Origin of the sequence: Caulobacter segnis, assembly GCF_023935105.1 — a bacterium.
GTDB lineage: Bacteria > Pseudomonadota > Alphaproteobacteria > Caulobacterales > Caulobacteraceae > Caulobacter > Caulobacter segnis_B.
Genome location: NZ_CP096040.1, coordinates 386,594 through 440,244 on the forward strand (window position 1 = coordinate 386,594; position 53,651 = coordinate 440,244).

The following is a 53,651-nucleotide window of genomic DNA, read 5'->3' on the forward strand; positions in this document are numbered from 1 at the left end:
CCTGATTCTGATGCCGATCATCACGGCCATCACCCTGCTGGTGCTGGGCCTGCTGATCTGGATCGTGGTCCGCTACAACAAGAAGGCGAACCCGGTTCCGGCCAAGTTCAGCCACAACACCACGATCGAGATCATCTGGACGGTCGTTCCGGTCCTGATCCTGATGGTCATCGCCATCTTCTCGTTCCGGCTGCTGTTCCACTACAACAACATGCCCAAGCCCTACATGACCGTGAAGGCCACGGGCTATCAGTGGTACTGGGGTTACGAATATCCCGACCAGAAGATCAGCGAGATCGTGTCGCTGCCGCTCTCCAAGGAGCAGGCCGACGCCAAGAAGGTCCCGTACCTGCTGGCCGCCGACAAGGCGATGGTCGTTCCGGTCAATCAGGTCGTCCGCGTCCAGGTCACCGGCGCCGACGTGATCCACGCCTTCGCCCTGCCGGCGTTCGGCCTGAAGATCGACGCCATCCCGGGCCGCCTGAACGAAACCTGGTTCAAGGCCGAGAAGACCGGCATCTACTACGGCCAGTGCTCGGAACTGTGCGGCGTCGATCACTCGAACATGCCGATCGAGATCCACGTCGTGAGCCAGGCCCAGTTCGACTCGTGGGTTAAGGAAAAGGTCGCTCCGCCGGCCCCGGCCGCCGCGCCGGCCGCCGCCGCGCCCGCCGCGACCCCCGCCTCGGCTCCGGCCGCCGCCCCCGCTTCCGCTCCGGCCGCGGCTCCCGCCGCGCCGGCGGCCTAAGACTACGTAGGATAGAAGTCCGATGGCTCACGCCGCAGACACCCACGGCCACGGCGGTCACGACGACGCCGACCACAAGCCGCCCTTCTTCGCCCGCTGGTTCTTCTCGACGAACCACAAGGACATTGGCACGCTGTACATCCTGTTCGCCATCATGGCGGGCATCGTCGGCGGCGCCCTGTCGGGCCTGATCCGCTGGGAGCTGATGCACCCGGGCATCCAGATCTTCACCGACAACGGCCTGCTGGCCCAGCTCGGTGTCTTCAAGGGCAAGCACGGCTACAACGCGGTGGTCACCGCCCACGCCCTGATCATGATCTTCTTCATGGTCATGCCGGCGATGATCGGCGGCTTCGGCAACTGGTTCGTCCCGATCATGATCGGCGCGCCGGACATGGCCTTCCCGCGGATGAACAACATCTCGTTCTGGCTGCTGATCGCCGCCTGGATCCTGTTGGTCACGTCGATGTTCGTCGACGGCGGCCCGGGCCACGGCTTCGGCGGCGGCTGGACGATCTATCCGCCCCTGTCGACCATCGGCCACAAGGGTCCGGCCATGGACCTGGCGATCCTGTCGCTCCACCTGGCCGGCGCTTCGTCGATCCTGGGCGCGATCAACTTCATCACCACGATCTTCAACATGCGCGCGCCGGGCATGACCCTGCACCGCATGCCGCTGTTCGCCTGGTCGGTGCTGATCACCGCCTTCCTGCTGCTGCTGTCGCTGCCCGTGCTGGCCGGCGCCATCACCATGCTGCTCACCGACCGCAACTTCGGCACCCACTTCTTCGACCCGGCCGCCGGCGGCGACCCCGTCATGTTCCAGCACCTGTTCTGGTTCTTCGGTCACCCGGAAGTGTACATCCTGATCCTGCCCGGGTTCGGCATCATCAGCCACATCGTCTCGACCTTCTCCAAGAAGCCGGTCTTCGGCTACCTGGCGATGGCCTACGCGATGGTCGCCATCGGCTTCGTCGGCTTCGTCGTGTGGGCGCACCACATGTACACCGTCGGCATGAGCATCAACCTGCGCGCCTACTTCGTGGCCGCCACGATGATCATCGCCGTCCCGACGGGCGTGAAGATCTTCAGCTGGATCGCCACGATGTGGGGCGGTTCGATCAGCTTCAAGACGCCCATGCTGTGGGCGATGGGCTTCATCTTCCTGTTCACGGTCGGCGGCGTCACCGGCGTCGTCCTCTCGAACGCCGGCATCGACTACAGCCTGCACGACACCTACTACGTGGTGGCCCACTTCCACTACGTGCTGTCGCTGGGCGCCGTCTTCGCCATCTTCGCGGGCTTCTACTACTGGTTCGAGAAGATGTGGGGCGTGAAGTACAACGAGTTCCTCGGCTGCATGCACTTCTGGATCATGTTCGTCGGCGTGAACCTGATCTTCTTCCCGCAGCACTTCCTGGGCCTGCAAGGCATGCCGCGTCGCTACGTCGACTATCCGGCCGCCTTCGAGAAGTGGAACTACGTCTCGTCGGTCGGCTACATGATCACGGTCGTCGCCGTCGGCGTCTTCATGCTGGTCCTGATCGAAGCCGCGATCCGTCGCCGCAAGGCCGAGGCCAACCCGTGGGGCGAAGGCGCCACCACGCTGGAATGGACCCTGTCCTCGCCGCCGCCGTTCCACCAGTTCAGCGAACCGCCGGTGATCAAGGAAGACAGCCACCACTAGGCGGCCGTCGTCCGAACACTGGACCGAAAAGAGGGGCGTGGCCGGGATCCTTAAGGGTCATGGCCACGCCCTTCGCCCATTGAAGACCGATATATTCAACTGACCATGTCGAAGACCGCCGCCATGACTCCGGACCACGTTTCGCCGGACACGACAGAGACCGCGCGCTGGCAGGACTACTTCCAGCTGATGAAGCCGCGCGTCATGTCGCTGGTGGTGTTCACCGGCCTGACGGGCCTCCTGGCCGCCCGCGCGCCGATCCACCCCGTGCTGGGCGCGATCGCGGTGCTGTGCATCGCCATCGGGGCCGGCGCCTCGGGCGCGCTGAACATGTGGTACGACGCCGACATCGACCGCCAGATGCGCCGCACGCGCGGACGCCCGGTCCCCGCCGGCAAGGTCAAGGGCGAGGAGGCCGCCTCGCTGGGCGTCGTGCTCTCGCTCTTGTCGGTGATGTTCCTGGGCTTCGCGATCAACTGGTTCGCGGCCGCCCTGCTGGCCTTCACCATCGTCTTTTACGCCGTCGTCTACACGATGTGGCTCAAGCGCTGGACGGCGCAGAACATCGTGATCGGCGGCCTGGCCGGCGCCCTGCCGCCCGCCATCGGCTGGGCCGCGGCCACGGGCCACGCGCCTCTGAACGCCTGGCTGATGGTGGCCATCATCTTCTTCTGGACCCCGCCGCACTTCTGGGCCCTGTCGCTGTACGTCACCACCGACTACGCCAAGGCCGGCGTGCCGATGCTGCCGGTGGTCAAGGGCGCCAAGGAGACGCGCAAGCAGATCCTGCTCTATAGCCTGCTGCTGATCCCGGTCTGCCTGTCGCCGGTGCTGACCGGCCTGGGCGGCCCGATCTACCTGGCCGTGGCGGCCCTGGGCGGGGCGGTGTTCCTGATCCTGGCCTGGCGGGTGTTCACCAGCAAGGCCGGCGACGCGGCCGACCCCCGCGTGGCCGACCGGGCGCTCTACGACGTCACCGAGGACGAGAAGGCCGCGGGCTCGAAGGCCGCGCGCAACCTGTTCGCCTTTTCGATTCTCTATCTCTTCGCCCTGTTCGCCGCCCTGCTGGGCGAGGCGGTCGCCGGCGTGCATGCCCTGGAGCTGCTGAAGTGAACCAAGTTGTCGACGACAAGGCGGCGAAAGACGCCGCCAAGAAGGCGCGCGACGGGCGCAACGTCGCCCTGGCCCTCGGCCTGGTCGCCTTCGTGGTCCTGGTGTTCGTAGTCACCCTCGTGAGGCTCGGCGGCAATGTCGCGCACCCGCACTAAGAAACCGGATTCGGAACTGACCCCGCAGGAGCTGGCCGCCCGCCGCAACGGCAAGGTGGCTCTGATCTGCGTGGCGGCGTTCTTCGGCATGGTCGGCGCGGCCTATGCCGCCGTGCCGCTGTACAAGCTGTTCTGCCAGGCCACCGGCTTCGACGGCACCGTCCGCAAGGCCGAGGCCAAGCCGACCAAGATTCTGGACCGCAAGGTCACCATCCGCTTCGACGCCAACATCCGCGAGTTGCCCTGGCAATTCCAGACGATGCAGGCCAGCCAGGACGTTCGCATCGGCGACACGGGCCTGGCCTTCTTCAAGGTCACCAACCCCACCGACAAGCCGCAGACCGGCCGGGCGCTGTACAACGTGGTGCCGGAATCGGCGGGGCCGTATTTCCAGAAACTGGAGTGCTTCTGCTTCTCCAGCCAGACGATCCAGCCCCACCAGACGGTGGAATTCCCGGTCGTCTACTTCGTGGATCCCCAGTTCGCGGACGATCCCGAGACCAAGGACAGGAGCGAGATCACGCTCAGCTACACGTTCTTCCCGGCGGTGGGAGACGACAAGAACGGCAAAGTCGCGGCCGCGACGACGCCTCGCATCGTGGAACCCCTTGGCGGCAAGCCGTCGAGGGGGCTATAGCGTTTCACAACGATTTCGGCGCGGGGGGAACCACGACCGGGATCAGAGGGATATAAGGGTTAGCAGCAACATGGCCGGCGCCGTCAAACACGACTACCACATCCTTCCGCCCAGCCCCTGGCCGTTCGTCGGCTCGATGGCCGCAACGGTCATGGCCATCGGCCTGATCGGCTGGATCAAGGGCGGCGTCTTCGGCATCGAGAAGGGCAACTGGGCCATCTTCGCCGCCGGCATCGCCGGCGTGCTCTACACGATGTTCGGCTGGTGGTCGGACGTGGCCAAGGAAGCCAAAGCCGGCGACCACACCCCGGTCGTCTCGATCGGCCTGCGCTACGGCATGATCCTGTTCATCGCCTCGGAAGTGATGTTCTTCGTGGCGTGGTTCTGGATGTTCTTCGAGATGGCGCTGTTCCATCACCACCGCACCCTGTCGGCGATCGAGGAAGTCCGCACCGCCTGGGCCACCTGGCCGCCGGCCGGCGTCGAGACCGTCTCGCCCTGGCACCTGCCGCTGGTCAACACCCTGACCTTGCTGCTGTCGGGCACGACCGTGACCTGGGCCCACCATGCCCTGCAGGTCGGCGACCGCAAGGGCGCCAAGTGGGGCCTGATCCTGACCATCCTGCTGGGCGCGCTGTTCACGACCATCCAGGTCTATGAATACGCCCACATCAACCACGAGCAGCTGTTCTACTCGGAAGCCGCCGCCAATTCGGGCCTGTACGGGTCGACCTTCTTCCTGGCCACCGGCTTCCACGGCTTCCACGTGTTCGTCGGCACGGTCTTCCTGATCGTCTGCCTGATCCGCCTGATGAACGGCGCCTTCACGCCCAAGCAGCACTTCGGCTTCGAAGCGGCCGCCTGGTACTGGCACTTCGTCGACGTGGTCTGGCTGTTCCTGTTCGCGTTCATCTACGTGATCTTCGGGGCCTCGGCCCACTAAGATCGAGAGATCAGAGGGGCCCGGAACGCCGACCAGCGTTCCGGGCCTTTTTCGTTTTCGGGAGGTCCTCGTGACCAAGACCAACCCCTACGCGGCCGGCGCGCGCGGCCTGTGCCCGAACTGCGGCGAGGGCCATCTGTTCGACGGCTTTCTGAAGGTCGCGCCGCGCTGCGAGGCCTGCGGCTTCGAGCTGGGCAAGTTCGAGACCGGCGACGGGGCGGCCACCTTCGTGATCCTGATCGCCGGAGCGATCTGCGCGTTCGGGGCGCTGTTCTCGATGTTCGCCTGGAACTGGCCGGTCTGGGCCCTGCTGATCGTCTGGCTGCCGGCGGTGCTGGTCATCACCCTGGGTCTGATGCGACCCGCCAAGGGCCTGATGGTCGCCGCCCAGATCGCCCAGAAGGCTTCGGAAGCCGGCCGCGACCATGTCTGAACCCAAGAGCACGAAGCCCGGCTTTCCGGTTGGCCTGACGATCGCCACGGGGATCGCCTTCGCCATCCTGTGCGGCCTGGGGACCTGGCAGATCCAGCGCCTGCACTGGAAGGAAGGCGTGCTCGCGAGGATCGAGGCCCTGAAGACCGCGCCGGCCTTGCCGCTGATCCAGGTGCTGACGGCCGACGCGCGGCCCGAGGACCTGGCCTGGACCCGGGTCAGCGTCGACTGCGGCGATGTCGGCGGACCGCCGATGCCGCTGGCCTATGGCGTCCGCGACGGTGACGTGGTCTGGCGCGCCCAGTCGCCCTGCGCCGTCCTGGCGGGACCCTACACGATGATCCTGGTGGACCGCGGCGTCGTTCCGGCGCTGACGGGGCAGGTCGCGCCGCCGCCGCGATCCTTCGACGCGCCGCGCCGGGTCATCGGCGTGCTGACGCCGATCAAGCAGCTGGGCGGCGACCGCGCCGAGGTGCTGAAGCGCTTTCCCGGCCGCAAGGCCGCGCCGTTGGTGCTGATGGCCGAAAGGGAGACGCCCGCGCCGGCCGGAATCACCCCCGCGCCGCTGCCGGCAGAAATTTCCAATCGGCACCTGGAATACGCTCTTACGTGGTTCGGTCTTGCCGTAACCCTGCTGTTTATCTATGCCGCCATGCTCTGGCGGAGACTGAGACCCTGATGCGCTACGTTTCGACCCGCGGCCAGTCCGCGTCCATCGGCTTCCTGGATGCGGTGCTGGCCGGCCTGGCCCCCGACGGCGGCCTGTACGTGCCCGCCGAGTGGCCCAGCTTCACGGCCAAGGAAATCGCCGCCTTCGCCGGCAAGCCCTACGCCCAGGTGGCCGCCGCCGTGGTCGGCAAGTTCGTCGGCGACGACATCCCGACCGCCGACCTGGCCGAGATGTGCGAGGAGGCCTATGCGACCTTCGCCCACACCGCCGTCACGCCCATCAAGCAACTGACGCCGAACCGTTACCTGCTGGAGCTGTTCCACGGCCCGACGCTGGCGTTCAAGGACGTGGCGATGCAGCTCTTGGGCCGCCTCTACGACTACGTGCTGGAGCGCCAGTCGCGGAAGATGACCATCATCTGCGCGACCTCGGGTGACACCGGCGGCGCGGCCGTCGAAGCGTTCCGAGGCCGCAAGAACGCCCGCATCGTCGCCCTCTTCCCGGAAGGCCGCATCAGCGAGGTGCAGCGCCGGTTCATGACCACGGCGGCCGACGCCAATGTCGCCTGCGTCTCGATCCTGGGCTCGTTCGACGACTGCCAGCACATCGTCAAGCAGGCCTTCCAGGACGACCAGTTCCGCCACGCGGTCGACCTGTCGGGTGTCAACTCGATCAACTGGGCGCGGATCGCGGCCCAGAGCGTCTACTACTTCACCTCGGCCGTGGCCCTGGGCGCGCCCGAGCGCGAGGTCGCCTTCGTGGTGCCGACCGGCAATTTCGGCGACGCCTACGCCGCCTTCGTCGCCAGGAAGCTGGGCTTGCCGATCCACTCGGTGACCGCCGCCACCAACTCCAACGACATCCTGGCCCGCGCCATCGAGACGGGCCGCTATGCGCGTGGCGCGGTGGCCGCGACTCAGAGCCCGGCCATGGACATCCAGGTCGCGTCGAACTTCGAGCGCCTCTATTTCGAAGCCGTCCGCCGCGACGGCACCGAGACGGCCCGCGCCTTCCGCGCCTTCGCCGATACCGGCCTGCTGGACATTCCGCCGGGCGCCCACGCCTGGATGCGCGAGCTGTTCCGTGGCGCGTCGGTCAGCGAGGCCGACACGGCCAAGACCATGCTCTCGACCCTGAACGAGACCGGCGAGGTCATCGACCCGCACACCGCCGTCGGTCTCGCCGCCGCCGTGAGCGTGGACGTCCCGGCCTCGGTCCCGGTGGTCGTGCTCTCGACCGCCCACCCGGCCAAGTTCCCCGAGGCGGTCCAGGCCGCCACGGGCCTGCTGCCCGCGACCCCGCGCGCCACGCCCGACCTCTCCAAGAAGCCGGAAAAGTTCGAGCGCCTGCCGGCCGATGGTTCGTCGGTGAAGGCCTTCGTCCGCACCTTCGCGGCCAATAGCTGAGCGAAAGCTGGCGTTTAGGGTCATGAGGCACTAGATACCGCGCCTCATGACCGCTTCCTTGCGCACTCTCCCCAATGGCGTCCGCGTCGTCTGCGACCCGATGCCGGGCCTCGAAACCCTGGCCCTGACCGTGGTGGCCGGACGCGGGGCGGCCTACGAGGACCCGGCGCGCTCGGGCTGGTCGCACCTGCTGGAGCACATGGTGTTCAAGGGCGCGGGCGGCCGCTCGGCCCGCGACATCGTCGAGGTCATCGAGAATCAGGGCGGCTCGATCAACGCCGCCACCGGCTACGAGCGCACCAGCTTCCAGGTCCGCGCTCTCAAGGGCGGTCTCGACCTGGGCATGGACGTCATCGCCGACCTGGTTCGCCGTCCCACCCTGGATCCGGCCGACCTGACCCGCGAGAAGCAGGTCGTCGCCCAGGAGATCGCCGAGGCCGCCGACGCGCCCGACGACTACGTCTTCGACCTGATCCAGCGCGCCAGCTGGGGCGACCACCCGGTGGGCCGGCCGATCCTGGGCAGCGACGAGACCGTCGAGGCCGCCACGGTCGAGGCCCTGTCCGACTGGCGCGCCCAGCTCTACGCCGCCGACCGCCTGGTGGTCAGCGCCACGGGCGCGGTCGACGAGGCTGAGCTGATGGCGGCGGCCGAACGCGCCTTCGGCGACCTGCCGGCCGCGCCTGGCGCGCCCGTGCCGACGCCCGCGACCTTCGTCGGCGGGCCCCAGGCCGAGGCCCGCAAGCTGGAGCAGGCGCATCTGGTGTTCATGCTGCCCGCCTGCGGCTCGCGGCACGACGACTACTTCGCCCTGCGCATCTTCGCCGAGACCCTGGGCGGTGGCATGTCCTCGCGCCTGTTCCAGGAAGCGCGCGAGAAGCGCGGTCTCGCCTACAATATCGACGCCTATGCCGACACCTACGCCGACCATGGCGGCCTGGGCGTCTATGCCGGCTGCGCGGCCGGCGACGCGATCGAGACCGCCAAGGTCTGCGCCGAGGAAGTCGCCAAGCTGGCCCAGCGCATCGACGAGGCCGAACTGGCCCGCGCCAAGGCCCAGCTGAAGGCCCACATGTTCATGGCGCGCGAACAACCCCTGTCCCGGGCCGAGCAGGGCGCGGGGCAGGTGCTGCTGTTCGACCGTCTCTATCCGCCGTCGGAGCTGGCGACCGAGGTCGACGCGGTCACGTCCGCCGATGTCGCGCGCCTGGGCCAGCGGCTGCTGAGCGGCCAGGCCGCCACCGCCGTGCTCGGGGCCAAGTCGGCGCTGAAGGCCGGCGAGGTCTTCGCCAAGACGTTGTCCTCCAAGGCCTGAGTTGGAAGGTGCGGCCGTGACTGTCCTGCTGCCGTTCCTGAAACCCCGGCCCCGTCTTCGCCTCGAGGGGCGCGAGGTCTATCTCCGTCCGCCGCGCCCCGGCGACCATCGCCCCTGGGCGACCCTACGCGCCAAGTCTCGGCCGTTCCTGGAACCTTGGGAGCCGACTTGGCCGGAGCATGACCTGACCCGCGCGGCCTTCCGCGCCCGCCTGTCGGCCTATGCCCGTGAACTGGAGCTGGGCGAGGCCTATCCGTTCTTCATCTTCCGCCGCGCCGACGACGCCCTGATCGGCGCCGTGCGGCTTTTTCATGTGCGGCGTGGCGTCGCTCAGACCGGCTCGATCGGTTACTGGATCGGTCAGCCATTCACGCGCCAGGGCTACATGCGCGACGCGGTCGAGGTCGTGATCCGCTTTGCTTTCAAGGGTCTGGATCTACACAGACTTGAAGCCGCCTGCATGCCGGAAAACCAGGCTTCAGCCGCGCTTTTGCTGAAATGCGGGTTTTTGGAGGAAGGATACGCGCCCGCTTATTTGAAAATTAACGGCGGTTGGCGAGATCATCGTCTGTTCGGCATGGTCGCGCCCGAGTAAGCGCTGGAGACCGCCGCCGACGGTTTTGGGACGGGCATGTCTTTTCGTACCGGTGAGCGACGGATCTGGGACACCACCGCCACGCTTGAAGCGTTGGGCGGGGCCGACGTCGCGCTATGGATCTGGGAGCCCGAAGCCGATCGCCTGCGCCTGAACGGCGCCGCCAGGGCCTTGGGCCTTGGGCCGCTGGCCCCCGAGTGCTCGTCCGCCGCCTTCCGGGCCCTGGCTCTGCCACAGGATCGCGCCCAGGCCGAGGAAGTCCTCAAGACCCGTGAGCCGGGTTCCGAAGTCATCGCCCGCTTCCGCGTGCGCGGCGGCGACATCTGTCTCTGGCGCGGCGTCTGGCTGGAGGAGGGCGTCCGCGCCGCCGGCGTCGTCGCCCCTGAAACGAAATTCACCGCCTCCGAGCGCTGCGAGCTGACGGGTCTCCTCGATCGCCGGGGCTTCATCGCCCGCGCCCGCGAGCGTCTGCGCCGGAACGGCGTGCACGAACTGGTGGTGGCCGACCTGGATCGCCTGCGCCGCCTGAACGAGGCCCTGGGGCACGAGCGCGCCGACCTGGTGCTGGCCGCGCTGGGCTCGCGCCTGGCCGCCGCCTTCCCGGCCGAGGCGGTGATGGGCCGCATCGGCGAGGACGAGTTCGCCGTGCTGTGCGAACCCAAGGGCTATGAGCCGGCCGAGGTGCTGCGCCAGGCCCTGGAGCAGCCGCTGCGCGTGGCCGGCTTCGACATCCATCCGACCCTGTCGATCGGAGCAGTCTCGGCCGAGGGCGGGCTGGATGCGCCTGACGCGGCCGAGCTGCTGCGCCGCGCCGAGCTGGCCGTCGAGGCCGCCGCCGCCGCCGGTCGTGGCGGGGCCGCCGCCTATGGCCGCTCGATGGAGACCGACGGCCTGTCGCGCCTGGCGCTGGAGGCCGACCTGCGCGGCGCCATCGGCCGAGGCGAGATCACCCCGTACTTCCAGCCCGTCGTGCGCCTGTCGACCGGCGCCCTGTCGGGCTTCGAGGCCCTGGCCCGCTGGATCCACCCGCGCCGGGGCATGCTGCCGCCGGACGAGTTCCTGCCGCTGATCGAAGAGATGGGGCTGATGAGCGAGCTGGGGGCGCACATGATGCACACCTCGGCCAAGCAACTGGCCACCTGGCGCGACGCCCACCCGGCGATGGGCGCCCTGACCGTCAGCGTCAACCTGTCGACCGGCGAGATCGATCGTCCGGGCCTGGTCGCCGACGTGGCCGAGACCCTGCGCGTCAACCGCCTGCCGCGCGGCGCCCTGAAGCTGGAAGTCACCGAGAGCGACATCATGCGTGACCCCGAGCGGGCCGCGGTGATCCTGCGCACCCTGCGCGAGGCCGGCGCCGGCCTGGCGCTGGACGACTTCGGCACCGGCTTCTCGTCGCTGTCGTACCTGACGCGCCTGCCGTTCGACACGCTGAAGATCGACCGCTACTTCGTCCGCACCATGGGCAGCAACGCTGGCTCGGCCAAGATCGTCCGCTCGGTCGTCAAGCTGGGCCAGGATCTGGACCTGGAGGTCGTCGCCGAAGGCGTCGAGAACGCCGAGATGGCCCGCCTGCTGCAGACCCTGGGCTGCGACTACGGCCAGGGCTTCGGCTACGCCCCGGCCCTGTCGCCGCAGGAGGCCGAGGTCTATCTGAACGAGGCCTATGTCGACGGCGCCGCGCCGGTGAAGGCGCGGGGTTAGCCAAGAGGGTCTAAGCCCGTCCCGCCGTCGCCGACAGGTGATCGGCCGTGATCCCCAGCTTGGCCAGGGCCCGGGTCCATTTGTGCTCGTGGTCCTCGTCGAACAGCAGGCCCTCGTCGGCGTCGCAGATCAGCCAGATGTTGTCGCGCAGCTCCTGCTCCAGCTGCCCCGGGCCCCAGCCGGCATAGCCCAGCGCCAGGACCGCCTTGCGCGGGCGCTTGAGGGCGCTGGCCATGGCGTCCAGCACGTCGCGGGTGGCGGTCAGGCCCACGCCATCGGCCACCGGTAGCGTCGAGTCCGGCGAGTTGAAGTCGTCGGTGTGCAGGACGAAACCCCGCTCGCGTTCGATCGGCCCGCCCAGCAGGACCAGGTCGCCCGGCGCCTGGATGTCGGACTTGACGCCCAACCGCTCCAACAGCTCGAACACCGTCAGGCCCTCGACCGGACGGTTCACCGCCACGCCCATGGCCTGCTCCTCGTCATGGGCGCAGAGATACAGCACCGTCCGCTCGAAGCGCGGATCGTCGATGCCCGGCATCGCCACCAGCAAGCGTCCGGTCAGGAACTCGCCGTCGTCTTCGCCATTGGGGTCGTCGTCTTCGAGGAAGCTGGCCATGGGCGGAGCATTGGCTTTCGGTGTGACGGTTTCAAGTCGAACAACGCGTCAAACCGTGCTTGGCGACCGCCTCGCCGAGGGATATTCGATCAGTCGCAATTCAATCGCACACACGAGGAAACACGGCCCATGGCGATCAAGGTTGGCGACACGCTGCCGGTGGCGACTTTCATGACCAGCACGGCCGAAGGGCCGGCGCCGATCACCAGCGACGATATCTTCAAGGGCAAGACCGTCGCCCTGTTCGCGGTTCCGGGCGCCTTCACCCCGACCTGCTCGGCCAAGCACCTGCCGGGCTTCAAGGAGAAGGCGGCCGAGCTGAAGGCCAAGGGCGTCGACACGATCGCCTGCGTCTCGGTCAACGACGTCTTCGTGATGAAGGCCTGGGGCAAGGACCAGGGCATCGACGGCGAGGTCTTGCTGCTGGCCGACGGCAACGGCGACTTCACCCGCGCGATCGGCCTGGACTTCGACGGGTCGAAGTTCGGCATGGGCCCGCGCTCGCAGCGCTATTCGCTGATCGCCAAGGACGGCGTCGTGACCCAGCTGAACGTCGAGGAAGCCGGCCAGTTCAAGGTCTCGTCGGCCGAGTACCTGCTGGAGCAGCTGTAAGCCCGTTCTCTCCTCCCCCGCGATGCGGGGGAGGAGAGTCCTTGGCTATTTCCCCACGATCGACCCGCGCAGCGCCAGGATCCGCTGGTTCAGCGCTTGCAACGCCTCGCCGTCCATGCCGGAGCGGTCCAGCAGCAGGTCGCCCAGGCAGGCCGAGCGCTCCAGCAGGGCGGCGCCGGCCTCGGTCATCGTCACCTCGACCTTGCGCTCGTCTTCCAGGCCGCGCCGGCGTTCGACAAGGCCGGCGGCCTCGAGGCGCTTCACCAGCGGCGTCACGGTGCTGGACTCCAGGTCCAGCCGCGCGGCGACGCCGCCGATGGTGAGGCCGTCGTTCTCGCCCAGAACGCTCAGCACCAGATACTGAGGGTAGGTCAGGCCCAGCTCATCGAGCAGGGGCTTGTAGGCTCGCGTGATCGCCATGCTGGTGGCGTACAGGGTGAAGCAGATCTGCTGATCCAAGGGGCGCATCTGCGGCGTCTCCATTTTTACTACCCCTTCCTTACCACGAAAAAAGATATCGCGATAAATAAAAGCGCTGGACACGGCCCCGGTTCGGGTTTAGTCATTTCATTATCGCGATAACGATTATCGCGGACAAGGAATGAGGATGATCATGAGCCAGTCGAACCAAGCTTCCCGCCGCGGCGTGATGACCGCCGGCTTCGGTCTCGCCGCCGTCGCGGCCGCCTCGGTCGATGCGACCGCCCAAGCCGCCGCCCAAAAACCCGCCGCTTCCAAGGGCGCCGGCAAGGACCGCGCCGGCAGCGGCTTCGTGACCACGCAGGACGGCGTCCAGATCTTCTACAAGGACTGGGGTCCCAAGGACGCCCAGCCGATCGTGTTCCACCACGGCTGGCCGTTGAGCGCCGACGATTGGGACGCCCAGATGCTGTTCTTCCTGGGACAGGGCTATCGCGTCATCGCCCACGACCGCCGGGGCCACGGCCGCTCGACCCAGAGCGACACCGGCAACGAGATGGACACCTACGCCGCTGACGTCATCGCCCTGGCCGACCACCTGGACCTGAAGAACGCCTTCCACGTCGGCCACTCGACCGGCGGCGGCGAGGCGATCCACTACGCGGCGCGCGCCAAGCCCGGCCGCGTGGGCAAGGTCGTGCTGATCGGCGCGGTGCCGCCGATCATGGTCAAGTCGGCCAAGAACCCGGGCGGGCTGCCGATCGAGGTCTTCGAGGGCTTCCGCACCGCCCTGGCCGCCAATCGCGCCCAGTTCTACAAGGAGATCCCGGCCGGGCCGTTCTATGGCTTCAATCGCGCCGGCGCCAAGGTCAGCCAGGGCCTGATCGACAACTGGTGGCGCCAGGGCATGGAAGGCGGCGCCAAGGCCCACTACGACTGCGTGAAGGCCTTCTCGGAAACCGACTTCACCGACGATCTCAAGACCGTCGACGTGCCCGTCTTCCTGATGCACGGCGAGGATGACCAGATCGTGCCGATCGCCGACAGCGCCCTGCTAGGTATCAAGCTGCTGAAGAAGGGCAAGCTGAAGACCTATCCGGGCCTGCCCCACGGCATGGCCTCGACCCATCCGGAGATCGTCAACGCCGACCTGCTGGCGTTCTTCAAGGCGTAGGAACGTCCTAACCCAAATGTGTCATCCCGGGCGGCGTAGCCGACCCGGGACCCAGGGGCCACGCGCAGTGCGGCGACCCCTGGGTCCCGGCTCTCCGCTTCACTACGGCCGGGATGACACGCGTTGTCTGTCTTAAGCTCCCAGCGTTTCCGGCGTCATCGCCTCGAAGTCCGCTGCGCCGATCATCACGCCGGCCGCCGCGCCCGGGACCTGGGCCAGCACGCTTTCCGCGAACACCCGCGCCAGGGCCCGCTTGCTCTCGGCCCAGGCCGCGTCGGCCTCGCCGGCGGCAGCGAGGGCGCCCTTGGCCAGCATCCAGCCGCCGACCACGTCGCCCAGCAGTTTCTGATAGGCCGTGGCCCCCGACAAGGCGTCCGGCATCGCCTTGGTCCGGCGCTCGATTAGCCAGGCGGTGGCCTGGGTCGCGGCGTCGAGGGCGGCTTCCAGGCGAAGGCCTACGGCCTTGAGATCGCCCGCCACCAGCGCCTCGACCGTGTCGCGGATGTCGTCCATCAGGTCGCCCAGCGCCTGGCCTTCGCCCAGCATCAGTTTGCGGCCCACCAGATCGATGGCCTGAATGCCGTTGGTGCCTTCGTAGATCGGGGCGATGCGGGCGTCGCGATAGTGCTGGGCCGCGCCGGTCTCCTCGATGAAGCCCATGCCGCCGTGGATCTGCAGCCCTTGCGAGGCCACCCAGACGCCGACGTCGGTCGACCAGGCCTTGGCGATCGGGGTCAGCAGCTCCTCACGCAGCTTGGCGGCGGTGCGGGTCGCCTCGTCGGGGGCGGCGCGCGACAGGTCGGCGGCGACGGCGGTCGACAGGCAGATGCCGCGCGCGGCCTCGATATGGGCCTTCATCAGCACCAGCGTACGGCGGACGTCCGGGTGGTCGAAGATCCGGGTCGGGCTGGCGCCCGTCCAGGCCGAGCGGCCCTGGACGCGCTCCTGGCTGAACGCCAGCGCCTGCTGATAGGCGCGCTCGGCGATGGCGGTCCCCTGCGTCCCGACCTGCAGGCGCGCGGCGTTCATCATCGTGAACATATTGGGCAGGCCTTGGCCCAGGCCCCCGACCAGTTCGGCCTTGGCCCCCTCGAACAGCATCACGCAGGTGGGTGAGCCGTGGATGCCCAGCTTGTGCTCCAGCCCGCCGACGCGCAGGGCGTTGTGCTCGCCCAGCGCGCCGTCGGCGTCGACCAGCACCTTGGGGGCCAGGAACAGCGAGATCCCCTTCACGCCGGGCGGGGCGTCGGGCGTGCGGGCCAGAACCAGATGGACGATATTGTCGGCCGCGTCGTGGTCGCCCCAGGTGATGAAGATCTTCTGGCCGGTGATCTTCCAGCCGCCGTCGCCATCGGGGGTGGCCACCGTCGTCAGCGCCGCCAGGTCCGAGCCGGCCTGGGGTTCGGTCAGGTTCATGGTGCCGGTCCATTCGCCCGAGACCAGCTTGGGCAGGTAGGTCGCCTTCTGGTTGTCGCTGCCGTGGTGCTCCAGAGCCTCGATCGCGCCCAGGCTCAGCATCGGGCACAGGCCGAAGGCCATGTTGGCGGCCTGGACCATCTCCAGCACCGCCACCTCCAGCGTCTTGGGCAGACCTTGGCCGCCGTGCTCGACCGGCGCGGCCAGGCTGGCCCAGCCGCCTTGCGCGAACTGCTTGTAGGCGTCTGCGAAACCCGGCGCGCTGCGCACCACGCCGTTCTCCAACCTGGCGCCGACCAGGTCGCCCTGGCGGTTCAGCGGGGCCAGCACGTCGGCGGCGAAGGCTCCGGCCGCTTCCAGCACCGCCGCCACCGTGTCGGCGTCGGCCTCGGGGAAGGCGTCGGCCAGCCGCCCGAAATCCGCCGCATGGCGCAGCGAGAAGGCGAGGTCGCGAACGGGGGCGCGGTAGGTCATGGCCGGGGAACTCCAAAAATCTCGGCCACTGTTTAGGCGGGGTGACGCGACGTCACCAAGTCGGCCACAGCTTTCTATGCGAGATCACGGCCTCGTGATCTTCCAGCCCTTCAACCGTATGGCTTAGTTCCTAAGTCCGGAAAACCGTAACTGGTGCTGTTTTAGTTCTGGAGCTCCCAACCGATGATCCGTCCCTACGCCTATGCCGCGCTCGCCGTGGCCCTCTTCACGGCCCCCGCCGCGCTGGCCGCGCCGGGCGTCTCGTCGACCAAGCCGGCCGATCTGCCGGCCGGCCACTACGTGCTGGACAAGACCCACGCCGTGCTGACCGCCAAGCTCAAGCACATGGGTTTCTCGAACTACACCCTGCGCTTCACCAAGCTGGACGCCGACTTCACCTATGATCCCAAGGCTCCGGAAGCCTCGAAGATCAACGTCACGGTCGATCCGGCCTCGCTAGACACCGCCACCGGCGCCGACGCCTTCGGCCTGAAGTTCAACAAGGAACTGATCGGCGACGGCTGGCTGGAAGCGGCCAAGTATCCGACCATCACTTTCGTCTCGACGGCGGTGAATGTCGGCGACGGCCAGCACGGCTCGGTGACCGGCGACCTGACCTTCCACGGCGTGACCAAGCCGGTCGTGCTGGACGTCACCTTCAACGGCGTCGGCTCGGGCATGAACCCTCTGCAGACCCGCACGGGCTTCTCGGCCACCACGACGATCAAGCGCTCGGACTTCGGCGTGGGCAAGTATGTCCCGCTGATCAGCGACGACGTGACCTTGAACATCGAGGTCGAGTTCGAAAAGAAGTAAGCGCGACAATCGATCTGGGAGATGTCCATGGCCGCGAGCCGGACGCGTTACACGACGGTGGCGATCGTCATCCACTGGCTGATCGCCGCGGCCATCATCTTCCAGATCATCCTGGGCTGGCGCATGGGCGATGGTCCCAAGGGACCGACCACCTACGCCCTGTTCCAGCTGCACAAGTCGATCGGCATCACCATCCTGCTGCTCAGCCTGCTGCGGCTGGCATGGCGGCTGTTCAACAAGCCGCCGCTCGCCCCCGCGGGGCAGCCGAAGTGGGAGCAGCTCGCGTCGAAGCTGGTCCATGTCGGCTTCTACGTCATCATGATCGGCCTGCCGCTGACCGGCTGGATCCTGGTCTCGGCCAGCCGCGTGCCGATCCCGACCCTGCTGTACGGCGTCGTTCCCTGGCCACACATTCCGGGTATTCCGGAACTGGCCGCCGGCCCCAAGCACGTCTGGCATGAGATCGGCGAGCTGGGCCACGGCGTGCTGGTCAAGGTCACCTATCTTCTGCTGGCCCTGCACCTGGGCGCGGTGGCCAAGCACCAGATCCTCGACAAGGACGATGTGTTCGGAAACATGGCGCCCGGCGCCAAGCCGGGTCTGAAGGAGCCGCGCGCCTGGCTGGCCGCCGCCGGTCTCGCCGCCGTGGTCGCCGCGGGCTATCTCTACACCCCGGCCGTGAAGGCCAAGCCTGCCGCGCCCGCGCCGGCCGCTGAACTGGCCCCAGCAGAGATGCCGGCGCCGACGGCGCCCACCGCCACCTCGCCCACGGAAGCCGCCGCTCCTGCCGCGCCCGAGGCGGTCGCTCCCGAAGCCGCCCTCAAGGATCCGGTCGCCTGGGCCGTCCAGAAGGGCTCGACCCTCGGCTTCACGGCAAGCTGGTCGGGCAGCGCCATCGAAGGCCAGTTCAAGACCTGGAAGGGCGACATCCTGTTCTCGCCCGAGGCCCTGGACCGCTCGAAGGTCACGGTGAGCATCGACATGGCCTCGGCCGCCACGGGCGACGCCCAGCGCGACGAGAGCCTGCCCAGCGGCGACTTCTTCGACACCGCCGAGCATCCGAAGGCCGTCTTCACCGCGACCAAGTTCCGCAAGACCGGGACGGACAAATACGTCGCCGAAGGGACCCTGGACCTGCGCGGCGTGAAAAAGCCGCTCAGCCTGCCCTTCAGCCTGAAGATCGACGGCGACACGGCGACCGCGCGCGGTGTAACCACCCTGGACCGGACGACGTTCGGAGTGGGACAGGGCGAATGGGCGTCGACGGATCAGATCGCGGCGAAGGTGCAGGTCAGCTTCTCGCTGACGGCGAAGCGCAAATAAGCCTTCGCCAAGCGGAAATAGCCGCGGCCGCCGACGCCTTGCGCGCCGGCGGGCTGGTCCTGCTGCCGACCGAGACGGTCTATGGGCTCGGCGCCGACGCCGCCAATCCGGCGGCCGTGGCCGCGATCTTCGAGGCCAAGGGACGGCCGCGCTTCAACCCGCTGATCGCCCACGTCGCCGACCTGGAGACCGCCGCGCGGATCGCCCAGCTCGACGACCGCGCCTACGCCTTGGCCCGGGCGTTCTGGCCCGGCCCTCTGACCATCGTCGCGCCGATCCGGGATGCGAACGCCGTCTGTGATCTGGCCCGCGCGGGCCTGGACACCGTGGCCATTCGCGTGCCGGGCCATCCTGTCTCGCACGCGGTGCTCGAGGCGTTCGGCGGCGCGGTCGTGGCCCCCTCGGCCAACCGTTCGGGCCGGCCCAGTCCCACCACCTTCGCCGACGCCGTGGCCGAGACCGGCGACAAGGCCGCCGCCGCCCTGGATGGCGGGCCCTGCGCGGTGGGTCTGGAGTCCACCGTCGTCTCGGTGCTGGAGGGCCAGCCGCGCCTGCTGCGGCCCGGCGCCGTGACCCGGGTCCAGCTGCAACAGATCGTCGGCCCGCTGGCGGAAGCCGATGACGACGCCAAGCGCTCGCCGGGTCGCCTGGCCCTGCACTACGCGCCCGACGCGCCGGTGCGGATCAACGCCAAGGCGCCGGAGGCCGGCGAGGCCTATCTGGCGTTCGGCGGCGGCGCCGGCGGCGAGCGGGTGTTCAATCTCAGCCCCACGGGCGATCTCGCCGAGGCCGCCGCCAACCTGTTCTCGTTCCTGCGCGCCGCCGATCGCACCAAACCCTCGGCCATCGCCGTCGCCCCGATTCCGGAAGACGGCCTGGGCGAGGCGATCAACGACCGCCTGCGCCGCGCGGCGGGGTTCATCGGCTGACTTTCGAGGCGTATGATCCGACCATGACCAAGCCTGTTCCCGCAGATGTCGTTTCCCGCCTGAAGGCCGTGCTCGGCGAAGGCGGCTGGAGTCAGGATCCCGAAGTTATCGGACCCAAGCTGGTCGAGTGGCGGGGCCGCTGGAAGGGCGAGACGCCGCTGCTGGTCACCCCGCGTACGACCGCCGAGGTCGCCGCCGTGGTCGGGATCTGCGCCGCCGAGGGCGTGGCGATCACCCCCAGGGCGGCAATACCGGCCTGGTCGCCGGCCAGATCCCGCACGGCGAGATCCTGCTGTCGACCCAGAAGCTGACGGCCATCCGCGACGTCGACCCGATCGACGACGCCATGGTGCTGGAGGCCGGCGTCACCCTGTACGAGGCTCACCAGCAGGCCGCCAAGGTTGGCCGCCGCTTTACGGTCGGCGTGGCCTCGGAAGGCTCGTGCACGATCGGCGGCCTGATCTCGACCAACGCCGGCGGCACGGCCGTCCTGCGCTATGGCATGATGCGCGAGCAGGTGCTGGGCATCGAGGCGGTGCTGCCCAACGGCGAGATCTGGAATGGCCTCAAGCGCCTGCGCAAGGACAATACCGGCTACGACCTCAAGCAGCTGCTGATCGGCGCGGAGGGCACGCTGGGCGTGGTCACCGCCGCCGCGCTGAAGCTGCACGCGCCGCTGGCCTCGCGAGCTGTGGCCATCGTCGGCCTGGGCTCGCCGGCCGACGCCATCCAGCTGCTGGCCCGGGCCAAGGACGAGACGGGCGGGGCGGTCGAGGCCTTCGAACTGATGGGCCGGTTGGGATTCGAGCTCACCGTTCGCAACGTGCCGGGCCTGCGCGACCCGCTGCCGACCGAGCATCCCTGGTACGTGCTGATCGAGATCGCCAGCGGCGAGCCCGGCGCGGCCGAGGCGGCGCTGGAGCGGCTGCTGACCGGCGCCCTGGAGCGTGGCCTGATCGCCGACGCGGCCGTGGCCCAGACCGAGACCCAGATGAAGGCCTTCTGGCATATCCGCGAGGGCCACTCGGCGGGCCAGAAGCCCGAGGGCGCGGTCTGGAAGCACGACGTCAGCGTGCCGGTCTCCAAGATCCCCGACTTCATCGGCCAGGCCAACGCGGCGATCCAAAAGGCCTTTCCCGGGACGCGCATCGTCGCCTTCGGCCACGTCGGCGACGGCAATGTCCACTACGACGTGCTGAAGGCCCCGGGCGGCGACGACGACGCCCACGACGCCCTGCGCGAGGCGGGTGCTCGGATCGTCCACGACATCACCGCGACCTTCTCGGGCTCGATCAGCGCCGAGCATGGCCTGGGGGCGATGAAGACGGCCGAGGCCCTGGCCTACAAGGATCCGATCGAGGTCTCGGCCCTGCGAGCGATCCGGGGCGCGTTGGACCCCAAGCGGATCATGAACCCGAGAATCCTGTTCTGAAGGCGCCGTCCTAGGGCTGGAGGCTGGCGCGCTTGCGGGCGCGCAGCCACAGCAGGATCAGCACGGCGATGGCGCCGGCCGGAATGGTCGCCTTGTAGAACCCCGGCTGCGAGCCGGGGCCCAGCAGATTGATGGCCAAGGGGATGAAGCCCCAGCGGCCGGTCGCTTGCTCCATCCAGAACGCGCCGAAGCCGACGAAGCAGACCACGGCCCACAGGATGCGGTACTTCAGCGTCCGGTCCCGCGCGACCAGGAACAGGGCCACGATCATCGGGATCGGCCAGGCGAGGGCGGCGGCGAGGCCGAGCGTGTTGGTCATGCGGCGTTCGTAGGGGCCGCCGCGGCCTGCGTCCAGGGGCTCGACATCGCCGCCCAGGAGCGCACTCTCGACGCATGAGCAAGCTCTTCCGGTTCTCAAGCGCCGTTCCGCGTCATCCCGACGTCGAGGCCTGGTTCTCGGGCGCCGAGCCGCTGCGCCAACTGGCCGAGGCCTGGTTCCAGCGGCTGCGCGCGAGCGGCCCCGATGTGCGCGAGCTGCTGCACGACGGGCATCCGACCGCCTGCGTCGAGGAGGCGGCCTTCGCCTATGTCGACGCCTTCGCCGCCCATGCCAGCATCGGCTTCTACGAAGGCGCGTCGCTGCCGGATCCGGCGGGCCTGCTGGAAGGCGGCGGCAAGCGGATGCGGCACGTGAAGCTGCGCTGGGGCCAGCCGATCGACGAGGCGGCTCTGGCCGCCCTGATCGCGGCCGCGCATGGAGACATGCGGCGGCGGGTCGATTCCGGGGAATGACGTAGCTAGCGCGGCTGGCCCTAAGCCTCTATCTCCCCGCTCATGCTGATGGTCATCTCGCCCGCCAAGTCGCTGGACTTCACCGCGCCCGCCCAGGCCCTGCCCCTGACGACGCCGGAGCTGAAGCCGCAGATCGCCGAACTGGCCAAGATCACGCGCAAGCTGACGGCCGCCGACCTCAAGCGCCTGATGCACATCTCCGACGCCCTGGCGAAGTTGAACCGCGAGCGCTTTCAGGCCTTCGACTCTGAACTGGAAGAGGGTCTGCAGGCGGTGATCGCCTTCAACGGCGACGTCTATGCCGGCTTGGCCGCCCGCGAGCTGGACCGCCCGGCCCTGGAGTGGACGCAGGACCACCTGCGCATCCTGTCGGGCCTGTATGGCGTGCTGCGCCCGTTCGACGCCCTGCAGCCTTATCGCCTGGAGATGGGCACGCGCCTAAAGACCAAGCGTGGCGGCAATCTCTACGACTACTGGGGCGAAACGATCTCCAAGACCCTGAACGAGGCGGCGGCCGGCCATGCCGACCCGACCCTGGTGAACCTGGCCAGCCAGGAATATTTCGGCGCCGTCGACGCCAAGGCGCTGAAACTGCCGGTCGTGACCTGCCACTTCAAGGAAGAGAAGCACGGCGAACTGCGGGTGCTGGGCTTCTTCGCCAAGAAGGCGCGCGGCCGAATGGCCCGCTACGCCATCGACAACCGGGTGGACCGCGCCGAAGGGCTGAAGGGCTTCGACCTGGACGGCTATCGCTTTCAGCCGTCGCTCTCGACCGAGGCCGACTGGGTTTTCGCTCGCCCGCAACCCTGAATTCATCTATTGGTGAATTTAATAAGCGCTCGCGTCTCGCAAAGGCGAGCTATATGTTGCGTCGCAACATCATTGGGGCGTCATCCAGGAGCGTTCGCATGGCCGTTGATTTCGGTTTGCAGGGGCAGGTCGCCATCGTCACCGGCTCGACCAGCGGCATCGGCCATGCGCTCGCCGACGGCTTGGCGGCCCAGGGCGTCAACATCGTCATGAACGGCCTGGGCGAGATGACCGCCATCGAGCGGGCCCGGGCCGAGATGGCCGAGAAGCACGGCGTCGAGGTGCTGTACCACGGCGCCGACATGACCAAGCCGATCGAGATCGCCGACATGGTCCGCGCCGCCAAGGCCGAGTTCGGCGAGCTGGACATCCTGGTCAACAACGCCGGCGTCCAGCACGTGGCCCCGATCGAGGACTTTCCCGACGACAAGTGGGACCTGATCATCGCCATCAACCTGTCGTCGGCCTTCCACGCCACCAAGGCGGCCGTGCCGATCATGAAGGAGCAGGGCCGCGGGCGGATCGTCAACATCGCCTCGGCTCACGCCCTGGTCGCCTCGCCGTTCAAGTCGGCCTATGTCGCCGCCAAGCACGGTATCATGGGCCTGACCAAGACCGTCGCCCTCGAGGTCGCGACCCACGGCATCACCTGCAACGCCATCTGCCCGGGCTTCGTGAAGACCCCGCTGGTCGAGGCCCAGATCGCCGACCAGGCCAAGGCGCGTGGCATTTCGGAAGAAGCGGTGATGAAGGACGTGATCCTGGCCGCCCAGCCGACCAAGCAGTTCGTCACCTTCGACCAGCTCTCGGGCATGCTGCTGTATCTGGTCTCCGACGCCGGCGCCTCGGCCAATGGCGCGGCCTTCCAGGTCGACGGCGGCTGGGTCGCGCAATAGCGTCACCGGCGCGAGCCGCTCCAACGGACCATTCGGGGCAGCCCTTCGGGAGTCCGCATGCCCATTCCACCGTTCAAGAAGAAGCCGTCCGGTCCCAAGGGCCTGAGTCTAGCCCTGCAGGGCGGCGGCGCCCACGGGGCATTCGAGTGGGGCATCCTCGACCGACTGCTCGAGGAGGACGATCTCGAGATCAAGGCCGTCACCGCCGCCTCGGCCGGGGCGATGAACGCGGTCTGCCTGGCCCAGGGCCTGATCGACGACGGCAAGGCGGGCGCCCGCAAGCGCCTCGACTCGTTCTGGAAACAGGTCAACCGCCAGGGCGGCCGCAACGTCTTCGGCGACACCTCGATCTGGACCAGCGCGTTCGGGGGCGCCTTCGGCAACGGCGCCGACTGGCTGAAGAACACGCCCGGCTGGCGGATGGCCGAGACCCTGGCGCTGTCGTTCAGCCCCTACGAGTTCAACCCGTTCAACCTGAACCCGCTGCACGACACGCTGGAAGCCGAGATCACCTTCAAGCAGATCCGCGAGAAGAGTCTGCTGAAGCTCTATATCTCGGCCACGGCGATCCGGACCAGCAAGGCCCGGATCTTCCGCGAGACCGAGTTGACCGCCCGCCACATCATGGCCAGCGCCTGCCTGCCGCAGCTGTTCCAGGCCGTGGAGATCGACGGCGAGCCCTATTGGGACGGGGGCTTCCTAGCCAACCCGCCGCTGTGGCCGCTGTTCTATGACGACACCCCCGACGACATCCTGATCGTCAGCCTGAACCCTTTCGTCCGCGAGGAGACGCCCAAGACGCCGGGCGAGATCATGGACCGACTGAACGAGATCACCTTCAACGCCTCGCTGGCCTCGGAGCTGCGGGCCATCGGCTTCGTGCAGAAGCTGCTGGATGAGGGGCTGCTGAAGGACAACGCCCGGGGGCGCTATCGCCGGATGCTGGTCCACGCCATCACCGCCGACAAGCCGCTGGCGGATCTGTCGCTGTCGACCAAGTTCAATACCGAGTGGAGCTTCTTGAGCGATCTCAAGGAACGCGGGCGGACGGCGGCCGAGGCCTGGCTGACCGAATGCGGCGGCTGTATCGGTCAACGCTCCAGCGTCGATCTGAGGGTCGGGTTTCCTTGAAGGGTCTGGCCATGAACCACCCGGTCCCGACCGTCGGCGTCGTCTGCCTGAAGGGGAGCGAGGTGCTGCTGATCCGGCGCGGCCAGCCGCCCCGGCTGAACCAATGGAGCCTGCCGGGCGGTCGGCTGGAATGGGGCGAGACCCTCGCGGTCGCCGCTTTGCGCGAACTGAAGGAAGAAACCGGCGTCGAGGCCGAACTGATGGGCCTGCTGGATGTGGTCGACGGGGTCTTTCCGGCCAGGCCGGGTGGGGAGATCACCCGTCACTACGTGATGATCGACTATGCCGCGGGCTGGACGTCGGGCGAGCCCGTGGCCGGCGACGACGCGGCCGACGCCCGGTTCGTCACGCTGGACGAGGCCATGGCCCTGGTCGAATGGGACGAGACGCGGCGGGTGATCGCCGAGGCGTATGAGCGGTTCGGCCAGTAACACTGGGGGAGGAGAGGCGCTTGCGCCGCCGGCCAAGTTCCACGACATCCATCCCATGACCGTCATCGAAACCCGCGCGCCCCGCGCCCCGATCAGCCCCAACGCCCTCATCCTGATCGCCGCCTGCGTGGGGCTGGGCTGGGCCGTGGCCGCCGAGCTGCCGCCGGCGGGCGTCTTCACCTTCGCCTTCGTCGCCGCGACCTGGGTGCTGAGCGTCGGCGTCCACGAGTTCGGCCACGCCTTCGTCGCCCACAAGGCCGGCGACACGACCATCGTCGAGAAGGGCTACCTGACGCTCGACCCGTTGAAATACTCGGATCTCGTCACGACCATCGTCTTCCCACTGATCGCTCTGGCGTTAGGCGGCATCGGCTTTCCTGGCGGGGCGGTCTATCTGCGCGAGGATCTGATGCGGTCCAGGGGCTGGCGGTCGCTGGCCTCGCTGGCCGGGCCGCTGGGGACGCTCTGCGTTCTGGTGGTCCTGGCGCTGGCCCTGCCGTTCGTCGTCTCGACCCCGCTGCGCGACGCCCTGGCGATGCTGGCCTTCCTGCAAGCTAGCGCCCTGGTGTTGAACCTGCTGCCCATCCCGGGCCTGGACGGCTATGGGGTGATCCGGCCGTTCCTGCCGGACGGCGTCCGCGACCGGATGATCAAGGTCGAGCGGGTCGGCTTCCTGCTGCTGTTCGCCCTGATCTTCTGGGTCCCGGGCGTCAGCGACTTCATCTTCGGCCTGGCCCTGACGATCACCGACCTGCTTGGCGTCTCGCGCCCGGCCATCCGCGACGGCTGGCAGGCCTTCCACTTCTGGGGCTCTTGACCGACGGCGCGTCAACGCCTCTCCTTCAAACAAGCGTTCAATGAGAAGGGGAGGTTCGCCATGGCCTACGCGCCGTTCAATCTGTCGGGCAAGGTCGCCCTGGTCACCGGCGGCAATCGCGGCATCGGCTTAGGGATGGCCAAGGCGATGGCCCAGGCCGGGGCCGACATCGTGATCTGGGGCTCCAACCCCGAGCGCAACCTCGCCGCCGAGACCGAACTGACCAACCTGGGCGTCCGCGTGAAGGCCCAGACGGTCGACGTCGCCGACGAGGACCAGGTCCGCGAGGGCATGGAGGAGGCCGTGGCCGCCATGGGCCGGGTCGACGCCGTCTTCGCCAACGCCGGCGTCGGCTATGGCTCGCCCTCGTTCGTCGAGATGAAGACCGAGGTCTATCGCAAGGTGCTGTCGGTCAATCTGGACGGTGTCTTCTTCACCCTGCGCGAGGCCTGCCGCCACATGGTCGAGCGAGCCAAGGCCGGTGATCCGGGCGGCTCGCTGGTCGGCGTCGCCTCGCTGGCCGCCATCGAGGGCGCGGCCCGCAACGAAGCCTATGCCGCCACCAAGGGCGCGGTGATCTCGATGATCAAGTCGGTCGCCGTCGAGCACGCCCGTTACGGCGTGCGCGCCAATGCCATCCTGCCGGGCTGGATCGCCACCGACATGACGGCCGGGGCCCAGGCCAATTCGGCCTTCGCCGACAAGGTCATTCCCCGCGTTCCGGCGCGCCGCTGGGGCGAGCCTGACGACTTCGGTGGCATGGCCGTCTACCTGGCCTCGGACGCGTCCAGCTACCACTCCGGCACCACGCTTGTGATCGACGGCGGATACTCGATTTTCTAGCGCTTCCTTTCTTGGACTCTGTCGTCCAGTAAAAGGCGTTGTAAAACAGCCTCTTGCGGAACCGTGCGCGCGGTGAGAAGCTTTTCGTCTGGCAGCCTGGACATCAGATCTGGGCGCCGACGAGGAAACGAGAGAGATGACGCCCCAAGACGTTGTCGGCCTGGCCCCGCCGCGTGGCTTCCTGACCCTGATCGCCTTGGTCCTGACGGCCATGGCCAGCTGCTTCTGGACCTGCGAGACGGACGTCGAGGCGGAGCTGGTCAAGGACCGCTAACCTCGCGGCACGCTTGCCGCGTCGCGAGCCGAGGGAAATCCTCCCGGAAAACAACGGGAGGAACGGCCATGGGCCTGCGCACGCCGCTCTGCGATCTTCTGGACATCGAGCACCCGATCCTGCTGGCCGGCATGGGCGGGGTGTCGTACGCGCCGCTGGCGGCGGCGGTGTCGAACGCCGGCGGCTACGGCGTGTTGGGCATGGCCGGGACCTCGCCGGACTTCATCCGCGACCAGATGCGCGAGGTCAGAACGCTCACCGACAGGCCGTTCGGCGTCGACCTGCTGGCCGCCACGCCCGACGCCTTGACCGCCAGCGTCGAGGTCATCATCGCCGAGGGCGCGTCCTCCTTCATCGCCGGCCTGGGTGTGCCCCTGCCAATCATCGAACGGCTGAAGACGGCCGGCCTCAAGGTCATGGTCGTCTGTGGCGCGGTGAAGCATGCCGTGAAGGCCGAGCAGGCCGGCTGCGATGCGGTCATCTGCCAGGGCGGCGAAGGCGGCGGCCACACGGGGCTGGTCGGAACCCTGCCGCTGGTCGCCCAGGCGGTGGAGGCGGTGAAGATCCCGGTCGTCGCGGCCGGCGGGCTCTATGATGGCCGAGGCCTGGCGGCGGCCCTGGCCCTGGGCGCCCAGGGCGTCTGGATGGGCACCCGCTTCATCGCCTCGCGCGAGGCGCACGCGGGAGACCTCTACCGCCAGGCGGTGGTCGAGGCGGCCGACGAGGACACCGTCCGCACCCGCTGCTATTCGGGCAAGCCGATGCGGGTGCGCAAGAACCCCTATGTCGACGACTGGGAGAGCCGGCCGGCCGACATCCAGCCGTTCCCGCAACAGGCCATGGTCTCGATCGGGAACGGAGCGATGGGCGGTATCGGCGGCCAGATCGAGGGCCTGGATCCCGACAAGTCCTGCTTCGCCATGGGCCAGAGCGCCGGCGGAATTCGCGACGTGCCGCCGGCTGGCGACATCGTGGCGCGACTCGTCCGTGACGCGGAGGCGGCGCTGGACCGGGCCAGCGCCTGTCGGACCTAGCCTTCCGCCTTCGGCAGCACCCGGCGGAAGTGGTTTTCGACCGCCTCGTGGCATTCGCAGGCGCGTTTTTCCAGGGCCGGGCGGTCCAGCACCGTGACCTTGCCGCGACCGATGTCGATGACGCCGGCGTCCTGCAGGACGCGGGCGACGGCGCTGATCGTGGTGCGCTGCACGCCCAGCATCTGGGCCAGGGTTTCCTGGGTCAGGCGGATCGGCTCGTCGCCCGAGCGATCGTGGGCGAACAGCAGCCAGCGGCAGGCGCGCTGCTCGATCGGGTGCAGGGCGTTGCAGGCGGCGACCTGCATCATCTGGGCGATGAACACGTCGGCGGCGCGATCGAACAGGTCGGCCACGGCGGGCTGACGGGTCTTGATGTCCTCGAGTCTCGCCGTGGGGATGCAGAACGCGCGGCCTGGCACCCGGACCACGGCGCGGCCATAGGCGGGCTTGAAGCCGGCGCTGACCACCCCGCCGATCGCGCCCTCGAAGCCGATGCTGGCCGCCTCGATCTCCTGGCCGTCCGACGTGACCACCAGCAGCGACACCTGGGTGGGGCCGCAGGGCAGATAGGTGTGTTCGACGTCGTCGCCGGCGTCGAACAGCACGGCGTCCAGCGGCAGGTCGACCAGCACGAGAAACTGCGACAGCTCGGTCAGGGTGTCGGGCCGCAGGGCCGCCAGCAGGCGGTTGGTGGCGTAGGGCGGGGCCGCGTCGCCCTCGATGGCGCTGCGGACGATGCGGGCGAACGCGGTCATGCTTGTCTCCCGGTGACGCTTTCGAATGCTTAAGCGCGCGGGGAACGGCTTAGTTTCCCGTCGACGGCGAGACTCTTCACGACCACCCTCGGGTGAGCGCGAAGAGTCTCGCCGCGTAAGGGGCCGTCGCTAGGCCAGGGCGGTGGGGCCGGGCAGGATCCAGTCTTCTTCCTGCACGTGCATCATGACCGGCAGGCCGAGGCCAGCCGGATGCTCGGCCAGGCGATGAACGGCGGCGCGGGCTTCGCCCAGCGTTTCGTAGGCGCCGAACCGCAGATTGTCGCCGATGATCGACCAGCGATCGCCGACGCGCACAACGCCATAATGCACCTCAGTCATGGGGAGACCTCCTTGCAGTATCCACAGGAAAGACCCGAACCATGGCGATCGCAAGGCCTTTATCGACAAAGCTTTTTTTGACACCGGGGGACATCTTGTCCCCAGCTTGGCCGATCGATCGGAGCGCCGTCGGCGCGTGCGCGAGCATGGTCGCGTGACAGGCGCGGGGGCTTTGGCGATAACGGGTCCCATGTCGCGTCCGTTCCTCCTTGGCGTCGTCCTGGCCGCCCTCGTCGCCGCGCCCGTCCTGGCCCAGGAGCGGGACGCGGCCGGACGCCAGCTGCTGCTGGATCTGGCCAGTGCGCTGGGCGAAAGCCACGCCCTGCGCCAGGTCTGCCAGGGCGAGGCCGACCAGTACTGGCGAGCGCGCATGGCGCGGGTGGCCGAGGTCGAGCAGGCCGACGAGGCCTTCGACGCCCAGCTGCGTGATCGGTTCAACGCCGGCTTCGCCGCGCGTCGGGGGCAGTACCCCACCTGCGACGAGGAGAGCCGCAAGGCCGAACAGCAGGCGGCCCACCGGGGCCAGGCCCTGGCCCTGAAGCTCTCCCAGACCATGCGCCAGGTTCGCAAGGCTCCGGATTCCGTGGCGGAGGGCGAGACGCCGCGCTAAGCTCCACCCAAGTTACTTGGGAGCACTGTCTTGGGCGGCATCGTCGTTCTGATTTTCCTGGGCTTCGCGTTCGTGCTGCTGTTTGGCGCGATCAAGATCGTCCCCCAGGGACGCGAATTCACCGTCGAGCGCTTCGGCCGCTACACGCGGACGCTGAAGCCCGGCATCTCCTTCCTGACGCCGTTCTTCGAAACCATCGGCCGCAAGGTCAACATGATGGAGCAGGTCCTGGAGGTGCCCCAGCAGGAGGTCATCACCAAGGACAACGTCTCGGTGAAGGTCGACGCCATCGTCTTCATCCAGGTGATGGACGCGGCGGCCGCCGCCTATCGGGTCGACAACCTGATCTACGCCATCACCCAGCTGGCTCAGACCAACCTGCGCACCGTCGTCGGCTCGCTGGAGCTGGACGAGGTTCTGTCTCAGCGCGACCAGATCAACACTCGCCTGCTCTCGACCATCGACCACGCTACCGGCCCCTGGGGCGTGAAGGTGGCGCGCATCGAGATCAAGGACCTCACGCCGCCGCCGGACATCACCAACGCCATGGCCCGCCAGATGAAGGCCGAGCGCGAGAAGCGCGCGGTGATCACCGAGGCCGAGGGCGAGAAGCAGTCGGCCATCACCCGCGCCGAGGGCTCCAAGCAGTCGGCGATCCTGCAGGCCGAGGGCCGCCGCGAGGCCGCCTTCCGCGACGCCGAGGCGCGCGAGCGGGAAGCCGAGGCCGAGGCCAAGGCGACCGCCTTCGTCTCGGAAGCCATCTCCAAGGGCGACGTCAACGCCATCAACTACTTCATCGCCCAGAAGTACGTGGAAGCCTTCGGCGAGCTGGCCCGCAGCCCGCAGCAGAAGACGGTCATCGTTCCCGCCGACTTCGCCGGCCTGACCGGCACGGTGGCGGGCGTCAGCGAGCTGATCAAGAGCCTGGGCGCGGAGGCGCCGCGCAGCTCGCCGCCGTCCCGTCCGGCGGCTGGCGCGTCCTCCGGGGCGTCGACCGCGACGCCGACCGGCGGCAAGCGCGGAGCCTGACGCCATGGACGCCGTGGGCGGCTTCTACGCCTTGCATCCGTTCTGGGTATGGCTAGCGGTCGCGGCCGTCTTCCTGGCCGTCGAGGTCTCGACCGGCACGGGCTGGCTGCTGTGGCCGGCCGCCAGCGCCTTCGTGGTCGGGCTGATCGCCCAGCTGGTCCATCCGGGCCTGCTGGTCGAACTGGGCCTGTTCGCGGGCCTGACCATCGCCTCGACCCTGCTGGCCAAGCGCTATCTGCGGCCGGTGCTGGAGCCGAAGAACCCCGACCTCAACGATCCGCTGCAGCGGCTGGTCGGCCAGCGCGGCCAGGTGCTGGCGGCCTTCGAGCAGGGCCGTGGCCGGGTCTTCGTCGACGGCAAGGACTGGGCGGCCGAGAGCGACGAGCCGGGCCCCGCCGTCAGCCAGGAGGTGGTCGTCACCGCCGTCGACGGGGCGGTGCTGAAGGTGCGCGCGATCCCGTCGTGATCGCCTGCTGACAGATCACGGCGGCTCCCCCTGTTATCGGGCGGCGGCGATACCATTTAGGCCTGCGGCAGCGGCCTTGCAGGGCGTGCGCGACGCTGAGCCTCGCCCTTGGGGCATCGTCGCGTTTAGGGGAGACGGCGTGACTTCCATCATATCGGTACAGGGTCTGACCAAGACCTATGCGTCGGGGCATCAGGCCCTCAAGACGATCGACCTGGACATCCGCAAGGGCGAGATCTTCGCCCTGCTGGGTCCGAACGGGGCGGGCAAAACCACCCTGATCAGCATCATCTGCGGGATCGTGAACCCCAGCCAGGGCCTGGTCCTGGCCGACGGCCACGACGTGGTGAAGGACTACCGCGCCGCCCGGAGCAAGATCGGGCTGGTGCCGCAGGAGCTGAACACCGACGCCTTCGAGACGGTGTGGGCCACGGTCAGCTTCTCGCGCGGCCTGTTCGGCAAGCCGCGCAACGACGCCCTGATCGAGAAGATCCTTCGCGACCTGTCCCTGTGGGACAAGAAGGACAGCAAGATCATGGCGCTGTCGGGCGGCATGAAGCGCCGGGTGATGATCGCCAAGGCGCTGAGCCACGAGCCGACCATCCTGTTCCTGGACGAGCCCACCGCCGGTGTCGACGTCGAGCTGCGCCGCGACATGTGGGAGATGGTCCGCCAGCTGCGCGAAAGCGGCGTCACCATCATCCTGACCACCCACTATATCGAGGAGGCCGAGGAAATGGCCGACCGGATCGGGGTGATCAACCGCGGCGAGATCATCCTCGTCGAGGACAAGACCGTCCTGATGCGCAAGCTGGGCAAGAAGCAGCTGACCGTGCACCTGAAGGAGCCGCTGGCCGCGCTGCCGGCCGCCTTGTCCGACCCGCACCTGGCCCTGGCCAACGAGGGCGTCGACCTCGTCTACACCTTCGACGCCCAGGCCGAGGACACCGGCATCGCCGACCTGCTCAAGCGCCTCGGCCAGCACGGCGTCGAGTTCAAGGACCTGAAGACCGACCAGAGCTCGCTGGAAGACATCTTCGTCAGCCTGGTGAGGGCCCCGCAATGAACCTGTATGCGATCAAGGCCATCTACCGCTTCGAGATGGCGCGGTGGTTCCGCACCCTGCTGCAGAGCATCCTGGCGCCGGTCATCTCGACCAGCCTCTATTTCGTGGTGTTCGGCTCGGCGATCGGCTCGCGCATGCAGTCGATCGACGGCGTCAGCTATGGCGCCTTCATCATCCCGGGTCTGATCATGCTGTCGCTGCTCAGCGAGAGCATCTCCAACGCCTCGTTCGGCATCTACATGCCCAAGTGGGCCGGGACGATCTACGAACTGCTGTCGGCCCCGGTGTCGTGGGTCGAGACGGTGATGGGCTATGTCGGGGCGGCGGCGACCAAGTCGATCTGCCTGGGTTTGCTGATCCTGGCCACGGCCCGGATCTTCGTGCCGTTCGAGATCGCCCACCCGTTCGTGATGCTGCTGTTCCTGGTGCTGACGGCGGTGACCTTCAGCCTGTTCGGCTTCGTGATCGGCGTCTGGGCCGACAACTTCCAGAAGCTGCAGATCGTGCCGGCCCTGATCGTCACGCCGCTGACCTTCCTGGGCGGCAGCTTCTACTCGATCAAGATGCTGCCGCCGGTCTGGCAGAAGATCACCCTGTTCAACCCGGTGGTCTATCTGATCAGTGGCTTCCGCTGGGCCTTCTACGGCCAGTCGGACGTGGGTGTCGGCGTCAGCCTGGGCATGACCGCCGTGTTCCTGGCCGTCTGCCTGACGGCCGTCTGGTGGATCTTCAAGACGGGCTATCGGCTGAAGGTCTAGTCTTCCTCGGGGGGCGGAGGCGCCTCGGCCTTCAGCCCCTTCATGCCGCCGGCCTTGGCGCCCTTGGCGACCAGGGCCGTTTCGGCGGCGCGAACCATCGGACGCTCGCGGCTGAAGCCGGCCAGCATCTGGCAGGTCTCGAAGAAGCCGGGGTCGGTCCGGGTGTCGATCCCGGGCTGCTGGACGATCAGGTTCAGGCCGCGCGCGTGAATCTTCAACACCGCGTCGACCAGGCCGGCCATGTCGCCGCCCAAGGCATGGAAGGTCGGCACGGCCAGGGCGCCGCCGTCCTCCAGGGCGTCCAGGGCCCGCGCCAGGCCGGGGCGGACAACGCCGGACGCCAGGCACCGGTCGCTGAACACCTCCGCGCAGCCCAAGAGCAGCAGGCGCTCCTCCTGGGCGGGGCTGAAGAAGATCCCCTTCACGGGCGGGACACGATAGTAGCCGACGAGCTTCATCCAGGGTGCTTGGCAAACCGCCTCGCGCTTGGCGAGGGTTTTCCGCCGCGCCCGGTCAGCCGCCCACAGCTTCGTCGCGTCCCGCCCCGCGGACGTCAGCCGGCCAAGGCCGCGGCGACGGCGGTGGCCAGCGGGGTGGTCGGACGGCCGATCAGGCCCGACAGCGTCCGGCTGTCGTCGAACAGGCCGCCTTGAGCCGCGCCGATGTCCGACTGGGCCAGGACCGCCGCGAACGGCGCCGGCAGGCCGAAGCTCTCCAGGATTCGGGCGTACTCGGCCTCGGGCAGGTCGTTGTACGGGATGGTCTTGCCGGTCTGGCGCGAGACCTCGGCGGCCAGCTCGGCGCGCGTGAAGGCCGTGTCGCCGGCCAGTTCGTAGACGCGGCTTTCAGTGTCCGGCGTCGAGATCACCACGGCGGCGGCCTCGGCGTAGTCCTCGCGCGGGGCGGCCGAGATCTTGCCCTCGCCCGAGGCGCCGATCATCGCCCCGGCCGCGACGGCGCCGGCCAGCGAGCCCGTGTAGTTCTCGGTGTACCAGCCGTTGCGCAGCAGCGCGTAGGTCAGGCCCGAGGCCTTGATCAGCGCTTCGGTGGCCTTGTGCTCGTCAGCCAGGACCAGCGGCGAGGCGTCGCCGCGCAGGATGCTGGTATAGGCGATCCGCTTCACCCCGGCGGCCTTGGCGGCGTCGATCACGGCGGCGTGCTGGGCCACGCGCTGGCCGACCGCGTCGCTGGAGATCAGCAGCAGGGTGTCGACGCCGGCGAGGGCGGTCGCCAGGGTCTCGGGCTTGGCGTAGTCGGCGACGCGGACCAGGTCGGCCGCCTTGGCCGGATCGCGGGCCAGGGCGATGATCTCGCCGGCCGGGACGCGGGCCTTCAGTTTCTCGATGACAAGGCGGCCCAGTTGGCCGGTGGATCCGGTGACGGCGATGGTCATGTTCGTTCTCCGTTGATGACGGGAAGGATCTGGGCGTCTTGCTTACTTTCGGTAAGTACCCACATGAATGTAAGCATGAAAGAAAATTGCACCCCTTCGATCCCCGCGTCGCACGAGAAGCTGGCCCTGTCCGAGAAGATGGCGCGTGGCGATCTTCTGGCGCCGGGCTGTCCGTCGCGGGAAGTGCTTCGGCACGTGACCAGCAGCTGGGGCGTCCTGGTGCTGATCTCGCTGGAGGGCCGCACGCGCCGCTTCTCAGAGCTGCGGCGCGCGATCGGCGGCGTCAGCGAGCGCATGCTGGCCCAGACCCTGCAGCAGCTGGAGGGGGACGGCTTCGTCCGGCGGGTGGCCTACAAGGTCGTGCCGCCGCACGTGGAATACAGCCTGACGCCGCTGGGGGCCGAGGTCGCCGAGAAGGTGCGGGGCCTGGCGGACTGGATCGAGCTCAACCTCGACCGGATCCTACCGCACTGGGAGAACGCCCCCGTCGCCTAGCGTCCTCCTTCAGGTTCTGGCGAACCGGGCGCGATAGGCGCCGGGCGTGGTCGAGAACTGGCGGCGAAAGTGATGGCGCAGCGCCGCGGCGCCCAGGCCGACGGCTTCGGCGACCTGCTCGATCCCGGCCGACGAGGTTTCCAGCAGGTCCCGCGCCCGGTTCAGCCGCTCGGCCAGTAGCCAGCGGGCGGGGGTGTCGCCGGTGGCGGCCTCGAACCGCCGCAGAAAGGTCCGCTCACTCATGCCCGTCGCGGAGGCCAGGGCCTTGATGGTGTGAGTCCCCGCGAGGTCGGCGCGCATGCTGTCAAGCACAGGCCCCAGGCGCGAAGCCTCGTGCGCCACGGGTACTGGCCGTTGGACGAACTGGGCCTGGCCGCCGTCGCGATGCGGCGGCACGACCAGGCGCCGCGCGACGGCGTTGGCTGCCTCGGGCCCGAAGTCGCGGCGGATCAGGTGCAAGCCCAGGTCGATGCCCGCCGCGCTGCCGGCCGAGGTCAACAGGTCGCCCTCGTCGACATAGAGCACGTCCGGTTGAACTTGGATCTCGGGATGACGCTGGCGCAGCGCGTCGGCGTAGCGCCAGTGCGTGGTGGCCCGCCGACCGTCCAGCAGGCCCGTGGCCGCCAGCACGAAGACGCCGGAGCAGATCGACATCAGCCGCGCTCCTCGGGCGTGGGCCGCGCGCAGGGCGTCGAGGAGCAGCGCGGGAACGGGCGCGTCCAGGCCGCGCCAGCCGGGCGCGACGATCACGCTGGCCCCGTCCAGCAACTCCAACCCGCCGTCGCCGACGACGCGCACGCCGCCCAGGCCTTTCAGGTCGCCCGGCTCCACGGCGGCGGTGGCGAAACGGTACCAGTCCGGCCCCATCTCGGGCCGGGGCAGGGCGAACAGCTCGACTGCCACCCCGTATTCGAAGGTGCAGAGCCCGTCATAGGCCAGGGCGACGACGCGCGGCGGCCCGGAGGAGGGATCGTTTGGCATGATCTTTACGGTCAATGTCGATCTCGCCAGCTAACGCGCCGAGGCCCTGTGGGGCAAGTCTCCGGCGTCCAACCTGGAGAGTCGCCATGAGCTTCGTGTCCGAGATCCCCGCCGCCGCGTCCGAGGTCGCCGTCGCCCACTTCGCCGCCCGCCTGTCGCTGGAGACCGACTGCGCCGACGTCGCCGCCGCCATGAAGGCGGGTCAGGTCGATTTCGTCCTGCTGCACGTCGTCGGCTCGCCCGAAGCCTATGCCCGCCGCCACGTGCCCGGCGCGATCCACCTGCGTCACGTCGACATGACCGCCGCACGTATAGCGCAATGGCCGGCCGACACCTTGTTCGTCGTCTACTGCGCCGGTCCGCACTGCAACGGCGCCGACCGCGCGGCGCTGAAGCTGGCCCGGCTGGGCCGGCCGGTGAAGCTGATGATCGGCGGGATCACCGGCTGGGCGGACGAGGGCCTGGCTTTCGCTACCGGCGCCGAGCCGGGTGTGCTGGCCGCCTAGACGAAGCGCGGATTGGCCTTGCGCAGGCCCTCGTTGGCCAGGGCGTCGGCGCGTTCGTTCAGCGGATGGCCGGCGTGGCCCTTGACCCAGCGCCAGTCGACGTCGTGCCGCTCGCGCGCGGCGTCGAGCCGCTTCCAGAGGTCGTCGTTCTTGACCGGGCTCTTGTCGGCCGTCTTCCAGCCGCGCGCCTTCCAGCCCCGGATCCACTCCTGGATGCCCTTCATGACGTACTGGCTGTCGGTGTGCAGTTCGACCTTGCACGGCCGGTTCAGCAGCTCCAGCGCCTGGATGGCGGCCATCAGCTCCATGCGGTTGTTGGTCGTCCCCGGCTCGCCGCCGCAGATTTCCTTCTTCTTGTCGCCGTAGAACAGGATGGCGCCCCAGCCGCCCGGCCCCGGATTCCCCTTGCAGGCGCCGTCGGTGTAGATCGTGACCTTGGGCGTCATGCGAACAGCGTCAGCCCTTCGCGGTGGACGGCCAGCTTGCGCTCGTATTCCAGCGGATCCTTGGGCTTGACCAGCGCGCCGGCGGGCGTCGAACCCCAGTCGGCCAGGCGGGTCAGGAAGAAGCGCATGGCCGCGCCGCGCGCCAGGATCGGCAGGGCTTCCTTCTCGGCCGGGCTCAGCGGCCGGCGGCGCTCGTAGCCGTTCAGCAGCGCCTTGGCGGCGGTGATGTTGAAGCTGCCGTCGGCCTCGAAGCACCAGGCATTCAGGGTCACGGCCACGTCGTAGGCGTAGGCGTCGTCGCAGGCGAAGTAGAAGTCGATCGCGGCGGCGAACTTGCCGTTGGGCTGGAAGAAGACGTTGTCGGGGAAGTAGTCGGCGTGGATCACGCCCGACGGCAGGGTCCGCGGCCACATCAGGGCCAGTTGGGCCAGGTCCTTGTCGATCGTCGTCGCCAGGCCGGGCTTCAGGTCGTCGGCCGCCTTGCGGTGCTTGGCGAACAGCGGGGCCCAGGCGGTTTGGCCCAGGTCGTTGGCGCGGCGGCCAGGATAGCCCTCGCCGGCCAGGTGCAGCCAGGCCAGGCCCTCGCCGGCCTCGCGGCAGTGGGCGACGGTCGGACGGCGCGCCGACAGACCGGGCAGGAACTCGACGATCGCCGCCGCCTTGCCGCGCAGGGTCGCCAGCGTGGCGCCCTTGCGATCCGGAATCGGCCGGGCGCTGGGAAAGCCCCTGTCGGCCAGCCAGGTCAGCATGTTGAGGAAATAGGGCAGGTCGTCGGCCTTCACCCGCCGCTCGTAGACGGTCAGGATGTAGCGACCCTTCTCCGTCTCCAGCAGGAAGTTGGAGTTCTCCACGCCCTCGGCGATGCCCTTGAACGCCAGCGGCGCGCCCAGGTCGTAGCCTTCCAGGAAGACGGAGAGTTCGTCATCGGTGATGTCGGTATAGACGGCCATGGCGCGGGGATGCGGGAGCCGAGGCTGGTGGTCAAGGGGGTGATCTGGCGGGTGTGCTATGATGGTGTCTAAGGAGGCCTGATATGGACGAGTCCGAACGCCAGCCGTCGTCCGCGCCGCAGAGCCCGGACTTCAATGTCGATGCCGACCGACGCGACGCTGAGCTGGAGCGGCAGGTCAGGCTAGGTCTCGAAATTCTTGAGCGTTATCGAGAGACGTTCGAGGCGTTGGCGAAGTAACGTCGGAAGGGCTGGTCTCGGCCTGACCGCGAGGAACGAGGTCTCTTGAGGAGCTGCGTCCAGCCGTCTTCCTACTAGGAAGGCAGCCATCCTTACATCTCACGGCGAGACGATCGCAGGGCTGATCAGGTCACTCAAGGACGACGCTTCGCGTCGTCGCGCGCGGTCGCTGGAGGCGATCCTTGACTGACCTGATCAGCCCTGCACGCTGCAGCCTCCAAGAGATTTAAGGATCGCACCGACCTCGGGAGGTCGGCTTTCGACCCCGAGCGGACGATCGGAAGGTCCGCTGTCGGGCGCCAGCGCTCGGCTTTGCCAGCGTCGGTGTATTCCCGTCGTTCCAGGCGGGTGTGATCCGAGACCGACAATTGTTGGCCGTTGCGATCTAGCCTAGTGGATAGAACGCGATGCTTGAGTCCGACCGAAGGCCGTCCGCCCCCTCTTCCGGTAACGAAGCTCGGTGGTTCGAAGCGTCTGAACCTAACCGCTAGGTATAGGTTAAGCGGTCAAGCACCTCTAAATTGACAAACGGCGCGCCACTCGACTTTGCTACGCCATACTGAGCTGCTTGCCGAGGGAGTGAGCGGAAAGTCGAGGGCATACCAAATATACGTAGCGTGCTGCGAAAAGCTTGTGTGAAAGCCCACGCCCTTTCGCTGCCGAGCGCGACCGTCCGAAACACTATAATTCCGGACATTCCATCGAAGCCCGTTTCACTCAGCCCTTCAAGGAGGGATTCCAAAAACGCGTCCGTCCAATCGGCGCCTTGACCGGACGCCTCACGCGCGACGGCGAACAGCTCGGCTGACATCGCGGGTTCGCCCATCTGCCGCAGAGCCGCGATGAGGTAGGCTGCGGCCTCTTCCTGGACCTGACCAGATCTAAGAGGTTTAGCGTCGGGAAATCTAACAACGTTCACGGCGTCGTCCTTGTAGCAAGGCGCGCATGGCAAGCGCGCACGGCGGCTGAGTCGATCTGCTCGATTTGGCCCGAGCGCCCCAGGCGCCCGTCCCCAACACCCTAGAATTCATCCCAGCCGAGGTCTTTCTGAAGCGCCCCGCCGCCTCCCATGGCCGCCGCGACTCTGGCTTGCTGCCGCGCAACCGGGTTGTGGCCGGGGCGATCGCGGCCCGGCTGCGCGACCTGCGGGCGGCGCCCGCCGCCGCCGGCGCCGGTCTGGAACCGACCCACCAGCTCCGCGAGTTCCTGGGAGCCCGCCTTCAGGTTGGCTGCGGCTGCGGTAGCCTCCTCGACCATGGCGGCGTTCTGCTGAGTTACCTGGTCCATCTGGTTGACGGCGGTGTTGACCTCATGAAGACCGGTCGCCTGCTCCTGCGAGGACTTGGCGATCTCGGAGATCAGGCCGTCGATCTCGGTCACCCGTTCGACGATCCCGGTGAGCGCTCGCCCCGTCTCGTCGACCAGTTTCACACCGCGCTCGACCTGGGCGCTGGACGTGGCGATCAAGGTCTTGATCTGCTTGGCGGCATCGGCCGAACGCTGGGCCAGCGCTCGAACCTCCGACGCCACTACGGCAAAGCCCCGGCCCGCCTCTCCGGCGCGCGCGGCCTCGACGCCGGCGTTCAGCGCCAGAAGATTGGTCTGGAAAGCGATCTCATCGATCACGCCGATGATCTGGGTGATCTGACGCGACGAACTGTCGATCTCGCCCATGGCCGCGACCGCTTCGCCGACCACCCGGCCCGATGTCGCCGCGTCGCCGCGCGCGGCGGTCGCCGCCATGGATGCTTGCTTGGCTCCTTCGGCGCTGCGACGAACCGTCGCGGTAATCTCGTCGAGGGCGGCGGCGGTTTCTTCCAGGCTGGCGGCCTGCTGTTCGGTTCTGCGCGACAGGTCAGAAGACGCCGATGCGATCTCCTCCGCGCCGCTGCTGACGCTGTCGGTCGACCCCGACACGGCGGTCATGGTCTCGTCCAACATGCGCATGGCGGTGTTGAAGTCCTGACGAACCTTTTCGAAGGCCGGGTCGATGACTGCCTCGATCCGGTGCTTCAGATTATTCCGGGCCAGTTGCTCGAGGCCGTTGGCGACCTCCTCGACGGCACGAACGCGCGGCGTGACGTCGGTCGCGAACTTGACCACCTTGATGACGCGCTTCTTGTCGTCGAAGATCGGGTTGTAGGACGCCTGGATCCAGACCTCGCGGCCGCCCTTGCCGATGCGCTTGAACTCGGCGGCGACGAACTCGCCGTTGTTCAGCTTTCTCCAGAAGTCCTGATATTCGGTCGACTGAGCCAGCGCCGGCTCGACGAACATCCGATGGTGCTGGCCCTGGATCTCGGGAAGGGCGTAGCCCAGGGCCGTCAGGAAATTCTCGTTCGCGGTGACGACCTGTCCATCGGGCGTAAACTCGATCACTGCCTGGGCGCGTGAGATCGCCTCGATCTTTCCTTCGAATTCGGCGTTGCGCCGCTTCTCTGCCGTGATCACCGTCGCGACCTTGACCACCTTGGTAACGACGCCTCTCCCGTTCCGAACGGGGTTGTAGGACGCCTGGATCCAGACCTCGGCGCCGCCCTTGCCGATACGCAGGTACTCCTGAGCATCGAACTCCCCACGTCCAAGCTTCGCCCAGAAGGCGGCGTATTCTGGGGTGCGAGAGAAAGCCGGATCCACGAACAGGCTGTGATGCTGTCCTTTGATCTCGGACAAGGCGTAACCCAGGGCAGCGCAGAAATTGTCGTTCGCGGTGAGGATTTTGCCGGTGAGATCGAACTCGATGATCGCCAGCGCGCGTCCAATCGCGGCGAGCGTTTGCGAGGATCCCGCGCCGGACGTGGTTTGAATGCCGAACATGCTGCTCTCCGGGAAAGGTCGCTGGATCGCCTAGCCTTGCTCAGGTCTCCAGGGATTGAAAATCTAGCAAATTGAGTTTCCTCGCCAAATTAGTATGCGCGCTCGATTAAATTGGAATTTATCCCAAACTGCCAGTATTGTTCCAAAAGTGCAGGTCTGCAGAATCGATCCGCAGTATAGGGCAATTTGACGCAGGTCCTGAGTGTGGATCGAACTTGAACAATACTATAAGGTGGGCAATCGAGGATTGAGTGTTGGGTGATCTGCCAATTCCTGATCAGCGTTTGTCATCGGCTTCGCATCTCATCCTGCGGGCGAGCGATCGTGACACCTTGGCGGAAATTCTGGGCGACAAGTATGGCGCGGCGCTGACCGGCGCGGGCCACGGAGACCTGCCCTTCTTCGCTCAGGCCAACCGCGTGCAGGTGGGTGGCGTGACCCTGCACTATTGCCGCTATGACACGCCCGTGGATATCGCGTTTTCCAATATGGCCGGCGTCAGGCAGTTACTGTGCCTGACGAGCCAGGGGCGGATTTCGTCGGACGGCCGGCAAGCTGAAATCAATGCCGACAGCACGACGATCGTGCCGCCCGACTCTTCGTTTCAGGCCTCCTACGCCTCCGGCTATCAGCATATCGTCACTCAGTTCGACGTCGATGCGTTGCGGCGCAAAGCCGAGGCCATCGTCGGATATCCGCAACCCGGTCTGTTCGCCATGCCCATGCTGGAGGCGCTTGCGACCTCGGCGCGCGTTCGCTCCCGGCAAATCTCCCTCTCCCTCGCGCGGATGTTGGCGAGGGAGACCCATATCGACATGCCGCTTATCGAGATGGGCCAGGCGCTGAGCAGCGCCTTCCTCATCGAAAACCTCGCCGGCTTCGCCGATCGCCTAGCCGAGGAGCCGAAGAGCGCCTCCGTCGCCGCCGTGAAGGTGCTTGAGGACTATATCCAGGCGAACTGGAACCGTCCGCTGACCGTCGAAGAGATCGCCGCCGCCTGCGGCGTCAGTGTCAGGAGCGTCTTCGCCCGGTTCAAGCAACATCGAGGGATCGCGCCACTGACCTATGTCCGCGAACTTCGCCTCGATCACGCGCATCGCATGCTGCTGTGCGAAGAAGAAGACTCCGTCATCTCCGTCGCCATGACCTGCGGCTTCTCCAGCTTCGGGCATTTTGCCCGTCGGTATCGGGAGCGGTTCGGAGAGCTTCCCTCAACGACACGCGCGCGAAGGCCGCTCGTGGCGAACAGGTAGGCGCCCATGGCGGCGACTTGAAGACGGATCGAGTGCATGCTGCCGACAATGCGGCAGTCGACGCCCGGCATCCACCCTCTGCTGACGCCGATGAGGTCGGCTGCACGCTCGCCGTCAGAGTTGGACGTTGAGGCTTCGTGCCCGCCGCGCTAGTCCTCAGGAATGCGTAGCCAAGTGCGGACCTCCCCAGAGCGCTTGAAGATCGCGTCAGACGGCGCGCAGCTAGTCCAGGGCGCGCTGGAAAGCGCAGATCTGGTCGGCGTCATCGACCTCCTGAAGGAGCAGCCGGCAGATCAAGCCGGCGTTCGGCTATTCGGCGTCCCGGGGCTCGCATCGTGTTTGCAAGCGACGGGGCTCGTCGGTCAGATTGCAGCATCATTCATGGGGGAGCAGGCTCGACCTGTTCGCGCCATCCTCTTCGACAAGACAGCCTCCACAAATTGGTCCCTGGCCTGGCACCAGGACCGGGTGATTGCTGTTCAAGAGCGGGTGGATGTCGAAGGCTTCGGCCCGTGGAGCCGAAAGCATGGAGCGCTCCACGTAGCACCTCCGTTTGACCTCCTGTCGCAAATGATGACGCTGCGGGTGCATTTCGACCCAGTGACGGAGACCAACGCTCCTCTCCTGATCGCACCCGGCTCCCACAGGCGGGGACGCATACCGGAGCCGGAGGTGCCGCAGGTCGTAGACGAGTGCGGCGTCGCAGCCTGCTTGGCCGAGCCAGGAGACGTGTGGGTGTATGCTACCCCAATTCTTCACGCCTCAGAGCGGGCCAGCTCGCCGATGCACCGACGCGTCCTGCAGGTGGACTATGCAACGGGCGAACTGCCAGGCGGGCTCCGCTGGCTCGGCGTCTAGGTCCGCTTCCCACCGTTGCGGACGTTGAGCTTGTGCGTAACGGTAGTGGAATGACCGACGATGACCTGAGAGAAATAGCCGCTCGCTGCGACCAGGCGACACCTGGTCCATGGCGTTCCTGGATTGAAGGGCGCGATCACACGTCTGGATCGAGCATGATCTCAACCGCTGGCGATGACATCGAAATGGTGGGCGCAACCCCCGCCGATCAGGACTTCATGGCTTCTGCCCGGCAAGATGTCCCGCGCCTTTTGGCAGAGGTTGCTCGCCTGCGCACCCTGCTCAGATCCCAAGGTTAGGGATAGGTCTGCTAACCACCGAGGCTGTGTGAAAACACCGAAGCACCGTAGTCTTTAGGGGAGGGCTTCGGAGGTGCGGGATGGCGCGCTTTATCGAGGGAGAGGATCGTCGGCAGGTGGCGTTGCTGCCGGAATGCCTGGACGATTACGTCGGTGAGGACAGTTCGGTCCGGGTGATCGACGCGTTCGTGGACGAATTGGATCTTGGAGCGCTCGGCTTTGACCGGGTGCGGGCCGCTTCGACGGGGCGGCCTGGCTATCATCCCGGCGCGATGCTGAAGCTCTATCTCTACGGATACCTGAACCAGGTGCAGTCGAGCCGGCGGCTGGAGCGCGAAGCTGGGCGCAACACCGAGTTGATGTGGTTGCTGGGAAAGCTGGCTCCTGACTTCAAGACCATCGCCGACTTCCGCCGCGACAATGGCCAGGCGCTGCGGGCGGCTTGCGCCGCCTTCGTGGCGATCTGCCGGGACATCGGCCTTCTGACCGGCGGCGTGGTGGCGGTGGACGGCAGCCGGTTCAAGGCGGTGAGCACGCGCGACAAGAACTACACGCCGGGCGCGGTGCGTCGGCGCATCGAGCAGGCCGAGGCGAGCATCGGGCGCTATCTGGAGGCGCTCGACGCGGCGGATCGCCAGGAAGGCGAAGAGGCTCAACTGCGCGGGGACCGCCTGAAGGACCGGCTGGACGCGCTGCGGCGGCAGGTGCGCGACCTCAAGGCCATGGAGGTCGAACTCGCCCAGGCTCCGGACGGGCAGATATCACTCACCGACCCCGACGCGCGGGCCATGGCCACCCACGGCAAGGGGACCGGGATGGTGGGCTACAATGTCCAGGCCGCCGTCGACGCCGAACACCATCTCGTCGTCGCCCATGAGGTGATCAACCAGGGCCACGACCGCAGCCAACTGGCCAACATGTCGGCGCGGGCCAAGGCGGCGACGGGGACGGACGCGCTGACGGTGCTGGCCGACCGGGGCTACTTCTCGGGGCCGGAAATCCTGGCCTGCGAGCAAGCCGGAACCACACCCTATGTGCCCAAGCCCCTGACCTCGGGGGCCAAGGCCGATGGCCGCTTCGGCAAGCCGGACTTTGTCTACGATCCCGCCCAGGACGCCTACCGCTGCCCGGCGGGCGAGACGCTCTCACGGCGCATGACCACCGTGGAGAACGGGCAAACCCTGCACCGCTACTGGAACCTCTCCGCCTGCAAGAGCTGCGCGCTGAAATCCCAGTGCACCCCGGCCAAGGAGCGCCGCGTCACACGCTGGGAGCACGAGGCCGTCATCGAGGCCATGCAGCGAAGGCTGGACCGCCATCCCAAGGCTATGCGCATCCGACGACAGACCGTCGAACACGTCTTTGGAACCCTGAAGGCCTGGATGGGAGCCACCCACTTCAAGACCCGGCGGATGGACAATGTGGCCGCCGAGATGAGCCTGCATGTCTTGGCCTACAATCTCAAACGCGCCATCGCCGTCGTCGGCGCCCAACCGCTCATCGCAGCGATGCGGGCCTGAGAAAGAAAGCTCCGCGCCGCCCCTCCTCGCGATACGGTCAGAGGCGTTTCCACACAGCCTCCACCCTAAGCAGTCAGCAGGCGCGGCAGCTTGAAGGTGATGGTTTCTCGGGCCTCGACCAGCTCCTCGACGGTCGTATCATACCGCGCGGCAATCGCGTCGATGACGCCTTGCACCAAGTCCTCGGGGGCCGAGGCGCCGGCGGTCAGGCCCACGCGCGACACGCCTTCGAACCAGCTCCAGTCGATGCCGTGGGCGTCGTCGATCAGGTAGGCCTCGCGGGCCCCGGCCTTCAGGCCGACCTCCTTCAGACGCACCGAGTTGGACGAGTTTTTCGAGCCGACCACCAGCACCAGTTCGGCCTGTTCGGCCAGATGCTTGACCGCGTCCTGGCGGTTGGTGGTGGCGTAGCAGATGTCTTCCTTGTGGGGGGCGGCGATGTCGGGGAAGCGCTCGCGCAGCAGGGCGATCATGTCGGCGGTGTCGTCGACCGACAGGGTGGTCTGGGTCAGGAAGGCGACGTTTGAGACGTCCCTGGGCGTCCAGGCGGCGGCGTCGTTGATGTCCTCGATCAGGGTCACCGCGCCGTCGGGCAGCTGGCCCATGGTGCCGATCACCTCGGGGTGGCCGGCATGGCCGATCAGCACGATCTCGCGGCCGGCGTCGAAATGCTTCTGGGCCTCGACATGGACCTTGGAGACCAGCGGACAGGTGGCGTCCAGATAGATCATCTGGCGCGACCGGGCCTCGGCCGGCACCGACTTGGGCACGCCGTGGGCCGAGAACACGACGGGGCGGTCGTCGGGTGCCTCGGACAGTTCCTCGATGAACACCGCGCCCAGGGCCTTCAGGCGATCGACGACGTGGCGGTTATGCACGATCTCGTGACGCACATAGACCGGCGCGCCGAACTTCTCGACGGCGCGCTCGACGATCTGGATGGCGCGATCCACGCCGGCGCAGAAGCCGCGCGGGCTGGCCAGCACGAGCGAGATCGGACGTCGGATCGGGGTCTGGGCGTTCATGGCGCGGAAACTAGTCGCTCGAAGCCCTCGGCGCCAGGAGTCTGCGTCGTTGCGACGTCACGCATATGCCTTTATCAGGCTGCATGACGCCGAAGGGGCTCCATGGCCCCGCTTGGCTCTTCTTGTCCGGAACCGACGTTTCATGCGCCGCACCTTCTCGTTCGCCCTCAGCGCCCTGATGGCCGTCTCGATCGCCGCCACGACGGCGACGATCGCTCACGCCCAAGGCCCCGGCGGCGGTGGCGGCCAGGACGACGGCGACCAGGCCGCCAAGAAGAAGAAGCGCGACGAGGAGTGGAACCAGCCCAAGGCGCCGCTGCAGCAACTGCGCAACGCCGGCCCGTGCCCCTATGTGAAGGTGCTGTACGACGCCAGCCGCTATGTCGAGTTCAAGGACGCCAAGGAATCGGCCAGCCAGGCAGGCTTCACCGGTGAGATCCAGAGCCTGGCCTCGGGTTGCGCCTACAAGAGCGACGAGCCGATCAAGATTCGCGCCGAGGTCCTGTTCCAGCTGGGCCGCGGCCCGCAGGCTCAGGGCGACAAGCACGTCTACCGCTACTGGGTGGCCGTGACCGAGCGGAACCAGGCCGTGATCGCCAAGGAATATTTCGACCTGCCGGTGACCTTCGCCAATGGCGCGGATCGCGTCTATGTCACCGAGACGCTTGAGCAGATCACCATTCCGCGCGCCGACGCCAAGGTCAGCGGCGGCAATTTCGAGGTGCTGATCGGCTTCGACGTGACGCCGGAAATGGCCGCCTTCAACCGTGAGGGCAAGCGCTTCCGCGTCAACGCCGGCCAGGCGGCCCAGGCTCAGCAGAGCCAGACCCAACCAGGGACGACCACCAAGCAATGAACGATTTGAAGCGGTCCTTGAGCGAGGCGGCCGCGGCCGCTTTCCAGGCCGCCGGACTTCCTCCCGAGTTCGGACGCGTCACCGCCTCCGACCGACCCGACCTGGCCGATTTCCAGTGCAACGGCGCCCTCGCGGCGGCCAAGAGCGCCAAGCGCAATCCGCGCGAGATCGCCGCCCAGGTCGTCGACATCCTGAAGGACGACCCGCGCCTGGCCTCGGTGGAGATCGCCGGCGCCGGCTTCATCAACCTGCGGGTCAGCGACGAGGCCCTGTCGGTCCGGGTCGGCGAGATCGCCTCGGATGGGCGCGTCGGCGCCCAGATGCTGGAGAGCCCGCGCCGGGTCCTGATCGACTATGCGGGCCCGAACGTCGCCAAGCCGATGCACGTGGGCCACCTGCGCGCCTCGATCATCGGCGAGTCGATCAAGCGCCTGTACCGCTTCCGTGGCGACGAGGTGCTGGGCGACGCCCACTTCGGCGACTGGGGCTTCCAGATGGGCCTGCTGATCAGCGCCATCCTGGACGAGGACGCCGAGATCCGGACGCTGGTCGAGGCGCTGCCCGAGGCGGCGAGCGATCCTGAGTCCGCCGAGGCCCTGAAGCTGAAGACCTTCCTGGACGGCCGGATCACCCTGGCCGACCTTGACCGGATCTATCCGGCCGCCTCCCTCCGCCAGAAGGAAGACCCGGCGTTCAAGGAACGCGCTCGCAAGGCCACCGCCGAACTGCAGAACGGCCGCTTCGGCTACCGCCTGCTGTGGGGTCATTTCGTCAAGGTCAGCCGCGTGGCCCTGGAGCGCGAGTTTCACGCCCTCGGCGTCGACTTCGATCTCTGGAAGGGCGAGAGCGACGTCAACGACCTGATCGAGCCGATGGTCCGCGAACTCGAGGCCAAAGGCCTGCTGGTCGAGGACCAGGGCGCGCGCATCGTCCGCGTGGCGCGCCCCGGCGAGACCAAAAAGAAGAAGCTTCCGGACGGCGGGGTGATCGAGGTCGAAAGCCCCGATCCCCTGCTGGTCGTCTCGTCGGAAGGCTCGGCGATGTACGGCACGACCGATCTGGCCACCATCCTGGACCGTCGTAATTCTTTCGATCCGCATCTGATCCTCTACTGCGTGGACCAGCGTCAGGCCGATCATTTCGAGCAGGTCTTCCGCGCCGCCTACCTGGCCGGCTACGCCCAGGAAGGGTCGCTGGAGCACATCGGCTTCGGCACCATGAACGGCGCGGACGGCAAGCCCTTCAAGACCCGCGCCGGCGGCGTCCTGAAGCTGCACGACCTGATTGAGATGGCCCGCGAGAAGGCCCGCGAGCGCCTGCGCGAGGCCGGCCTGGGCGCCGAGCTTTCGGAAGAGGCCTTCGAAGAGACCGCTCACAAGGTCGGCGTCGCGGCCTTGAAGTTCGCTGACCTGCAGAACTTCCGCGGCACGTCCTACGTCTTCGACCTCGACCGGTTCACCAGCTTCGAGGGCAAGACAGGTCCGTACCTGCTGTACCAGTCGGTGCGGATCAAGAGCGTGCTGCGCAAGGCGGCCGAGGCGGGCGCGACCGCTGGCCCGATCGTGATCCACGAACAGGCCGAGCGCGATCTGGCCATCCTACTGGACGCCTTCGAGGGCGCCCTGCAGGAGGCCTACGACAAGAAGGCCCCGAACTTCGTGGCCGAGCACGCCTACAAGCTGGCCCAGACCTTCTCGAAGTTCTACGCCGCCTGCCCGATCATGAGCGCGGACACCCCGGACCTGCGCGCCTCGCGCTTGGCCCTGGCCCAGACCACCCTGCGACAGCTTGAGCTGACCCTGGACCTGCTGGGCATCGAAGCACCGGAACGGATGTAGGATCGGTCTTGGCGTTCCCTTTGCACGCGTGCATCATCGGATCATGAGCGACAGCGTCTATCATGTTGCGGCGGAATGGGATGCCGAGGCCGGTGTCTGGACTTCGTCGAGCAACATTCCCGGTCTGGTCGTCGAGGCAGCCAGCCTGACGGAATTTGTCGATCTTGTTAGTGCGCTAGCACCTGAGCTTCTGTCCGAAAACCTCGGGCTGAAGGGCAAGGTGCCGCTAGATATCCGAGCGCACGGAACTATCGAATTGGCAGTTGCCTAGCTAAGTCGATAAAAATCAGCAACTTGCGCAATTTTCTGTGCAAGGGCTGTGGATATGCCCTGTGGGCAACCGGTGGGCGCGGGCGAATCGCGGTTACATGACGGTGTTCGCTGTTGGCGAGTGCCTTGATGCCGAAGGACTTTTATCCGGATCTCGTTCGCCTCCTGCTCAATGCAGGCTGCGAGCGCGTGCCCGGCGGCAAAGGTAGTCATGAGAAGTGGAAGCGCCCTGACGGGCAGATCCTTACCGTTCCAAGATCGAGGAGCCGGCACACGGCTAACGAGGTTCTGAAGCAGGCCGGGCTTCCTAAGGCGTTCTGAAGCGCTGCAACCGATGCGCCGTTGACTCTCGACCCCGGCTCCCGCATTGAGCCGAAGACCCTCGCGGGAGACATCGGGATTCGCTCCCGAGGCCGAAGGCGCAACCGCCCCGGAAACGCTCAGGCAAAAGGACCGCGCGGGTTTAGGAACGCTGGAAAGTAGCCACCCGACAGGGCGGCTCGCCGAAGGAGCAAGGCCGACCCCAAGCAGCAGAGGGGGAAGGCCGGAATCTCTCAGGTCCAAGGGACAGCGGGGGCGACTTGCCGGCGGACGCCGGTCCCGTCGCCGACCCCGCTTGGAGCCCGCCCCGTGTCCGACCCCAGTTCGTCCGAAGACCTCAAGAAGACCCCGCTCTTCGACGCCCACGTGGCGGCCGGCGCCCGCATGGTCCCGTTCGCCGGCTATTCGATGCCGGTTCAGTACAAGGACGGGGTGCTGAAGGAGCACCTGTGGACGCGCGAGCATGCCGGCCTGTTCGACGTCTCGCACATGGGCCAGGCCCGACTGCGCGGTGAAAACCCGGCCAAGAGTTTCGAGAAGGTGGTCTCGGCCGACTACCAGGGCCTGAAGCCCGGCAAGCAGCGCTACGGAGTGCTGCTGAATGCGCAGGGCGGGATCATCGACGACCTGATGACCGCGCGTCCGGACGACGACGGCCTGTTCGTGGTGGTCAACGGCGCCTGCAAGGACAACGACTACAAGATCATCGCCGAGAGCCTGGCCGGCGAGGCCACGGTGACCCGCCTGGAGGACCGCGCGCTGCTGGCGCTGCAGGGGCCCGAAGCCGCCGCCGTCCTGGCCGCCCATGTGCCGGAAGCCGCGCAGATGGTGTTCATGGACGCCCGCGCCCTGACCGCCTTCGGTGTCGACGCGATCATTTCGCGCTCGGGCTATACCGGCGAGGACGGCTACGAGATCTCGGTCCCGGCCGACGCCGCCGAGCGGGTGTGGAACACCCTGCTGGCCGACGCGCGCGTCAAGCCGATCGGCCTGGGCGCCCGCGACAGCCTGCGCCTGGAAGCGGGCCTGCCGCTGTACGGCCACGACCTGGACGAGACGGTTTCGCCGATCGAGGCCGGACTGAACTTCGCCGTCGGCAAGTCGCGCCGCGAGGCCGGCGACTATCTGGGCGCGGCCCGGATCGGCAAGGAACTGGCCGGTGAGCTGAGCCGCGTCCGCGTGAACCTGAAGGTGCTGGAAGGCGCCCCAGCCCGCGAAGGCGCCGAGATCGCCGACGAGGCCGGCAACGTGATCGGCAAGGTCACCAGCGGCGGCTTCGCCCCCAGCCTGGGCTTCCCCATCGCCATCGGTTTCGCCCCGCCGGCCTATGCGGCTGTGGGCACGAAGCTCAAGGTCATCGTTCGTGGCAAGCAGGCCGCCGCCGAGGTGGTCGCGACCCCGTTCGTCGCCAATCGTTACGTCCGCAAACTCTAATCAAGGGCCGACAGAGATGCGTTTCACCAAAGATCATGAATGGGTCATCGTCCAAGGCGACGTGGCCACGGTCGGCATCAGCGCCTACGCCGCCGAGCAACTGGGCGACGTGGTGTTCGTCGAAGTGCCGGAAGCCGGCAAGGTCGTGAAGCAGGGCGAGGGCCTGGCCGTCGTCGAGAGCGTCAAGGCCGCTTCGGACGTCTACGCCCCGGTGTCGGGTGAGGTCATCGAAGGCAACGCCGAACTGGGCGATGCGCCGGAGACCGTGAACGCCCTGCCGGAAAGCGGCGGCTGGTTCGCCAAGATCAAGCTGTCGAACCCCGTCGAGGTCGACGCCCTGATGGACCGCGATGCGTACGAAGCGTTCCTGAGCACCCTGTAAGAACCCCGCTCATCCCCGCGAAAGCGGGGACCCATGCGGCCACCTCAGCTTAGGTCCCCGTTTTCACGGGGATGAGCGGAAGAGCACAATGCGTTACCTCCCCCTGACCCCCGAAGACCGCGTCGAGATGCTCGGCGCGATCGGCGTGACGTCGATCGACGATCTGTTCGTCGACGTGCCGGCCTCGGCCCGCCGCGACGGAACCGTCGACCTGCCGCTGCACGCCGGCGAAATCGAAGTCGAGCGCGAGATGGCCGGCCTGGCCCGTCGCAACCGTTCGGCGGGGGAGGGCGCGTTCTTCTGCGGAGCCGGCGCCTATCGCCACCACGTGCCGGCCACGGTCGACCACATCATCCAGCGGTCGGAGTTCCTGACCAGCTACACGCCCTATCAGCCGGAAATCGCGCAGGGCACGCTGCAGGTGCTGTTCGAGTTCCAGACCCAGGTCGCGGCCCTGACCGGCATGGAAGTGGCCAACGCCTCGCTCTATGACGGATCGACCGGCGCGGCCGAAGCCGTGATGATGGCCCAGCGCGTCACGCGCCGGAACAAGGCGGTGATGTCGGGCGGCGTCCACCCGCACTATGTCGAGACCATCGAGACCCTGGCCCACGCCGCCGGCGTCGCGACCCAGGCGATGGCCCCCGCCATCGACGCCGAGGACGCGGTGATCGCCGCCATCGACGCCGACACCGCTTGCGTCGTCGTCCAGACCCCGAACGTGTTCGGCACGGTCACGGACGTCACGAAGATCGCCGAGGCGGCCCACGCCGCTGGCGCGCTACTGATCGTGGTGACGACCGAGGCGGTCTCGTACGGCCTCTTGAAGTCGCCCGGCGAGATGGGCGCGGACATCGCCGTGGCCGAGGGCCAGTCCATCGGCAACGGCCTGAACTTCGGCGGCCCCTATGTCGGCCTGTTCGCCTGCAAGGAAAAGTTCGTCCGCCAGATGCCGGGCCGCCTGTGTGGCGAGACCGTCGACGCCGACGGCAAGCGCGGCTTCGTCCTGACCCTGTCGACCCGCGAGCAGCACATCCGCCGCGACAAGGCGACCTCGAACATCTGCACCAACAGCGGCCTGTGCGCCCTGGCGTTCAGCATCCACATGAGCCTGCTGGGCGAGACGGGCCTGCGCCAGTTGGCCGCCCTGAACCACCAGAAGGCCCTGGCCCTGCGCGACGCCCTCAAGGCCGTGCCGGGCGTCGAGGTCCTGACCCCGCGTTTCTTCAACGAGTTCGCCATCCGCGTGCCAGGCAATGCCGCCGACGTCGTCGAGAGCCTGGCTGGCCACGGGATCATCGCCGGCGTGCCGTTCTCGCGCCTCGACGGTGGCGCGGGCATGGACGACGTGCTGCTGGTCGCGGCCACCGAGACCACGCTGGATATCGATATTCCCTTCTTCGCCAAGCTGCTGACCAAGGTGGTGGGCCAATGAGCATGAACAACGTCGGCCGCCCCACGCGTCCCGAAGCCGCCAATGACGGCGCGACCGGTCACGAGACCCTCACGGGCGGTCGTGGCCTGCTGCAGGACGAGGCCCTGATCTTCGAACTGGACGGCTGGAACAAGACCGGCGTCGACCTGCCGGAGGCCGCCGCTCCGTCCAGCGACCTGGCCGGCCTGCTGCGGTCGGAGCCGATCGGCCTGCCGGGCCTGTCGGAACCGGAAGCCGTCCGCCACTACGTGCGCCTCAGCCAAAAGAACCACGCCATCGACTTGGCGCTGTATCCGCTGGGCTCGTGCACGATGAAGCACAACCCGCGCCTGAACGAGAAGATGGCGCGCCTGCCGGGCTTCTCGGATATCCACCCGCTGCAGCCTCAGTCGACCGTGCAGGGCGCCCTGCAGCTGATGGACCGCCTGGCCCACTGGCTGAAGACGCTCACGGGCATGCCCGCGGTGGCCCTGTCGCCCAAGGCCGGCGCCCACGGCGAGCTGTGCGGCCTGCTGGCCATCCGTGCCGCCCACGAGGCGGCCGGCAACGGCCACCGCAAGACCGTCCTGGCGCCCACCAGCGCCCACGGCACCAACCCGGCCACGGCGGCCTTCGTCGGCTACACCGTCGTCGAGATCGCCCAGACCGAAGATGGCCGCGTCGACCTGGCGGACCTGGAGTCCAAGCTGGGCGACCACGTGGCCGCCATCATGGTCACCAACCCCAACACCTGCGGCCTGTTCGAACGCGACGTCGTCGAGATCGCCCGTCTGACCCACGCGGCGGGGGCCTACTTCTACTGCGACGGCGCCAACTTCAACGCCATCGTCGGCCGGGTGCGCCCGGGCGACCTGGGCGTCGACGCCATGCACATCAACCTGCACAAGACCTTCTCGACGCCCCATGGCGGCGGTGGGCCGGGCGCGGGTCCGGTGGTGCTGAGCGAGGCGCTCGCCGCCTTTGCCCCGACCCCCTGGCTGGTCCATGGCCACGACGGCTTCTCGATGGTCGAACATGCGGGTGAGGAGGGCGCCAAGACCGCCTTCGGCCGGATGAGCGCCTTCCACGGCCAGATGGGCATGTATGTCCGCGCCTACGCCTATATGCTCAGCCACGGGGCCGACGGCCTGCGCCAGGTGGCCGAGGACGCCGTCCTCAACGCCAACTACATCAAGGCTCGCCTGAAGGACGTGATGAGCCCGGCCTTCCCCGAAGGGCCGTGCATGCACGAGGCCCTGTTCGACGACAGCTGGCTGGAAGGCACCGGGGTGACCACGCTGGACTTCGCCAAGGCGATGATCGACGAGGGCTTCCACCCGATGACCATGTACTTCCCGCTGGTCGTTCACGGCGCCATGCTGATCGAGCCGACCGAAACGGAGTCCAAGCAGGAGCTGGATCGCTTCATCGAGGCGCTGCGTCTGCTGGCCGGGGCGGCGAAAGCCGGCGAGACGGAGCGCTTCAAGGGCGCGCCGTTCCATGCTCCCCTTCGGCGCCTTGACGAGACTCAAGCGGCTCGCAAGCCCCGGTTGAGGTGGAAACCTGTGGCCGCGGCGCCACTAGCCGCTGAATAGCATTTTCAATACCCCTGTTGCGACGGAAGGGCGCCTTTACGGCGCCCTCATCCCTCCACATATCGGGGGGGCGCGTCGGGGCTGGCTGGC

Annotated in this window: 58 protein-coding genes, 1 pseudogene and 1 riboswitch (1 of these 60 cut by a window edge); of the genes and pseudogenes, 46 read left to right on the plus strand and 13 right to left on the minus strand. The window is 67.7% G+C overall.

The features are described from left to right. From coxB to MZV50_RS02015, 12 genes are all read left to right on the plus strand, one after another. On the plus strand, window positions 1-748 hold the 3' portion of the coding sequence (gene coxB, locus MZV50_RS01960) for a cytochrome c oxidase subunit II (protein ID WP_252632757.1). 191 nt of this gene lie to the left of the window's left edge; only the last 748 of its 939 coding nucleotides appear in the window; the start codon falls outside the window, past its left edge; it ends in the stop codon at window positions 746-748. Window positions 749-770: 22 nt separating this feature from the next. After that, on the plus strand, window positions 771-2,435 hold the full coding sequence (gene ctaD, locus MZV50_RS01965) for a cytochrome c oxidase subunit I (protein ID WP_252632758.1): 1,665 nt from the start codon (window positions 771-773) through the stop codon (window positions 2,433-2,435). A 105-nt stretch (window positions 2,436-2,540) separates the two neighbouring features. Beyond that, entirely contained in the window at window positions 2,541-3,548 is a 1,008-nt protein-coding gene (gene cyoE, locus MZV50_RS01970; protein ID WP_252632759.1) for a heme o synthase, read from the plus strand. Further along, a complete protein-coding gene (locus MZV50_RS01975) occupies window positions 3,545-3,703 on the plus strand; it encodes a hypothetical protein (RefSeq protein WP_252632760.1) in 159 nt (52 codons plus the stop codon). Before cyoE ends, MZV50_RS01975 begins: the two co-directional genes overlap by 4 nt. After that, window positions 3,684-4,340 carry a cytochrome c oxidase assembly protein gene (locus MZV50_RS01980; protein ID WP_252632761.1) on the plus strand — a complete coding sequence of 219 codons (657 nt, stop codon included), beginning with the start codon at window positions 3,684-3,686 and terminating at the stop codon, window positions 4,338-4,340. Before MZV50_RS01975 ends, MZV50_RS01980 begins: the two co-directional genes overlap by 20 nt. A gap of 70 nt (window positions 4,341-4,410) precedes the next feature. Beyond that, complete coding sequence (locus MZV50_RS01985; protein WP_252632762.1) at window positions 4,411-5,283, plus strand: cytochrome c oxidase subunit 3; 873 nt, start codon at window positions 4,411-4,413, stop codon at window positions 5,281-5,283. A gap of 70 nt (window positions 5,284-5,353) precedes the next feature. Beyond that, window positions 5,354-5,716, plus strand: a complete 363-nt coding sequence (locus MZV50_RS01990; RefSeq protein ID WP_252632763.1) for a DUF983 domain-containing protein — start codon at window positions 5,354-5,356, stop codon at window positions 5,714-5,716. After that, complete coding sequence (locus MZV50_RS01995) at window positions 5,709-6,395, plus strand: SURF1 family protein (protein ID WP_252632764.1); 687 nt, start codon at window positions 5,709-5,711, stop codon at window positions 6,393-6,395. Before MZV50_RS01990 ends, MZV50_RS01995 begins: the two co-directional genes overlap by 8 nt. Then, window positions 6,395-7,792, plus strand: a complete 1,398-nt coding sequence (gene thrC / locus MZV50_RS02000) for a threonine synthase (RefSeq protein WP_252632765.1) — start codon at window positions 6,395-6,397, stop codon at window positions 7,790-7,792. Before MZV50_RS01995 ends, thrC begins: the two co-directional genes overlap by 1 nt. Window positions 7,793-7,838: 46 nt before the next feature. Beyond that, window positions 7,839-9,107: a M16 family metallopeptidase gene (locus MZV50_RS02005; protein WP_252632766.1), complete on the plus strand. Its 1,269-nt coding sequence runs from the start codon at window positions 7,839-7,841 to the stop codon at window positions 9,105-9,107. Between the two features lie 16 nt (window positions 9,108-9,123). Next, window positions 9,124-9,702 carry a GNAT family N-acetyltransferase gene (locus tag MZV50_RS02010; RefSeq protein WP_252632767.1) on the plus strand — a complete coding sequence of 193 codons (579 nt, stop codon included), beginning with the start codon at window positions 9,124-9,126 and terminating at the stop codon, window positions 9,700-9,702. A 36-nt stretch (window positions 9,703-9,738) separates the two neighbouring features. Continuing rightward, window positions 9,739-11,406 (plus strand): putative bifunctional diguanylate cyclase/phosphodiesterase, encoded by a 1,668-nt coding sequence (locus tag MZV50_RS02015; protein ID WP_252632768.1) that lies wholly within the window; start codon window positions 9,739-9,741, stop codon window positions 11,404-11,406. Window positions 11,407-11,416: 10 nt separating this feature from the next. Here MZV50_RS02015 and MZV50_RS02020 read toward each other — a convergent pair whose 3' ends face one another. Then, window positions 11,417-12,022 carry a YqgE/AlgH family protein gene (locus MZV50_RS02020; protein WP_252632769.1) on the minus strand — a complete coding sequence of 202 codons (606 nt, stop codon included), beginning with the start codon at window positions 12,020-12,022 and terminating at the stop codon, window positions 11,417-11,419. Between the two features lie 129 nt (window positions 12,023-12,151). Between MZV50_RS02020 and MZV50_RS02025 the strand changes: the two genes are divergently transcribed. Continuing rightward, on the plus strand, window positions 12,152-12,634 hold the full coding sequence (locus MZV50_RS02025; RefSeq protein ID WP_252632770.1) for a peroxiredoxin: 483 nt from the start codon (window positions 12,152-12,154) through the stop codon (window positions 12,632-12,634). Window positions 12,635-12,679: 45 nt separating this feature from the next. On the opposite strand, the gene MZV50_RS02030 is transcribed toward MZV50_RS02025, so the two are convergent. Then, window positions 12,680-13,102, minus strand: a complete 423-nt coding sequence (locus MZV50_RS02030) for a MarR family winged helix-turn-helix transcriptional regulator (protein ID WP_252632771.1) — start codon at window positions 13,100-13,102, stop codon at window positions 12,680-12,682. 145 nt (window positions 13,103-13,247) lie between these two features. Between MZV50_RS02030 and MZV50_RS02035 the strand changes: the two genes are divergently transcribed. Beyond that, a complete protein-coding gene (locus MZV50_RS02035) occupies window positions 13,248-14,228 on the plus strand; it encodes an alpha/beta fold hydrolase (RefSeq protein ID WP_252632772.1) in 981 nt (326 codons plus the stop codon). A 132-nt stretch (window positions 14,229-14,360) separates the two neighbouring features. Here the strand turns inward: MZV50_RS02035 and MZV50_RS02040 are convergent, their stop codons facing one another. Then, window positions 14,361-16,118, minus strand: coding sequence for an acyl-CoA dehydrogenase (locus MZV50_RS02040; protein WP_252632773.1), 1,758 nt, complete (start codon window positions 16,116-16,118; stop codon window positions 14,361-14,363). Window positions 16,119-16,301: 183 nt separating this feature from the next. On the opposite strand from MZV50_RS02040, the gene MZV50_RS02045 reads away from it, so the two are divergent. The 4 genes and pseudogenes from MZV50_RS02045 (at window position 16,302) to MZV50_RS02060 (ending at window position 20,618) form a co-directional block, all read left to right on the plus strand. Further along, window positions 16,302-16,934, plus strand: coding sequence for a YceI family protein (locus tag MZV50_RS02045; RefSeq protein WP_252632774.1), 633 nt, complete (start codon window positions 16,302-16,304; stop codon window positions 16,932-16,934). A 27-nt stretch (window positions 16,935-16,961) separates the two neighbouring features. Next, window positions 16,962-18,257, plus strand: a complete 1,296-nt coding sequence (locus MZV50_RS02050) for a YceI family protein (RefSeq protein WP_252632775.1) — start codon at window positions 16,962-16,964, stop codon at window positions 18,255-18,257. Further along, window positions 18,188-19,186, plus strand: a complete 999-nt coding sequence (locus MZV50_RS02055; RefSeq protein ID WP_252632776.1) for an L-threonylcarbamoyladenylate synthase — start codon at window positions 18,188-18,190, stop codon at window positions 19,184-19,186. The genes MZV50_RS02050 and MZV50_RS02055 overlap by 70 nt, the downstream gene beginning before the upstream one ends. A 23-nt stretch (window positions 19,187-19,209) precedes the next feature. Next, window positions 19,210-20,618 (plus strand): annotated as a pseudogene (locus MZV50_RS02060) (FAD-binding oxidoreductase). A gap of 10 nt (window positions 20,619-20,628) precedes the next feature. Here the strand turns inward: MZV50_RS02060 and MZV50_RS02065 are convergent. Continuing rightward, window positions 20,629-20,937: a hypothetical protein gene (locus MZV50_RS02065; RefSeq protein ID WP_252632777.1), complete on the minus strand. Its 309-nt coding sequence runs from the start codon at window positions 20,935-20,937 to the stop codon at window positions 20,629-20,631. 74 nt (window positions 20,938-21,011) lie between these two features. Between MZV50_RS02065 and MZV50_RS02070 the strand changes: the two genes are divergently transcribed. From MZV50_RS02070 to MZV50_RS02110, 9 genes are all read left to right on the plus strand, one after another. Next, window positions 21,012-21,410, plus strand: coding sequence for a DUF1801 domain-containing protein (locus tag MZV50_RS02070; protein ID WP_252632778.1), 399 nt, complete (start codon window positions 21,012-21,014; stop codon window positions 21,408-21,410). A gap of 42 nt (window positions 21,411-21,452) precedes the next feature. Further along, window positions 21,453-22,220 (plus strand): peroxide stress protein YaaA, encoded by a 768-nt coding sequence (gene yaaA, locus MZV50_RS02075; RefSeq protein WP_252632779.1) that lies wholly within the window; start codon window positions 21,453-21,455, stop codon window positions 22,218-22,220. A gap of 98 nt (window positions 22,221-22,318) precedes the next feature. Further along, entirely contained in the window at window positions 22,319-23,116 is a 798-nt protein-coding gene (locus MZV50_RS02080) for a 3-hydroxybutyrate dehydrogenase (RefSeq protein WP_252632780.1), read from the plus strand. 57 nt (window positions 23,117-23,173) lie between these two features. Next, window positions 23,174-24,247: a patatin-like phospholipase family protein gene (locus MZV50_RS02085; RefSeq protein WP_252632781.1), complete on the plus strand. Its 1,074-nt coding sequence runs from the start codon at window positions 23,174-23,176 to the stop codon at window positions 24,245-24,247. Window positions 24,248-24,258: 11 nt separating this feature from the next. After that, entirely contained in the window at window positions 24,259-24,678 is a 420-nt protein-coding gene (locus MZV50_RS02090) for an NUDIX hydrolase (RefSeq protein WP_252632782.1), read from the plus strand. Window positions 24,679-24,733: 55 nt separating this feature from the next. Next, a complete protein-coding gene (locus tag MZV50_RS02095) occupies window positions 24,734-25,495 on the plus strand; it encodes a site-2 protease family protein (RefSeq protein WP_252632783.1) in 762 nt (253 codons plus the stop codon). A 60-nt stretch (window positions 25,496-25,555) separates the two neighbouring features. After that, the gene (locus tag MZV50_RS02100) at window positions 25,556-26,338 is read left to right on the plus strand and encodes an SDR family NAD(P)-dependent oxidoreductase (RefSeq protein WP_252632784.1); all 783 of its coding nucleotides are present in this window, start codon (window positions 25,556-25,558) and stop codon (window positions 26,336-26,338) included. A 136-nt stretch (window positions 26,339-26,474) separates the two neighbouring features. Beyond that, complete coding sequence (locus MZV50_RS02105) at window positions 26,475-26,612, plus strand: hypothetical protein (protein ID WP_252632785.1); 138 nt, start codon at window positions 26,475-26,477, stop codon at window positions 26,610-26,612. A gap of 68 nt (window positions 26,613-26,680) precedes the next feature. Further along, window positions 26,681-27,646, plus strand: a complete 966-nt coding sequence (locus tag MZV50_RS02110; RefSeq protein ID WP_252632786.1) for an NAD(P)H-dependent flavin oxidoreductase — start codon at window positions 26,681-26,683, stop codon at window positions 27,644-27,646. Here MZV50_RS02110 and MZV50_RS02115 read toward each other — a convergent pair. Continuing rightward, on the minus strand, window positions 27,643-28,401 hold the full coding sequence (locus MZV50_RS02115) for a Crp/Fnr family transcriptional regulator (RefSeq protein WP_252632787.1): 759 nt from the start codon (window positions 28,399-28,401) through the stop codon (window positions 27,643-27,645). The genes MZV50_RS02110 and MZV50_RS02115 overlap by 4 nt on opposite strands. 129 nt (window positions 28,402-28,530) lie before the next feature. Beyond that, window positions 28,531-28,740, minus strand: coding sequence for a hypothetical protein (locus tag MZV50_RS02120; protein ID WP_252632788.1), 210 nt, complete (start codon window positions 28,738-28,740; stop codon window positions 28,531-28,533). 190 nt (window positions 28,741-28,930) lie between these two features. Here MZV50_RS02120 and MZV50_RS02125 point away from each other — a divergent pair, with 190 nt between their 5' ends. From MZV50_RS02125 to MZV50_RS02145, 5 genes are all read left to right on the plus strand, one after another. Then, window positions 28,931-29,350, plus strand: a complete 420-nt coding sequence (locus tag MZV50_RS02125) for a TIGR02301 family protein (RefSeq protein ID WP_252632789.1) — start codon at window positions 28,931-28,933, stop codon at window positions 29,348-29,350. Window positions 29,351-29,380: 30 nt separating this feature from the next. Further along, entirely contained in the window at window positions 29,381-30,379 is a 999-nt protein-coding gene (locus MZV50_RS02130; protein ID WP_252632790.1) for an SPFH domain-containing protein, read from the plus strand. Between the two features lie 4 nt (window positions 30,380-30,383). Beyond that, a complete protein-coding gene (locus tag MZV50_RS02135) occupies window positions 30,384-30,845 on the plus strand; it encodes an NfeD family protein (protein WP_252632791.1) in 462 nt (153 codons plus the stop codon). A gap of 115 nt (window positions 30,846-30,960) precedes the next feature. After that, window positions 30,961-31,911, plus strand: a complete 951-nt coding sequence (locus tag MZV50_RS02140; RefSeq protein WP_252635154.1) for an ABC transporter ATP-binding protein — start codon at window positions 30,961-30,963, stop codon at window positions 31,909-31,911. Beyond that, window positions 31,908-32,669 (plus strand): ABC transporter permease, encoded by a 762-nt coding sequence (locus MZV50_RS02145; RefSeq protein WP_252632792.1) that lies wholly within the window; start codon window positions 31,908-31,910, stop codon window positions 32,667-32,669. Before MZV50_RS02140 ends, MZV50_RS02145 begins: the two co-directional genes overlap by 4 nt. On the opposite strand, the gene MZV50_RS02150 is transcribed toward MZV50_RS02145, so the two are convergent. Further along, window positions 32,666-33,127 carry a recombinase family protein gene (locus tag MZV50_RS02150; protein WP_252632793.1) on the minus strand — a complete coding sequence of 154 codons (462 nt, stop codon included), beginning with the start codon at window positions 33,125-33,127 and terminating at the stop codon, window positions 32,666-32,668. The two genes, MZV50_RS02145 and MZV50_RS02150, sit on opposite strands and share 4 nt — an antisense overlap. 95 nt (window positions 33,128-33,222) lie before the next feature. Next, on the minus strand, window positions 33,223-34,062 hold the full coding sequence (locus MZV50_RS02155) for an SDR family oxidoreductase (protein WP_252632794.1): 840 nt from the start codon (window positions 34,060-34,062) through the stop codon (window positions 33,223-33,225). A 75-nt stretch (window positions 34,063-34,137) separates the two neighbouring features. Between MZV50_RS02155 and MZV50_RS02160 the strand changes: the two genes are divergently transcribed. Further along, window positions 34,138-34,557, plus strand: a complete 420-nt coding sequence (locus tag MZV50_RS02160; protein WP_436792200.1) for a winged helix-turn-helix transcriptional regulator — start codon at window positions 34,138-34,140, stop codon at window positions 34,555-34,557. A gap of 9 nt (window positions 34,558-34,566) precedes the next feature. On the opposite strand, the gene ftrA is transcribed toward MZV50_RS02160, so the two are convergent. Continuing rightward, window positions 34,567-35,538: a transcriptional regulator FtrA gene (ftrA, locus tag MZV50_RS02165; RefSeq protein ID WP_252632795.1), complete on the minus strand. Its 972-nt coding sequence runs from the start codon at window positions 35,536-35,538 to the stop codon at window positions 34,567-34,569. Window positions 35,539-35,624: 86 nt separating this feature from the next. Between ftrA and MZV50_RS02170 the strand changes: the two genes are divergently transcribed. Then, window positions 35,625-36,044, plus strand: coding sequence for a rhodanese-like domain-containing protein (locus MZV50_RS02170; RefSeq protein ID WP_252632796.1), 420 nt, complete (start codon window positions 35,625-35,627; stop codon window positions 36,042-36,044). Here the strand turns inward: MZV50_RS02170 and rnhA are convergent. Both rnhA and thrB read right to left on the minus strand, forming a co-directional pair. After that, window positions 36,041-36,490 (minus strand): ribonuclease HI, encoded by a 450-nt coding sequence (gene rnhA, locus MZV50_RS02175; protein WP_223392091.1) that lies wholly within the window; start codon window positions 36,488-36,490, stop codon window positions 36,041-36,043. The two genes, MZV50_RS02170 and rnhA, sit on opposite strands and share 4 nt — an antisense overlap. Continuing rightward, entirely contained in the window at window positions 36,487-37,440 is a 954-nt protein-coding gene (thrB, locus tag MZV50_RS02180) for a homoserine kinase (protein ID WP_252632797.1), read from the minus strand. The genes rnhA and thrB overlap by 4 nt, the downstream gene beginning before the upstream one ends. Window positions 37,441-37,523: 83 nt before the next feature. Between thrB and MZV50_RS02185 the strand changes: the two genes are divergently transcribed. Then, entirely contained in the window at window positions 37,524-37,679 is a 156-nt protein-coding gene (locus MZV50_RS02185; RefSeq protein WP_252632798.1) for a hypothetical protein, read from the plus strand. Between the two features lie 1,020 nt (window positions 37,680-38,699). Here the strand turns inward: MZV50_RS02185 and MZV50_RS02190 are convergent. Beyond that, on the minus strand, window positions 38,700-40,496 hold the full coding sequence (locus MZV50_RS02190) for a methyl-accepting chemotaxis protein (protein ID WP_252632799.1): 1,797 nt from the start codon (window positions 40,494-40,496) through the stop codon (window positions 38,700-38,702). A gap of 254 nt (window positions 40,497-40,750) precedes the next feature. On the opposite strand from MZV50_RS02190, the gene MZV50_RS02195 reads away from it, so the two are divergent. From MZV50_RS02195 to MZV50_RS02205, 3 genes are all read left to right on the plus strand, one after another. Further along, entirely contained in the window at window positions 40,751-41,749 is a 999-nt protein-coding gene (locus MZV50_RS02195; protein WP_252632800.1) for a helix-turn-helix transcriptional regulator, read from the plus strand. Window positions 41,750-41,944: 195 nt separating this feature from the next. After that, window positions 41,945-42,607: a phytanoyl-CoA dioxygenase family protein gene (locus MZV50_RS02200; RefSeq protein WP_252632801.1), complete on the plus strand. Its 663-nt coding sequence runs from the start codon at window positions 41,945-41,947 to the stop codon at window positions 42,605-42,607. Window positions 42,608-42,986: 379 nt separating this feature from the next. Next, the gene (locus tag MZV50_RS02205) at window positions 42,987-44,426 is read left to right on the plus strand and encodes an IS1182 family transposase (protein ID WP_252632802.1); all 1,440 of its coding nucleotides are present in this window, start codon (window positions 42,987-42,989) and stop codon (window positions 44,424-44,426) included. 65 nt (window positions 44,427-44,491) lie between these two features. Here the strand turns inward: MZV50_RS02205 and ispH are convergent, their stop codons facing one another. Continuing rightward, window positions 44,492-45,451 (minus strand): 4-hydroxy-3-methylbut-2-enyl diphosphate reductase, encoded by a 960-nt coding sequence (gene ispH, locus MZV50_RS02210; RefSeq protein WP_252632803.1) that lies wholly within the window; start codon window positions 45,449-45,451, stop codon window positions 44,492-44,494. A gap of 142 nt (window positions 45,452-45,593) precedes the next feature. On the opposite strand from ispH, the gene MZV50_RS02215 reads away from it, so the two are divergent. The 8 genes from MZV50_RS02215 to gcvPB all read left to right on the plus strand — a co-directional run bounded on the left by MZV50_RS02215 (window position 45,594) and on the right by gcvPB (window position 53,561). Beyond that, a complete protein-coding gene (locus tag MZV50_RS02215; RefSeq protein WP_252632804.1) occupies window positions 45,594-46,307 on the plus strand; it encodes a Tat pathway signal sequence domain protein in 714 nt (237 codons plus the stop codon). Beyond that, the gene (locus MZV50_RS02220; protein ID WP_252632805.1) at window positions 46,304-48,145 is read left to right on the plus strand and encodes an arginine--tRNA ligase; all 1,842 of its coding nucleotides are present in this window, start codon (window positions 46,304-46,306) and stop codon (window positions 48,143-48,145) included. The genes MZV50_RS02215 and MZV50_RS02220 overlap by 4 nt, the downstream gene beginning before the upstream one ends. Window positions 48,146-48,188: 43 nt before the next feature. Next, complete coding sequence (locus MZV50_RS02225; protein ID WP_252632806.1) at window positions 48,189-48,416, plus strand: DUF1902 domain-containing protein; 228 nt, start codon at window positions 48,189-48,191, stop codon at window positions 48,414-48,416. A gap of 128 nt (window positions 48,417-48,544) precedes the next feature. Beyond that, complete coding sequence (locus MZV50_RS26545; protein ID WP_354668919.1) at window positions 48,545-48,736, plus strand: type II toxin-antitoxin system HicA family toxin; 192 nt, start codon at window positions 48,545-48,547, stop codon at window positions 48,734-48,736. A gap of 54 nt (window positions 48,737-48,790) precedes the next feature. Next, a riboswitch (glycine riboswitch) is annotated at window positions 48,791-48,881 on the plus strand. Between the two features lie 164 nt (window positions 48,882-49,045). Further along, on the plus strand, window positions 49,046-50,170 hold the full coding sequence (gene gcvT / locus MZV50_RS02230; protein WP_289781896.1) for a glycine cleavage system aminomethyltransferase GcvT: 1,125 nt from the start codon (window positions 49,046-49,048) through the stop codon (window positions 50,168-50,170). Continuing rightward, a complete protein-coding gene (gene gcvH / locus MZV50_RS02235; RefSeq protein ID WP_289781897.1) occupies window positions 50,064-50,552 on the plus strand; it encodes a glycine cleavage system protein GcvH in 489 nt (162 codons plus the stop codon). The genes gcvT and gcvH overlap by 107 nt, the downstream gene beginning before the upstream one ends. An 88-nt stretch (window positions 50,553-50,640) precedes the next feature. Further along, window positions 50,641-51,987 carry an aminomethyl-transferring glycine dehydrogenase subunit GcvPA gene (gene gcvPA / locus MZV50_RS02240; protein ID WP_252632808.1) on the plus strand — a complete coding sequence of 449 codons (1,347 nt, stop codon included), beginning with the start codon at window positions 50,641-50,643 and terminating at the stop codon, window positions 51,985-51,987. After that, on the plus strand, window positions 51,984-53,561 hold the full coding sequence (gcvPB, locus tag MZV50_RS02245; RefSeq protein ID WP_252632809.1) for an aminomethyl-transferring glycine dehydrogenase subunit GcvPB: 1,578 nt from the start codon (window positions 51,984-51,986) through the stop codon (window positions 53,559-53,561). Before gcvPA ends, gcvPB begins: the two co-directional genes overlap by 4 nt. Window positions 53,562-53,651: the final 90 nt, after the last annotated feature.

What these genes read in the sequence shown, in the direction of transcription:
- ctaD (WP_252632758.1), top strand. Translation starts at nt 771, where the DNA reads ATGGCTCACGCCGCAGACACCCACGGCCACGGCGGTCACGACGACGCC.
- cyoE (WP_252632759.1), top strand. Translation starts at nt 2,541, where the DNA reads ATGTCGAAGACCGCCGCCATGACTCCGGACCACGTTTCGCCGGACACG.
- MZV50_RS01980 (WP_252632761.1), top strand. Translation starts at nt 3,684, where the DNA reads ATGTCGCGCACCCGCACTAAGAAACCGGATTCGGAACTGACCCCGCAG.
- MZV50_RS01985 (WP_252632762.1), top strand. Translation starts at nt 4,411, where the DNA reads ATGGCCGGCGCCGTCAAACACGACTACCACATCCTTCCGCCCAGCCCC.
- MZV50_RS01995 (WP_252632764.1), top strand. Translation starts at nt 5,709, where the DNA reads ATGTCTGAACCCAAGAGCACGAAGCCCGGCTTTCCGGTTGGCCTGACG.
- thrC (WP_252632765.1), top strand. Translation starts at nt 6,395, where the DNA reads ATGCGCTACGTTTCGACCCGCGGCCAGTCCGCGTCCATCGGCTTCCTG.
- MZV50_RS02005 (WP_252632766.1), top strand. Translation starts at nt 7,839, where the DNA reads ATGACCGCTTCCTTGCGCACTCTCCCCAATGGCGTCCGCGTCGTCTGC.
- MZV50_RS02015 (WP_252632768.1), top strand. Translation starts at nt 9,739, where the DNA reads ATGTCTTTTCGTACCGGTGAGCGACGGATCTGGGACACCACCGCCACG.
- MZV50_RS02020 (WP_252632769.1), bottom strand. Translation starts at nt 12,022, where the DNA reads ATGGCCAGCTTCCTCGAAGACGACGACCCCAATGGCGAAGACGACGGC.
- MZV50_RS02025 (WP_252632770.1), top strand. Translation starts at nt 12,152, where the DNA reads ATGGCGATCAAGGTTGGCGACACGCTGCCGGTGGCGACTTTCATGACC.
- MZV50_RS02030 (WP_252632771.1), bottom strand. Translation starts at nt 13,102, where the DNA reads ATGCGCCCCTTGGATCAGCAGATCTGCTTCACCCTGTACGCCACCAGC.
- MZV50_RS02035 (WP_252632772.1), top strand. Translation starts at nt 13,248, where the DNA reads ATGAGCCAGTCGAACCAAGCTTCCCGCCGCGGCGTGATGACCGCCGGC.
- MZV50_RS02040 (WP_252632773.1), bottom strand. Translation starts at nt 16,118, where the DNA reads ATGACCTACCGCGCCCCCGTTCGCGACCTCGCCTTCTCGCTGCGCCAT.
- MZV50_RS02045 (WP_252632774.1), top strand. Translation starts at nt 16,302, where the DNA reads ATGATCCGTCCCTACGCCTATGCCGCGCTCGCCGTGGCCCTCTTCACG.
- MZV50_RS02050 (WP_252632775.1), top strand. Translation starts at nt 16,962, where the DNA reads ATGGCCGCGAGCCGGACGCGTTACACGACGGTGGCGATCGTCATCCAC.
- MZV50_RS02055 (WP_252632776.1), top strand. Translation starts at nt 18,188, where the DNA reads ATGGGCGTCGACGGATCAGATCGCGGCGAAGGTGCAGGTCAGCTTCTC.
- MZV50_RS02065 (WP_252632777.1), bottom strand. Translation starts at nt 20,937, where the DNA reads ATGACCAACACGCTCGGCCTCGCCGCCGCCCTCGCCTGGCCGATCCCG.
- MZV50_RS02070 (WP_252632778.1), top strand. Translation starts at nt 21,012, where the DNA reads ATGAGCAAGCTCTTCCGGTTCTCAAGCGCCGTTCCGCGTCATCCCGAC.
- yaaA (WP_252632779.1), top strand. Translation starts at nt 21,453, where the DNA reads ATGCTGATGGTCATCTCGCCCGCCAAGTCGCTGGACTTCACCGCGCCC.
- MZV50_RS02080 (WP_252632780.1), top strand. Translation starts at nt 22,319, where the DNA reads ATGGCCGTTGATTTCGGTTTGCAGGGGCAGGTCGCCATCGTCACCGGC.
- MZV50_RS02085 (WP_252632781.1), top strand. Translation starts at nt 23,174, where the DNA reads ATGCCCATTCCACCGTTCAAGAAGAAGCCGTCCGGTCCCAAGGGCCTG.
- MZV50_RS02090 (WP_252632782.1), top strand. Translation starts at nt 24,259, where the DNA reads ATGAACCACCCGGTCCCGACCGTCGGCGTCGTCTGCCTGAAGGGGAGC.
- MZV50_RS02095 (WP_252632783.1), top strand. Translation starts at nt 24,734, where the DNA reads ATGACCGTCATCGAAACCCGCGCGCCCCGCGCCCCGATCAGCCCCAAC.
- MZV50_RS02100 (WP_252632784.1), top strand. Translation starts at nt 25,556, where the DNA reads ATGGCCTACGCGCCGTTCAATCTGTCGGGCAAGGTCGCCCTGGTCACC.
- MZV50_RS02105 (WP_252632785.1), top strand. Translation starts at nt 26,475, where the DNA reads ATGACGCCCCAAGACGTTGTCGGCCTGGCCCCGCCGCGTGGCTTCCTG.
- MZV50_RS02110 (WP_252632786.1), top strand. Translation starts at nt 26,681, where the DNA reads ATGGGCCTGCGCACGCCGCTCTGCGATCTTCTGGACATCGAGCACCCG.
- MZV50_RS02115 (WP_252632787.1), bottom strand. Translation starts at nt 28,401, where the DNA reads ATGACCGCGTTCGCCCGCATCGTCCGCAGCGCCATCGAGGGCGACGCG.
- MZV50_RS02120 (WP_252632788.1), bottom strand. Translation starts at nt 28,740, where the DNA reads ATGACTGAGGTGCATTATGGCGTTGTGCGCGTCGGCGATCGCTGGTCG.
- MZV50_RS02125 (WP_252632789.1), top strand. Translation starts at nt 28,931, where the DNA reads ATGTCGCGTCCGTTCCTCCTTGGCGTCGTCCTGGCCGCCCTCGTCGCC.
- MZV50_RS02135 (WP_252632791.1), top strand. Translation starts at nt 30,384, where the DNA reads ATGGACGCCGTGGGCGGCTTCTACGCCTTGCATCCGTTCTGGGTATGG.
- MZV50_RS02145 (WP_252632792.1), top strand. Translation starts at nt 31,908, where the DNA reads ATGAACCTGTATGCGATCAAGGCCATCTACCGCTTCGAGATGGCGCGG.
- MZV50_RS02150 (WP_252632793.1), bottom strand. Translation starts at nt 33,127, where the DNA reads ATGAAGCTCGTCGGCTACTATCGTGTCCCGCCCGTGAAGGGGATCTTC.
- MZV50_RS02155 (WP_252632794.1), bottom strand. Translation starts at nt 34,062, where the DNA reads ATGACCATCGCCGTCACCGGATCCACCGGCCAACTGGGCCGCCTTGTC.
- MZV50_RS02160 (WP_436792200.1), top strand. Translation starts at nt 34,138, where the DNA reads ATGAAAGAAAATTGCACCCCTTCGATCCCCGCGTCGCACGAGAAGCTG.
- ftrA (WP_252632795.1), bottom strand. Translation starts at nt 35,538, where the DNA reads ATGCCAAACGATCCCTCCTCCGGGCCGCCGCGCGTCGTCGCCCTGGCC.
- MZV50_RS02170 (WP_252632796.1), top strand. Translation starts at nt 35,625, where the DNA reads ATGAGCTTCGTGTCCGAGATCCCCGCCGCCGCGTCCGAGGTCGCCGTC.
- rnhA (WP_223392091.1), bottom strand. Translation starts at nt 36,490, where the DNA reads ATGACGCCCAAGGTCACGATCTACACCGACGGCGCCTGCAAGGGGAAT.
- thrB (WP_252632797.1), bottom strand. Translation starts at nt 37,440, where the DNA reads ATGGCCGTCTATACCGACATCACCGATGACGAACTCTCCGTCTTCCTG.
- MZV50_RS02185 (WP_252632798.1), top strand. Translation starts at nt 37,524, where the DNA reads ATGGACGAGTCCGAACGCCAGCCGTCGTCCGCGCCGCAGAGCCCGGAC.
- MZV50_RS02190 (WP_252632799.1), bottom strand. Translation starts at nt 40,496, where the DNA reads ATGTTCGGCATTCAAACCACGTCCGGCGCGGGATCCTCGCAAACGCTC.
- MZV50_RS02205 (WP_252632802.1), top strand. Translation starts at nt 42,987, where the DNA reads ATGGCGCGCTTTATCGAGGGAGAGGATCGTCGGCAGGTGGCGTTGCTG.
- ispH (WP_252632803.1), bottom strand. Translation starts at nt 45,451, where the DNA reads ATGAACGCCCAGACCCCGATCCGACGTCCGATCTCGCTCGTGCTGGCC.
- MZV50_RS02215 (WP_252632804.1), top strand. Translation starts at nt 45,594, where the DNA reads ATGCGCCGCACCTTCTCGTTCGCCCTCAGCGCCCTGATGGCCGTCTCG.
- MZV50_RS02220 (WP_252632805.1), top strand. Translation starts at nt 46,304, where the DNA reads ATGAACGATTTGAAGCGGTCCTTGAGCGAGGCGGCCGCGGCCGCTTTC.
- MZV50_RS02225 (WP_252632806.1), top strand. Translation starts at nt 48,189, where the DNA reads ATGAGCGACAGCGTCTATCATGTTGCGGCGGAATGGGATGCCGAGGCC.
- MZV50_RS26545 (WP_354668919.1), top strand. Translation starts at nt 48,545, where the DNA reads ATGCCGAAGGACTTTTATCCGGATCTCGTTCGCCTCCTGCTCAATGCA.
- gcvH (WP_289781897.1), top strand. Translation starts at nt 50,064, where the DNA reads ATGCGGCTGTGGGCACGAAGCTCAAGGTCATCGTTCGTGGCAAGCAGG.
- gcvPA (WP_252632808.1), top strand. Translation starts at nt 50,641, where the DNA reads ATGCGTTACCTCCCCCTGACCCCCGAAGACCGCGTCGAGATGCTCGGC.
- gcvPB (WP_252632809.1), top strand. Translation starts at nt 51,984, where the DNA reads ATGAGCATGAACAACGTCGGCCGCCCCACGCGTCCCGAAGCCGCCAAT.